This is a genomic window from Actinomadura sp. NPDC000600, from assembly GCF_040492135.1.
GTDB lineage: Bacteria > Actinomycetota > Actinomycetes > Streptosporangiales > Streptosporangiaceae > Spirillospora.
On the sequence record NZ_JBEUPD010000017.1, the window covers coordinates 113,899 to 169,407 of the forward strand.

At 72.8% G+C, this 55,509-nt stretch carries 54 protein-coding genes (2 of these 54 cut by a window edge); 27 read left to right on the forward strand and 27 right to left on the reverse strand.

Annotation, left to right across the window (positions count from 1 at the left end):
* On the forward strand, positions 1-823 hold the 3' portion of the coding sequence (locus tag ABWI07_RS24345; protein ID WP_353819904.1) for a hypothetical protein. The gene continues 95 nt to the left of window position 1, outside the view; only the last 823 of its 918 coding nucleotides appear in the window; its start codon lies beyond the left edge, outside the window; it ends in the stop codon at positions 821-823.
* On the opposite strand, the gene ABWI07_RS24350 is transcribed toward ABWI07_RS24345, so the two are convergent.
* Positions 820-2,130: a D-arabinono-1,4-lactone oxidase gene (locus ABWI07_RS24350; RefSeq protein ID WP_149262287.1), complete on the reverse strand. Its 1,311-nt coding sequence runs from the start codon at positions 2,128-2,130 to the stop codon at positions 820-822. The genes ABWI07_RS24345 and ABWI07_RS24350 overlap by 4 nt on opposite strands.
* Positions 2,131-2,272: 142 nt before the next feature.
* Here ABWI07_RS24350 and ABWI07_RS24355 point away from each other — a divergent pair, with 142 nt between their 5' ends.
* The 3 genes from ABWI07_RS24355 to ABWI07_RS24365 are packed head-to-tail and all read left to right on the forward strand — an operon-like array spanning position 2,273 to position 5,283.
* Entirely contained in the window at positions 2,273-3,523 is a 1,251-nt protein-coding gene (locus ABWI07_RS24355) for a lytic transglycosylase domain-containing protein (RefSeq protein WP_149262288.1), read from the forward strand.
* A 45-nt stretch (positions 3,524-3,568) separates the two neighbouring features.
* Entirely contained in the window at positions 3,569-4,477 is a 909-nt protein-coding gene (locus ABWI07_RS24360) for a ferrochelatase (protein ID WP_353819905.1), read from the forward strand.
* Positions 4,474-5,283, forward strand: coding sequence for an inositol monophosphatase family protein (locus ABWI07_RS24365; protein ID WP_353819906.1), 810 nt, complete (start codon positions 4,474-4,476; stop codon positions 5,281-5,283). Before ABWI07_RS24360 ends, ABWI07_RS24365 begins: the two co-directional genes overlap by 4 nt.
* Before the next feature lie 115 nt (positions 5,284-5,398).
* On the opposite strand, the gene ABWI07_RS24370 is transcribed toward ABWI07_RS24365, so the two are convergent.
* A complete protein-coding gene (locus ABWI07_RS24370) occupies positions 5,399-5,575 on the reverse strand; it encodes a hypothetical protein (RefSeq protein WP_200842186.1) in 177 nt (58 codons plus the stop codon).
* Between the two features lie 268 nt (positions 5,576-5,843).
* Between ABWI07_RS24370 and ABWI07_RS24375 the strand changes: the two genes are divergently transcribed.
* Together ABWI07_RS24375 and ABWI07_RS24380 are read left to right on the forward strand one after the other, a co-directional pair.
* The gene (locus ABWI07_RS24375; protein WP_149262291.1) at positions 5,844-6,497 is read left to right on the forward strand and encodes a response regulator transcription factor; all 654 of its coding nucleotides are present in this window, start codon (positions 5,844-5,846) and stop codon (positions 6,495-6,497) included.
* A gap of 104 nt (positions 6,498-6,601) precedes the next feature.
* On the forward strand, positions 6,602-7,858 hold the full coding sequence (locus ABWI07_RS24380) for a sensor histidine kinase (RefSeq protein WP_375708351.1): 1,257 nt from the start codon (positions 6,602-6,604) through the stop codon (positions 7,856-7,858).
* A 29-nt stretch (positions 7,859-7,887) separates the two neighbouring features.
* Here ABWI07_RS24380 and ABWI07_RS24385 read toward each other — a convergent pair whose 3' ends face one another.
* Positions 7,888-10,614, reverse strand: a complete 2,727-nt coding sequence (locus ABWI07_RS24385) for an ABC transporter substrate-binding protein (RefSeq protein WP_353819907.1) — start codon at positions 10,612-10,614, stop codon at positions 7,888-7,890.
* A gap of 37 nt (positions 10,615-10,651) precedes the next feature.
* Positions 10,652-12,322, reverse strand: coding sequence for a serine/threonine protein kinase (locus tag ABWI07_RS24390; RefSeq protein ID WP_149262293.1), 1,671 nt, complete (start codon positions 12,320-12,322; stop codon positions 10,652-10,654).
* 504 nt (positions 12,323-12,826) lie between these two features.
* Between ABWI07_RS24390 and ABWI07_RS24395 the strand changes: the two genes are divergently transcribed.
* Positions 12,827-13,123, forward strand: a complete 297-nt coding sequence (locus ABWI07_RS24395; protein WP_117404125.1) for a DUF4193 domain-containing protein — start codon at positions 12,827-12,829, stop codon at positions 13,121-13,123.
* A gap of 52 nt (positions 13,124-13,175) precedes the next feature.
* A complete protein-coding gene (locus tag ABWI07_RS24400) occupies positions 13,176-13,991 on the forward strand; it encodes a hypothetical protein (RefSeq protein ID WP_353819908.1) in 816 nt (271 codons plus the stop codon).
* Between the two features lie 223 nt (positions 13,992-14,214).
* On the opposite strand, the gene ABWI07_RS24405 is transcribed toward ABWI07_RS24400, so the two are convergent.
* Positions 14,215-14,502, reverse strand: coding sequence for a DUF4235 domain-containing protein (locus ABWI07_RS24405; RefSeq protein WP_149262294.1), 288 nt, complete (start codon positions 14,500-14,502; stop codon positions 14,215-14,217).
* A 128-nt stretch (positions 14,503-14,630) separates the two neighbouring features.
* Here ABWI07_RS24405 and valS point away from each other — a divergent pair, with 128 nt between their 5' ends.
* A complete protein-coding gene (valS, locus tag ABWI07_RS24410; RefSeq protein ID WP_353819909.1) occupies positions 14,631-17,156 on the forward strand; it encodes a valine--tRNA ligase in 2,526 nt (841 codons plus the stop codon).
* Between the two features lie 137 nt (positions 17,157-17,293).
* Entirely contained in the window at positions 17,294-18,181 is an 888-nt protein-coding gene (locus ABWI07_RS24415; RefSeq protein ID WP_353819910.1) for a metal-dependent hydrolase, read from the forward strand.
* A 34-nt stretch (positions 18,182-18,215) separates the two neighbouring features.
* Here ABWI07_RS24415 and ABWI07_RS24420 read toward each other — a convergent pair whose 3' ends face one another.
* From ABWI07_RS24420 to ABWI07_RS24460, 9 genes are all read right to left on the reverse strand, one after another.
* The gene (locus ABWI07_RS24420; protein WP_353819911.1) at positions 18,216-19,517 is read right to left on the reverse strand and encodes a cytochrome P450; all 1,302 of its coding nucleotides are present in this window, start codon (positions 19,515-19,517) and stop codon (positions 18,216-18,218) included.
* Between the two features lie 76 nt (positions 19,518-19,593).
* Positions 19,594-20,283 (reverse strand): YidC/Oxa1 family membrane protein insertase, encoded by a 690-nt coding sequence (locus tag ABWI07_RS24425; RefSeq protein ID WP_353819912.1) that lies wholly within the window; start codon positions 20,281-20,283, stop codon positions 19,594-19,596.
* 46 nt (positions 20,284-20,329) lie between these two features.
* Complete coding sequence (locus ABWI07_RS24430) at positions 20,330-20,692, reverse strand: DUF6412 domain-containing protein (protein ID WP_353819913.1); 363 nt, start codon at positions 20,690-20,692, stop codon at positions 20,330-20,332.
* A 35-nt stretch (positions 20,693-20,727) separates the two neighbouring features.
* Complete coding sequence (locus ABWI07_RS24435) at positions 20,728-21,282, reverse strand: hypothetical protein (protein ID WP_353819914.1); 555 nt, start codon at positions 21,280-21,282, stop codon at positions 20,728-20,730.
* A gap of 18 nt (positions 21,283-21,300) precedes the next feature.
* Positions 21,301-21,468, reverse strand: coding sequence for a hypothetical protein (locus tag ABWI07_RS24440; protein ID WP_160161071.1), 168 nt, complete (start codon positions 21,466-21,468; stop codon positions 21,301-21,303).
* Complete coding sequence (locus ABWI07_RS24445; RefSeq protein WP_149262301.1) at positions 21,456-22,010, reverse strand: hypothetical protein; 555 nt, start codon at positions 22,008-22,010, stop codon at positions 21,456-21,458. The genes ABWI07_RS24440 and ABWI07_RS24445 overlap by 13 nt, the downstream gene beginning before the upstream one ends.
* Positions 22,007-22,468 carry a hypothetical protein gene (locus ABWI07_RS24450; RefSeq protein WP_353819915.1) on the reverse strand — a complete coding sequence of 154 codons (462 nt, stop codon included), beginning with the start codon at positions 22,466-22,468 and terminating at the stop codon, positions 22,007-22,009. Before ABWI07_RS24450 ends, ABWI07_RS24445 begins: the two co-directional genes overlap by 4 nt.
* On the reverse strand, positions 22,465-23,025 hold the full coding sequence (locus ABWI07_RS24455) for a MauE/DoxX family redox-associated membrane protein (RefSeq protein ID WP_353819916.1): 561 nt from the start codon (positions 23,023-23,025) through the stop codon (positions 22,465-22,467). Before ABWI07_RS24455 ends, ABWI07_RS24450 begins: the two co-directional genes overlap by 4 nt.
* Positions 23,022-23,720 (reverse strand): hypothetical protein, encoded by a 699-nt coding sequence (locus ABWI07_RS24460; RefSeq protein WP_353819917.1) that lies wholly within the window; start codon positions 23,718-23,720, stop codon positions 23,022-23,024. The genes ABWI07_RS24455 and ABWI07_RS24460 overlap by 4 nt, the downstream gene beginning before the upstream one ends.
* Positions 23,721-23,941: 221 nt before the next feature.
* Between ABWI07_RS24460 and dut the strand changes: the two genes are divergently transcribed.
* The gene (gene dut / locus ABWI07_RS24465; RefSeq protein WP_149262305.1) at positions 23,942-24,442 is read left to right on the forward strand and encodes a dUTP diphosphatase; all 501 of its coding nucleotides are present in this window, start codon (positions 23,942-23,944) and stop codon (positions 24,440-24,442) included.
* Between the two features lie 3 nt (positions 24,443-24,445).
* Entirely contained in the window at positions 24,446-25,270 is an 825-nt protein-coding gene (locus ABWI07_RS24470) for a DUF3710 domain-containing protein (RefSeq protein WP_149262306.1), read from the forward strand.
* Positions 25,271-25,469: 199 nt separating this feature from the next.
* Here ABWI07_RS24470 and ABWI07_RS24475 read toward each other — a convergent pair whose 3' ends face one another.
* On the reverse strand, positions 25,470-26,129 hold the full coding sequence (locus ABWI07_RS24475) for a PIG-L deacetylase family protein (protein WP_502912850.1): 660 nt from the start codon (positions 26,127-26,129) through the stop codon (positions 25,470-25,472).
* Positions 26,130-26,217: 88 nt separating this feature from the next.
* Positions 26,218-27,498, reverse strand: a complete 1,281-nt coding sequence (locus ABWI07_RS24480) for an ArsB/NhaD family transporter (RefSeq protein ID WP_353819920.1) — start codon at positions 27,496-27,498, stop codon at positions 26,218-26,220.
* 227 nt (positions 27,499-27,725) lie between these two features.
* Between ABWI07_RS24480 and ABWI07_RS24485 the strand changes: the two genes are divergently transcribed.
* From ABWI07_RS24485 to ABWI07_RS24495, 3 genes are all read left to right on the forward strand, one after another.
* Positions 27,726-28,523 carry an ABC transporter ATP-binding protein gene (locus ABWI07_RS24485; protein WP_149262309.1) on the forward strand — a complete coding sequence of 266 codons (798 nt, stop codon included), beginning with the start codon at positions 27,726-27,728 and terminating at the stop codon, positions 28,521-28,523.
* A gap of 2 nt (positions 28,524-28,525) precedes the next feature.
* Positions 28,526-29,884 (forward strand): FtsX-like permease family protein, encoded by a 1,359-nt coding sequence (locus tag ABWI07_RS24490; protein ID WP_353819921.1) that lies wholly within the window; start codon positions 28,526-28,528, stop codon positions 29,882-29,884.
* A 73-nt stretch (positions 29,885-29,957) separates the two neighbouring features.
* Positions 29,958-30,782 (forward strand): hypothetical protein, encoded by an 825-nt coding sequence (locus ABWI07_RS24495; RefSeq protein ID WP_200842187.1) that lies wholly within the window; start codon positions 29,958-29,960, stop codon positions 30,780-30,782.
* A gap of 81 nt (positions 30,783-30,863) precedes the next feature.
* On the opposite strand, the gene ABWI07_RS24500 is transcribed toward ABWI07_RS24495, so the two are convergent.
* Positions 30,864-32,339 (reverse strand): MFS transporter, encoded by a 1,476-nt coding sequence (locus ABWI07_RS24500; protein WP_353819922.1) that lies wholly within the window; start codon positions 32,337-32,339, stop codon positions 30,864-30,866.
* A gap of 140 nt (positions 32,340-32,479) precedes the next feature.
* On the opposite strand from ABWI07_RS24500, the gene ABWI07_RS24505 reads away from it, so the two are divergent.
* Complete coding sequence (locus tag ABWI07_RS24505) at positions 32,480-32,902, forward strand: OB-fold nucleic acid binding domain-containing protein (RefSeq protein WP_149262312.1); 423 nt, start codon at positions 32,480-32,482, stop codon at positions 32,900-32,902.
* 28 nt (positions 32,903-32,930) lie between these two features.
* Positions 32,931-33,626, forward strand: coding sequence for a DUF3159 domain-containing protein (locus ABWI07_RS24510; RefSeq protein WP_235037144.1), 696 nt, complete (start codon positions 32,931-32,933; stop codon positions 33,624-33,626).
* Positions 33,627-33,628: 2 nt separating this feature from the next.
* On the opposite strand, the gene ABWI07_RS24515 is transcribed toward ABWI07_RS24510, so the two are convergent.
* Positions 33,629-34,288: a potassium channel family protein gene (locus ABWI07_RS24515; protein WP_149262314.1), complete on the reverse strand. Its 660-nt coding sequence runs from the start codon at positions 34,286-34,288 to the stop codon at positions 33,629-33,631.
* The gene (locus ABWI07_RS24520; protein WP_149262315.1) at positions 34,288-34,953 is read right to left on the reverse strand and encodes a potassium channel family protein; all 666 of its coding nucleotides are present in this window, start codon (positions 34,951-34,953) and stop codon (positions 34,288-34,290) included. The genes ABWI07_RS24515 and ABWI07_RS24520 overlap by 1 nt, the downstream gene beginning before the upstream one ends.
* Positions 34,954-35,214: 261 nt before the next feature.
* Here ABWI07_RS24520 and ABWI07_RS24525 point away from each other — a divergent pair, with 261 nt between their 5' ends.
* Complete coding sequence (locus tag ABWI07_RS24525; protein ID WP_149262316.1) at positions 35,215-37,248, forward strand: APC family permease; 2,034 nt, start codon at positions 35,215-35,217, stop codon at positions 37,246-37,248.
* Positions 37,241-38,578: a class I SAM-dependent RNA methyltransferase gene (locus ABWI07_RS24530; protein ID WP_149262317.1), complete on the forward strand. Its 1,338-nt coding sequence runs from the start codon at positions 37,241-37,243 to the stop codon at positions 38,576-38,578. Before ABWI07_RS24525 ends, ABWI07_RS24530 begins: the two co-directional genes overlap by 8 nt.
* Positions 38,579-38,742: 164 nt before the next feature.
* On the opposite strand, the gene ABWI07_RS24535 is transcribed toward ABWI07_RS24530, so the two are convergent.
* A complete protein-coding gene (locus ABWI07_RS24535; RefSeq protein WP_149262318.1) occupies positions 38,743-39,489 on the reverse strand; it encodes a GntR family transcriptional regulator in 747 nt (248 codons plus the stop codon).
* Between the two features lie 122 nt (positions 39,490-39,611).
* Between ABWI07_RS24535 and ABWI07_RS24540 the strand changes: the two genes are divergently transcribed.
* The 3 genes from ABWI07_RS24540 to ABWI07_RS24550 all read left to right on the forward strand — a co-directional run bounded on the left by ABWI07_RS24540 (position 39,612) and on the right by ABWI07_RS24550 (position 41,554).
* Positions 39,612-39,998 carry an ATP-binding protein gene (locus tag ABWI07_RS24540; RefSeq protein WP_149262319.1) on the forward strand — a complete coding sequence of 129 codons (387 nt, stop codon included), beginning with the start codon at positions 39,612-39,614 and terminating at the stop codon, positions 39,996-39,998.
* Positions 39,995-40,246, forward strand: coding sequence for a hypothetical protein (locus tag ABWI07_RS24545; RefSeq protein ID WP_149262320.1), 252 nt, complete (start codon positions 39,995-39,997; stop codon positions 40,244-40,246). Before ABWI07_RS24540 ends, ABWI07_RS24545 begins: the two co-directional genes overlap by 4 nt.
* Positions 40,247-40,378: 132 nt before the next feature.
* Entirely contained in the window at positions 40,379-41,554 is a 1,176-nt protein-coding gene (locus ABWI07_RS24550; RefSeq protein ID WP_353819923.1) for a GNAT family N-acetyltransferase, read from the forward strand.
* 1 nt (position 41,555) lies between these two features.
* Here ABWI07_RS24550 and ABWI07_RS24555 read toward each other — a convergent pair whose 3' ends face one another.
* Complete coding sequence (locus ABWI07_RS24555; RefSeq protein WP_353819924.1) at positions 41,556-42,587, reverse strand: glycoside hydrolase domain-containing protein; 1,032 nt, start codon at positions 42,585-42,587, stop codon at positions 41,556-41,558.
* 142 nt (positions 42,588-42,729) lie between these two features.
* Here ABWI07_RS24555 and ABWI07_RS24560 point away from each other — a divergent pair, with 142 nt between their 5' ends.
* A complete protein-coding gene (locus ABWI07_RS24560) occupies positions 42,730-43,656 on the forward strand; it encodes an LLM class F420-dependent oxidoreductase (protein WP_149262323.1) in 927 nt (308 codons plus the stop codon).
* A 70-nt stretch (positions 43,657-43,726) separates the two neighbouring features.
* On the opposite strand, the gene ABWI07_RS24565 is transcribed toward ABWI07_RS24560, so the two are convergent.
* Positions 43,727-45,433 (reverse strand): MFS transporter, encoded by a 1,707-nt coding sequence (locus tag ABWI07_RS24565; protein WP_353819925.1) that lies wholly within the window; start codon positions 45,431-45,433, stop codon positions 43,727-43,729.
* 168 nt (positions 45,434-45,601) lie between these two features.
* Here ABWI07_RS24565 and ABWI07_RS24570 point away from each other — a divergent pair, with 168 nt between their 5' ends.
* Complete coding sequence (locus ABWI07_RS24570; RefSeq protein WP_235037145.1) at positions 45,602-46,366, forward strand: TetR/AcrR family transcriptional regulator C-terminal domain-containing protein; 765 nt, start codon at positions 45,602-45,604, stop codon at positions 46,364-46,366.
* 13 nt (positions 46,367-46,379) lie between these two features.
* Here the strand turns inward: ABWI07_RS24570 and ABWI07_RS24575 are convergent, their stop codons facing one another.
* Positions 46,380-47,210 carry a TIGR02452 family protein gene (locus ABWI07_RS24575; RefSeq protein WP_353819927.1) on the reverse strand — a complete coding sequence of 277 codons (831 nt, stop codon included), beginning with the start codon at positions 47,208-47,210 and terminating at the stop codon, positions 46,380-46,382.
* 119 nt (positions 47,211-47,329) lie between these two features.
* On the opposite strand from ABWI07_RS24575, the gene ABWI07_RS24580 reads away from it, so the two are divergent.
* From ABWI07_RS24580 to ABWI07_RS24590, 3 genes are read left to right on the forward strand one after another with little or no spacing between them, the layout of a single operon-like run.
* The gene (locus ABWI07_RS24580) at positions 47,330-48,151 is read left to right on the forward strand and encodes a DUF3152 domain-containing protein (RefSeq protein ID WP_200842188.1); all 822 of its coding nucleotides are present in this window, start codon (positions 47,330-47,332) and stop codon (positions 48,149-48,151) included.
* A gap of 57 nt (positions 48,152-48,208) precedes the next feature.
* Positions 48,209-49,639 carry a 3' terminal RNA ribose 2'-O-methyltransferase Hen1 gene (locus ABWI07_RS24585; protein ID WP_353819928.1) on the forward strand — a complete coding sequence of 477 codons (1,431 nt, stop codon included), beginning with the start codon at positions 48,209-48,211 and terminating at the stop codon, positions 49,637-49,639.
* On the forward strand, positions 49,636-52,191 hold the full coding sequence (locus tag ABWI07_RS24590; protein WP_353819930.1) for a polynucleotide kinase-phosphatase: 2,556 nt from the start codon (positions 49,636-49,638) through the stop codon (positions 52,189-52,191). The genes ABWI07_RS24585 and ABWI07_RS24590 overlap by 4 nt, the downstream gene beginning before the upstream one ends.
* Before the next feature lie 54 nt (positions 52,192-52,245).
* On the opposite strand, the gene ABWI07_RS24595 is transcribed toward ABWI07_RS24590, so the two are convergent.
* From ABWI07_RS24595 to ABWI07_RS24610, 4 genes are all read right to left on the reverse strand, one after another.
* Positions 52,246-52,515: a TFIIB-type zinc ribbon-containing protein gene (locus ABWI07_RS24595; protein ID WP_141583566.1), complete on the reverse strand. Its 270-nt coding sequence runs from the start codon at positions 52,513-52,515 to the stop codon at positions 52,246-52,248.
* Between the two features lie 67 nt (positions 52,516-52,582).
* Positions 52,583-53,482 (reverse strand): phosphotransferase family protein, encoded by a 900-nt coding sequence (locus ABWI07_RS24600; protein WP_353819931.1) that lies wholly within the window; start codon positions 53,480-53,482, stop codon positions 52,583-52,585.
* An 8-nt stretch (positions 53,483-53,490) separates the two neighbouring features.
* Complete coding sequence (locus ABWI07_RS24605) at positions 53,491-55,224, reverse strand: AMP-binding protein (protein ID WP_353819933.1); 1,734 nt, start codon at positions 55,222-55,224, stop codon at positions 53,491-53,493.
* A gap of 80 nt (positions 55,225-55,304) precedes the next feature.
* Positions 55,305-55,509, reverse strand: partial view of an Lrp/AsnC family transcriptional regulator gene (locus ABWI07_RS24610; protein ID WP_353819934.1) — the final stretch only. It continues 275 nt past the right edge of the window; the window shows 205 of its 480 coding nt (coding positions 276-480); its start codon lies beyond the right edge, outside the window; its stop codon occupies positions 55,305-55,307.

Consider the following 55,509-nt stretch of genomic DNA (forward strand, 5'->3'; position numbering starts at 1 on the left):
GGCGCTGATGAGCGTCATCTCCACGGCGGGGTCGGCCGTGGGCAAGCACTACCTCGACCAGGGCCGGGCGCAGATCAAGGAGCTGACGCACCTGCAGTCGGCGGTCCGGCGCCGGGACGCGGCCGAGGGGGCCGCGGACGAGGCGAGGAGCTCCGACCCGACCCGCACCGCGGTGTGGTCCGGCGACCCGAACGCGACGCGGCTCGACCCGGTGGCCCTCGGCGGCGACCCGAACGCCACGCGGCTCGATCCCGGCGGAGATCCGAGCGCCACGCGCCTGGACCCGGTGCAGACGGTGGCCGCCTCGCTCGCGGAGGAGGCCGGCGAGGACGCGGTGCGCCAGGTCGTCCGCCGCTCGGCGTGGCAGAGCACGGTCGAGTGGGCCAAGGCGCACTGGGTGACGCTGGTGGTCTCCTCGGCGGCGGTGTTCGCGGTGGTCCTCGGCGGGATCACGATCTACGAGGCGGGCACCGGCAAGCCCGTCGGCGGCGCGAGCGGCAAGGGCCTGACCGTCACCAAGGTCTTCGACGGCGGGGGGAGCAGGCAGCCGGCCGAAACGCCGTCGCAGGCGCCCTCCGGCGGCACCACGGAGAAGCCCGGCAACTCGCCGAGCGGCACGCCGACGGACGGGACGCCCTCCGGCGGACCGAGCTCCCCGTCTCCCGGGACGTCGGCACCCAGCGAGCAGCCGACCCAGGCGCCCACGACCGCCCCGCCGACGACCGCGCCGACGACCCCGCAGGCGCCGACGACCACTCAGGCCCCGCAGGACGGCGGCCAAGGCGGTGCCGACCCGCAGACCCGCACCACCCCCGGCGGCTAGTCGCCGAAGACCTGGCTCGTGTAGGGGTTGGCGAAGCGGCGGTCGGGGTCCAGCTCGTCGCGCAGGGCGCGGAAGTCACCGAACCTGGGATACGCCTTCTCCAGGTAGGCGGCGTCGCGGGTGTGGAGCTTGCCCCAGTGCGGGCGGCCGTCGAACCCGGTCAGGAGGTCCTCGACGCCGCGGAAGTAGTCCTCGTGCGGGTCGCGGTGGTAGACGTGCACGGCGATGAACGCGCTCCTGCGCCCGTGCGCCATCGACAGCCAGGCGTCCTCGGAGGGAAGCAGCCGGACCTCGATGGGGAAGCTGATCCGCCAGTCCCGCTTGGCGAACAGGGAGCGCAGTTCGCGCAGCGCGGGCACGAGCTCCTCGCGCGGGATCGCGTACTCCTGCTCCTTGAAGCGGACCGTCCGGGGGCTGGTGAAGACCTTGTACGAGGTGTCGCTGTAGGTGCGGGCCCCGAGCGCCTTGGCGGAGATGCCGTTCACGAACGGCGCCGTGGCGGGCGCTCGGTGCGTCACCCTGTTGACGGCTCCGAAGACCGTGTTCGACAGGAACTGGTCGTCCATCCAGTGCTTGAACTTGGACAGCGGCTGCGCGGGGCCCTCGACGCGGTTGTTGCGCTTGGTCAGGCAGCCCTCGGTGTGCGGGAACCAGTAGAACTCGAAGTGCTCGTTGGCGGCGTCGAACTCGTCCACGCGCGCGAGCACCTCGTCCCACTTCATCGGCGCCTCCTGCGCCCGCAGCAGGAACGCCGGGACGGTCCGCCAGGTGATGGCGGTGACGACGCCGAGCGCGCCGAGCCCGGCGAGGGCCGCGGCGAACAGGTCGGGACGCTCCTCGCGCGAGCAGGTGACCAGCGTGCCGTCGGCCAGGACGAGTTCCAGGGCCGCGACCTGGGAGGCGAGCCCGGCGGCGTCGCGCCCGGTGCCGTGCGTGGCGGTCTGCAGCGCGCCCGCGACGGTCTGCTCCTGGATGTCGCCCATGTTGGCCAGCGCGAGACCGTGCTCCTCCAGGACGCGGTTGAGCGCGTGCAGCGGCAGGCCCGCCTCGACGGTGACGAGGCCCGTCGCGGTGTCGACGGAGCGGACCGCGGTGAGCGCGGTGGGGCGGAGCAGGACGCCCTCGGCGACGGCCGCTCCGGTGAAGGAGTGCCCGGTGCCGGTCATGCGGATGGTGAGGCCGTCGTCGGCGGCCGAGCGGACGGCGGCGGCCACCTCGTCGGCGCTGCCCGGCGTGGCGACGCGGTGCGGCGCGGCCTGCTGGTTTCCCGCCCAGTTCTGCCACTTCTGGTTGGTCGCTGGGGACATGCGGTGACTCTACTCACGAATCGATCGTGAGGAAAGTTCACATTTTTCGGAAGCCCGATCGGGGGCACAGAGTCGGCGATACCGTACGATCCGGTAACCACAGCAGGTCAACCGTCCGTAGCGACACTCGTGGGGAAATGTTGTGGCTCCTCCTTCAGCTCCGCGCACCGGCGCGCCCGGCGGTGAGGCGCCCGCCGCCCGCCCGCCGAGGCCGCGGCCCGAGAAGAAGAAGCGGGATCCGCGGGGGAGGAACGCGCCGCAGCGGCGGGGCGGCAGGGCGCTGCCGTTCCTCATCGGCGGCATCGCGGTCCTGGCCGTCGCCAGCACCTCCGGCGGCGTCTACGCGGCGCTGACCACGAAGACGGAGAAGCCCGGCAAGACCGACCCGCAGGAGGCGGCGCCGCCGAGCGTGCGGCCGGGCGACCCGGTCAACGTGGCCACCGGCGGCCAGGTCGCGCCCCTGCGCCGCGTCGTGCCGCCGGACGTGCTCGCCGTCGGCACCGGCTCGATCCCCGCCGCCAAGATCGCCCGGATCGCGAAGCTCGGCAAGGTCAGGGACGTGGCGGCGGTCGCGGGCGGCGCCGTCCAGCTCCAGGGCCGCCAGGTGAACGCGTTCGCCGTGGACCCCTCGGCGTTCCGCTCCTGGACGCCGCCCGGTACGGCGAAGAAGACCGACCTGTGGGCGGCCCTGGCCGGGAACCAGTTCGTCGTGTCGCCCGCCGCCGCCCAGCAGTTGCAGCTCAACCGCGGCTACCAGTACCCGGTGGTGGCGCGGACGATGCCGAGGCTGACCATGGGCGGCTCCGGGCCGCTCGGCCTGCCCGGCATCGACATGCTCGTCAGCAGGAAGTCCGGCGAGGAGATGGGGCTCGTCCCGAACGTGGCGGTCCTCGTCAACGCGCCGGGGGTGAGCCCCGGCAAGGTCGTCCAGGCCGTGACCAAGATCCTCGGCCCGGGCACGAGCGTCCTGAACCTGCACGACACCAAGTACCAGGCGCCCGCCGACGGCGGCCGGCCCGGCAGTTACCTGGACCTCTACAAGCAGGCGGCCAAGAGCTGCCCCGGCCTGTCCTGGACGGTCCTCGCCGCGATCGGCCAGGTCGAGAGCGACCACGGGCGCAACGCCGGCCGCTCCAGCGCGGGCGCGCTCGGCCCGATGCAGTTCCTGCCCTCCACCTGGAAGGCGTACGGGGTGGACGGCGACGGCGACGGCAAGGCCGACATCACGAACCCCTACGACGCCATCCCCGGAGCGGCCAAGTACCTGTGCGCCAACGGGGCGGGCCGCGGCGGGAAGCAGCTCTACCGGGCCGTCTGGCAGTACAACCACGCCGACTGGTACGTCCAGAAGGTCCTCAATCTGGCGAACGCCTACTCGGCGCGCTACGAGTGACCACCCCTGGCGGGTGATCGCGGCCGGGGCTGATTGGATGGACGCATGACGTCGTACGACGCATTGCTACTGCTGTCCTTCGGAGGGCCGGAGGGGCCCGAAGAGGTCGTCCCGTTCCTGGAGAACGTCACCAGGGGCCGCAACATCCCCAAGGAGCGCCTCGAGGAGGTGGGGGAGCACTACTTCCTGTTCGGCGGGGTCAGCCCGATCAACCAGCAGTGCCGCGACCTCAAGGCCGCGATCGAGGCGGACCTCGCCGCCCACGGCGTGGACCTGCCGGTGTACTGGGGCAACCGGAACTGGAATCCCTACCTCGCCGACACCGTCCGGCAGATGAAGGAGGACGGGATCCGGCGCGCGGCCGCGTTCGTCACGTCCGCCTACAGCGGCTACTCGACGAACGACCAGTACCTCGCCGACATCGCGCGCGCCCGCGAGGAGGTCCCGGGCGCCCCTGAGATCGACAAGCTCCCCGTCTACGCGGACCGGCCCGGTTTCATCGACCCGTTCGTGGACGCGGCCAAGGACGCGCTGAGCCGCCTGCCCGAAGGCGCGCGGCTGGTCTTCACCGCCCACAGCGTGCCCCTGTCCCAGCCCAACCAGGAGCTCTACACCGCCGAGCTGCACACGGCCGCGCAGACGGTCGCGGAGCGGGCGGCCCCCGGCGCGCCCTGGGATCTCGTGTACCAGAGCCGCAGCGGGCCTCCGAGCCAGCCGTGGCTGGACCCGCAGATCACCGACCACCTGGACGACCTCCACGGGCAGAGTGTCCGCGCCGTCGCGGTGGTGCCGATCGGGTTCGTCTCCGATCACATGGAGGTCAAGTACGACCTCGACGTCGAGGCCGCGGAACGGGCCTCCGAGCTCGGGCTCGCGTTCGTGCGCGCCGCCACGCCCGGAAGCGACCCGCGCTTCGCCTCCCTTCCCCGCCACCTTCTCGAAGAGGTCTCATGAGCCTGGCCGACGAGCTGCTGGAGCTCGCCGCGGCGACCGCCCGCGAGGCGGGCCGGATGCTGGTCGACAAGCGCCCCGCCGGCGGCCCGGACGTCGTCCAGACCAAGTCGTCGCCCACCGACGTCGTCACCCAGATGGACCGGGCCGCCGAACGGCTGATCATCGAGCGGATCAGGGCGGTGCGGCCCGGCGACGGCTTCCTCGGCGAGGAGGGCGGCACCCAGGACGGCGCGAGCGGCGTGCGCTGGGTGGTCGACCCGATCGACGGGACCGTGAACTACCTCTACGACCTGCCCGACTGGGCGGTGAGCATCGCCGCCGAGGTCGACGGCGAGGCCGTCGCCGGGGTGGTGGAGATCCCGCGCCGCGGCGAGACCTACACGGCGGTGCGCGGCGGCGGCGCCCTGCAGCACACCAGGTCGGGCGCGCGCGAGCTCCGCGTCAACGCGGACGTGCCGCTCGACAGGGCGCTCGTGTCCACCGGGTTCGGCTACGACGCGGGCCGGCGGGCGCGGCAGGCGGAGGTCCTCACCGGGGTGCTGCCGAGCATCCGCGACATCCGCCGGGGCGGGTCGTGCTGCGTGGACCTGTGTTCCCTCGCCGCAGGGCGGGCGGACGCCTACTACGAGCGCGGCGTCCAGGCCTGGGACATCGCGGCCGGCGGGCTGATCGTCCGGGAGGCGGGCGGGCGCGTCGAGGGCCTGCACGGCGCGGCCCCGGGCCCCGAGCTGACCATCGCCGCCGGACCGGGCACCTTCGACGCGCTGCACGACCTGCTGGCCCCCCTCGACCCGACCAGGGACTGACGCGGGACGGCGCCCGCCGAGGGCCGGGACCGGCGAGGAGGAGTGGGCACCGAAACGGGGAGCGCGGGGCCGGGCCCCGGGCTCCCCGTCACGGACAGCGCCTTGCGACGGCGGGTCAGTCGCAGCGGGGCGGTTCGACGCCGATGTCGTTGTTCGCTGCGATCCGGCGCAGGTCGTCGATCTCCTCCTGGCGAATGTCCGCCAGGTAGGTGTCACCATCCGCGTGGGCGCTCCGCAGCGACGCGTACGCGTCGTCGAGCCGCTGCTGGATCATGCGTGACAACTCGCCCATGGGCCTCCTCCCGGATCGTGCCCATGCCTACCCAGGCCTAGGCTTGAGTCAAACCTGTCCGCCGGTGCAATTTTCGCGGATTCTTGCGTCGGTGAGATCACGATCTGGCGTACCAGAAGAGGAACACCTGCTTACGGGCGTCTTACGGCTTCCATGGCATATCTGAAGCGGGCACGGTGAACGGCTCGACGCGGTGGAGCGAGCATGCGCGAAGCGCGTGCATCCTCGAAGCATGGGGCCGGCCGTGCCCCGACCAGAAGGGGGACCCTTGCGTGTTCTAGTCGTCGAGGACGAGCGCGTGCTCGCCGACGCGATCGCCACCGGCCTGCGCCGGCAGACGCTGGCCGTGGACGTGGCCTACGACGGGGCGGGCGCGCTGGAGCGCGCGGGGGTCAACGAGTACGACGTGATCGTGCTGGACCGCGACCTGCCCAAGGTGCACGGCGACGACGTCTGCAAGCAGCTCGTGGCGCAGCGCTACCCGGCGCGGATCATCATGCTGACGGCGGCGGGGGAGCTGGACGACCGGGTCGAGGGGCTGTCCATCGGCGCCGACGACTACCTGGCCAAGCCGTTCGCGTTCGCCGAGCTGATCGCCCGGGTGCGGGCCCTCGGCCGGCGCGCCGCCGCGCCGCTGCCGCCCGTGCTGGAGCGCGCCGGGATCACCCTCGACCCGGCCCGCCGCGAGGTCTCGCGCGACGGCCGCCCCGTTGAGCTCACCCGCAAGGAGTTCGCGGTGCTGGAGGTGCTGCTGAGCGCCGACGGCGCCGTCGTCAGCTCCGAGCACCTGCTGGAGAAGGCGTGGGACGAGCACATCGACCCGTTCACCAACGTGGTCCGGGTCACGATGATGACGCTGCGCAAGAAGCTCGGCGACCCCCCGGTGATCGAGACCGTGCCGGGAGTGGGATACCGGCTGTGACCGAGGAGACCGCACCCCAGAACCGTCCGGGCGGGCCGCAGGACGACGGAGCCCGCCCGAACCCGCCCGCGGGGGACGGCGCGCGGGCCGCGCAGCCGGCGTCCGTGACGGCCGTGGCCGGCGAGGCCGGCGACGCGGGGGCCCGGCGCGGCGGCCGGTGGAGGCGCCCGGGCCCGCAGCAGGTCCCCCAGCCGTACCCGGCCGCGAAGGGCATGTGGCGCGGCGAGGGCGCCGGGCCGTTCGGCCAGGTGCCCGTGCTGCCCGGCCGGATGAGCGTGCGGCTGCGCCTCACTCTGCTCTACGGGCTGCTGTTCTTCATGGCGGGCGCGCTGCTGCTGTTCGTGATGTCGGTGCTGATGGCCAACATCCTCGGCAACGTCAAGGTGATCGGGCTCGGCATCTCCGCCGAGGAGTCGGCCGAGCTGCAGCGCCAGTTCGTCGAGCAGACGATGCGGCAGCTCGTCGGGCGGTCGCTGCTCGCGCTCGGCGGGGTGGGCGTCATCACCCTGGTGCTCGGCTGGTTCGTCGCCGACCGCGCCCTCAGCCCCCTGCAGCGGGTCACCACCACCGCGCGCCGGCTGTCGGAGAGCACGCTGCACGAGCGGATAGCGCTGGAGGGCCCGGACGACGAGATCAAGGAGCTGGCCGACACGTTCGACGCGATGCTGGAGCGGCTCGGGCAGGCGTTCGACACCCAGCGCCGGTTCGTCGCGAACGCCTCGCACGAGCTGCGCACCCCGCTCGCGATCAACCGGACGCTGCTGGAGGTGGCGCTCGGCGACCCGGAGGCCTCCGACGACCTGCGCGCCGTCGGCCGGACGCTGCTGGCGACCAACGCCCGGCACGAGCGGCTCATCGAGGGGCTGCTGCTGCTCGCCCGCAGCGAGCGGGAGCTGACCGCCCGCACGCCGGTCGACCTGGCGGAGGTGGCGGCGGCGGTCCTGGAGCAGTCGGCGCGCCGCGACCACGACAACGACGTGGCCGTCCACCCCGAGCTGACGTCCGGGACGGCGCTCGGCGACCCGGTGCTGCTGGAGCACCTGGTGTCCAACCTCGTCGAGAACGCGATCAAGCACAACGTCGAGTCCGGCGGCGAGCTGTGGATCCGGACCGGCATGCTGGAGGGCTACGCCACCGTCCAGGTCGAGAACACCGGGCCCGTCGTGCCCGCCTACGAGGTGGAGCGGCTGTTCGAGCCGTTCCGGCGGCTGAACGCCGACCGCGTCGAGTCCTCCAAGGGCGCGGGGCTCGGCCTGTCGATCGTCCGCTCGGTGGTGCTGGCGCACCGCGGCGCCGTCTACGCGGTGCCGCGGCCGGGCGGCGGGCTGATCGTCACCGTCCGGCTCCCGCCCGCCGCGTGAGCGCGGCCACCTGAGCGCGGCGGCCGCGGCTACTTCAGCGCGGCGGCCGCCACGGTCGGGTCGCCGTCGTAGTCCATCCCCAGCTTGAGGTACTTGCCGGGCCGGACCACGGCGACCCGGGCGTCGTTCAGGAGCGGGATGAGGGCCATGTCGTCCAGCGCCGTCTTCTCGGCCTGCCGGAACAGGGCCGTGCGCTCGGCCGGCGCCGCGGTCGTGAGCGCTTGGGAGATCGTCCTATTAAAGGAGGCGTTACTCCATTTGCCCAGGTTGTAGAACCCCGTGTCGGTGCTCTGGGCGCCGCCCAGGAGCGGCCACAGCATCGTGTAGGCGCCCGGGTAGTCGGGGCCGTAGGGCAGGAAGGCCAGCCCCGACGCGTCCTTGGCCATGACGTCGTCGCGGTACTTCGTGAACTGGGCGACGGGGTAGCGCTTCTCCTCGACCCGCAGGCCGAGCAGCGACTTGAGCTGTGCCCCCACGACCGCGGCGAGCCGCTGGTCGACGGGCGACTCGCGGTGGTAGAGCCGGATGGTCGTCCCGGGCCGCAGCCCTGCCCGGATGGCCAGCAGCTTCGCCTTCTCAGGGTCCGTCCCGTCGCAGGACGGGCAGACGCCCCGCTTGCCGAATCCGGGGACGGACACCGGGACGATGCCGTGCGCGGGCTTGGAGAAGCCGCCGAGCGCCGTGCTGAGCTTGCTCCGGTCGAGGGCGTAGGAGACGGCCTGCCGCGCGTCCTTCGACGCCATCGGACCCCGGGCGGTGATCGGGACGAGCATCCGGGTGAACGGCAGGGGACTGGAGGCCAGACCCGTCCTCGGCACCGACGCCATCTCCTCGGTGCCGACCGCGTACCAGTCGGCCCGCCCGGCCGCGTAGGAGACCTGGTTCTTGGTCGTGTCGCCGTTCAGCGTCACGGTCACGCCGTCCAGCCTGGTCCTGCCGAACGCCCATCTGTCGTTGCGGACGAGGGAGACCGACGCGTCCTTGCTGTAGTCCTGCACCTTGAACGGGCCGTTGCCGATCGGACGGGTGTTGAACGCCGCGTCGTCGGGCCTGCCCGCCGTCCGCGGAGCGGGCATGAACGCCGGTTCGGACAGCCGGGCCGCGAAGTCGCAGTTGGGGGTGGTGAGCGTGACCACCAGCGATGTCGCCGAGATCGCCTTGACGCCGGGCAGCTCCCCGCTCCCGGCGCTCGCCACCGAGGCGTACCCCTCGATGTCGTTCATCAGGTAGGACCCGGCGCCGGTCTTCTCCGCCGCGCTGCGCGCCCAGCCGCGCGCGAACGCCTCCGCGTCGACCGGTTCGCCGTCGCTGAAGGTCGTCCCGCCCTTGATCGTGATGCTCCACGTCCGGCACTGCGCGTCCGGCCTGACCGCCGTGGCGAGCCGGTTGCGCGCGACGCCGTCGGCGCCGACCTCGGTGAGGCCCGTGAACAGCTGCTTGGTGAGGAACCGCTCGGTGCCGGCGACGGCGTGGGACGGGTCGATCTCGCCGTTCGCGGTGCCCGGCGACGCCATCATGGCCGGCAGCGTCCCGCCGATCCGTCCGCCGTCGTCCTCCGCGCTGGGGCGGTCGTTTCCGCGGAACTGGACCCATGCCACGGCGGCGGCGAGCGTCAGCACGGCCAGCGCGGCGCCGCCGACGCCGGCGAGGACGCCGATGCCGGGCTTCCTGCGGGTACCGGACGGCTTGGTGAAGTCGACCCCTGGCGCGGAGACGGACGCCCACGTCGGGGGCGTGTTCCCGTTGAGCGGTGGAGTGGGGGAGGGCCACGTCGGGCCGGGCATGGGCGGCGGCGTCTGCGCCATGGAAGGCCCGGCCTGGAAAGGCGTCGGGACCGGCGGCGTCTGCGTCCGCAGCCGTGCGGACTCGGCGGCAGCCGTCCGGGCGCCCTGGGTGAGCATCACGGCGTCCTCGCCGCCGCGCGGACCGACGGGCTGGGGCAGGCTTCCGGCCAGCGCCAGCAGGTGCGCCAGGACCTGCTGGGAGGCGGGGCGCAGCGCCGGGTCCTTGCTGAGGCAGTCGGCCACGATTCCGCGGAGCGGGTCGGGAAGCTCGCCGAGGTCGGGCGCCATGTTCAGGATGCGGTGCATCACCGCGGGGATCGAGTCCTGCCCGAACGCCGGCCGCCCGCTCGCCGCATAGACCATCGTGGCGCCCCACGCGAACACGTCGGCGGCCGGTCCGACCCGCGCCCCGGAGATCTGCTCCGGCGCCATGTAGGCGGGTGTGCCGACCGCGGTGCTCGACATGGTCCCGGTGGCGTCCAGCGCCCGCGCGATGCCGAAGTCGATCACCCGCGGGCCGTCCGGCGCGAGCAGCACGTTGGCGGGCTTGAAGTCGCGGTGCACGACCCCCGCCTGGTGGATCGCGGCGAGCGCCGTCATCGTCCCGATCGCCAGCCGGTCCAGGTCGGCGCCGCGCCGCGGGCCGTCCTGCGCCAGCACCCGCGACAGCGCCGGCCCGTCGATGTACTCGCTGACGATGTAGGGGCGGTCGCCCTCGACGTCGGAGTCCAGGACGCGGGCCGTGCAGAACGCGGACACCCGCTTGGCGACCGCGACCTCGGCCGCGAACCGCGAGCGGGCCTTCGGGTCGCCGCTGAAGCGCGCGTGCAGCAGCTTCACGGCGACCCGGTGGCCCGGTTCGTCCTCCCCGAGGTAGACGGCGCCCTGCCCGCCCTCGCCGAGGAGGCCGGTCAGCCGGTACGCGCCGAGCCGGGAGGGGTCGCCCTCGCGGAGGGGGGCGACCCCGGTCATGCCTTGGAGATCTCGGACATCGCCCTGGAGGTCCCGGTCATGACTTGGACACGGTCCCGTACGCGGTCGCGGTCGTCTCGGACTGGAGCTGGCGCCACTCCCACCGCATCGTGGTGCTCGAGGACGGGATGAACGTGACGTATCCGGACGCGCACTCCTTCGGGTCCATCCCCGCCATCGGCGTCTCCCGGTACTCGATCTTCGAGCTGTTCTCGTCGCCGGACAGCAGCGAGAGCCGGGTGTAGCAGTTGTCCTGCGCGCCGGACGGGTAGCTGTACGTCGCGACGCCGCTGGAGTAGAGCAGGGAGAACTTGACGTTGAACCGGGTGTGGCCCGACCCGGCGTTCGGCTGGTTGCCGTCGCCGGTGAAGTTCCCGAGCAGCCCGCCCGTGGTGCTCGTGGTCGGCGTCTCGCTCGGCGTGTAGGTGTTCGGCGGCGAGTAGGTCGGCGTCGGCGGGTCGTCGTCGCTGTTGGCGCCGATGATGGCGAGGACCACGACCACCAGGATCACGATCAGCGCGAGCGCGCCGCAGCCGATCGCGATGATCGGCCCCGCGGAGCTGGACTGCTTCGGCGGCGGCCCGTACTGCGGCCCCGGCGGGCCGGGCGGCATCTGCATCGGCGGCGGCGTCTGCGGCGGCATCGCCCCGCCCTGGTACATCGCCATCGGCGGCGGCGTGATCGGCTGCGGCGGCGGCGTGGCCGGGCCGCCCATCCCGCCCATCCCGCCCTGGTGCAGCGGCATCGGCGGCGGGGTGATCGGCTGCTGCCGCGGCTGGGGCCGCGGCGCCGGCGGCACCGGGGGCGGCGGCGGAAGCTGCGAGGCGATCCGGGTGCCCTGGTTGAGCAGGTCCTCCTGCCCGGCGCCCTGGTTCGCGGGCGCGGCGCCGACGTGGCCGAGCAGGTTCAGCAGCAGCTGCGCCGCCGGGGGGCGCAGGCCGGCGTCCTTGGACAGGCAGCGCCCGACCAGGTCGCGCACCGGGCCCGGGGGAAGCGCCGACAGGTCGGGCTCCTCGTTGAGGATCCGGTTGATGATGACCGGCAGCGTCTCGGCCTCGAACGGCGACTGCCCGGTGGCGGCGAACACCATGGTCGCGCCCCAGGCGAAGATGTCGACCGCCGGTGTCAGGGGCGCGCCGGTGAGCTGCTCGGGCGCGAGGTAGCCCGGCGTGCCCACCACCATGCCCGTCGCGGTGACGGCGCTCTCCTGCGAGTTGACCGTCCGCGCGATGCCGAAGTCGACGACGCGCGGGCCGTCCGCGGCCAGCATGACGTTGTTCGGCTTGAAGTCGCGGTGCACGATCCCGGCCTCGTGGATGGCCGCGAGCGCGGTCACCGTGCCGATCGCGAGCCGCTCCAGCTCCGCCGCGCTCCGCGGGCCGTCGTGCGCGACCACGTCGTGCAGGGACGGCCCGTCGATGAACTCGCTGACGACGTAGGGCTGGTCGCCCTGGACGTCGGCCTCCAGGACCCGCGCCGTGCAGAAGGGCTCGACCTTCTGCGCCGCCGCCACCTCGCGGGTGAACCGGGCACGCGCGGCGGGATCGTTCGCCATCTGCGCGTGCAGCAGCTTGACGGCGACGTACTCCCCGTTGGGCGCCTTGCCCAGGAAGACGGCGCCCTGGCCCCCGGCGCCCAGTCGTCCAATGACCTCGTACCGTCCGAGTGCCCTAGGATCGCCCGGCTCCAGCGGAGCGGCATCCGGCATCTGACCCTCCATTGACCCGCAGTGATGTCTGCGACATTGTGCGCCGGACCCGCTTGCGGGGGTCCCCTGCCGGCGATCGCCGGGCTGACCCCCGCAGGGGGCCCGCCCCCAACCTCAGGCGGGCACGATATCGCGTTAGTTCAGACGTTTCACTGATGCGTCCGGTTCGGTGTTCCGGCAGCCGGATCGGGCCGTCCCGCCGCGCCCGGCCGGTCGGTGCGCACAACCCTCCCGGGACCGATATGATCCCCGCCGCCGCGGGATCCCCGGCAGGTGCTCCGGCCCCCTACGGGGCCGTGGCATCCGGCGGGTGTGTGACCGAAGACACAGTGCGAGGAATGAGTCGGGTGACGGGAGTCACTCGTGGGAACGGTCGCGCCTCGTGTGTCGCAGGTCACCAAACGTGACAGAATTTCCCGCCCGGATCGGGCACAAGAACGGCCCCCCGTGCGTTAGATCCGCGCGACGGGGCGCATAAAGCACTGAGGGGGATGGAGATAGAAGATGGCGACCGACTACGACAGCCCACGTAAGACAGACGACGACCTGAGCGAGGACAGCCTCCAGGAGCTCCAGGCCCGGCGCGCCGACAAGGCCGCCAGCATCATCGACGAGGACCTGGACGCCGGCGAGGTCGCCGAGCTGCCGGGCGCCGACCTGTCGAACGAGGAGCTCACCTTCCGGGTGGTCCCCCGGCAGGCCGACGAGTTCACCTGCACGCGCTGCTTCCTGGTGCACCACCGCAGCCAGCTGGCCACCGAGAAGAACGGTCAGCCGGTCTGCCGCGAATGCGCCGCCTGACCGGCGGTCGCCGCCAGGTGACCGGGAGTGGCCGCGTGACGGGAGAGGACGGGTGACGGGAGAGGACGAACCGCGTCGCGGCGAGGTGGAGCCGGCGCGCGGCGACGGCTCCACGGAGCTGGGTGAGCTGATCGGCAGGCTCACCTCCGACGAGGACATGGACCGCGAGACCCGCGGCCGCCTGCTCGGGCGACTGGCCGGACTGCTCGGCCAGAGCGCCCGCAGAGTGGGCGCCGCGGGCGTCGCGCGCGGCAGGTGGCTGGCCGACCTGCTCGTGGCGGCGGCCCCGCACATCCCGATCCGCGATCTGGAGACCCTCCAGGCCCACCACCACGGGGTGATGGGAGAGGAGCTCGCCGACCGGATCGTCAAGGCGGCCGGCAACGCCACCACCGCCGTGGGCGCCGCCGGCGGCGCGCTGGCGGCCGTGGAGTTCGCAGCCCCGCCGCTGCTGCTGACGGCGCCGGCCCAGCTCGCCGCCGAGACGCTCGTCGTCGCGGCCATCGAGGTGAAGATGATCGCCGAGCTGCACGAGGTCTACGGCGTCAGCGTCCAGGGCAGCGGGACCGCGCGCGGCGCGGCGTTCGTGACGTCCTGGGCGCGGCAGCGCGGCGTCAACCCCCTGGAGAGCGGTTCCCTGACCAGCGCTCTCGGCACGGCCGCCAAGAGCGCGCTGCGCAAGCGCATGCTCCGCGTCTTCGGCCGGAGCCTGTCCACCATGGGCCCCCTCCTCACCGGCGCCGCGGCCGGGGCCGCGCTCAACCGCTCCGCGACCAGGGCGCTGGCCCTGAAGGTCCGGGGCGACCTCAGGGAGATCGCCGGCAGCCTGCCCCCGCTCTCCGGCGACCAGCCCCGCCTGAACCCCTAGCACCCAGCCCGAACCCCTGGTAAGCCGTCTGAACCCCTGTGCGCCGCCCTCCCCCTAGGCGGCACGACCGGGCATCGAGGGAGCGGCTCGCCGCACCCGGCGAGCCCGTTCGCGAAGACCCGACCGGACGAGAACGCGCCGTGGCCGGTCCCTTCCATCGACGAAGGGACCGGCCACGGCGCGTTCACCCGCCGGACGGGGGCCGGGCCCCCGTCCGGGGGTCTCAGACCTCGGCCTTGAGATGGGACGGGCTCTGGCCGGTGCTCTTGGCATACTGGTGGGCGGCGGCGCGGGTGGCGAGCAGCCGCGCGACCTCCATGCCGACCCCCATCACCACGGCCCACCCGATCGCCTCGGACAGCGCCACATCGGGGGACTCGGGATTGGTCGGCGGCTCCTTGCCGGTGCTCTTCTTCCAGGCCAGCGTGATCACTTTCTTCGCGACGAAGCCGCCCGCGAATGCGGCCGCCCCGGCCATCACCCGCCAGCCGATGTCGCCCTTGTCCGCCATGTTGGTCCTCTCTCGTCCTGTCGTCTCCGACGCTACCGGAACCGCCTGCCCCGGGCGGTGCAGGTGATCGCCGCGTCGGCGCCGGTAATCGGCATGCGATCCGGGCCGATGTCAATACGATTGGCCTCATGACAGAGCAGCCGCGTACTCCGAACGTCCCTCCGAAGCCCTCCCTGGACGGCCTGGAGGACACATGGGTACGCGCCTGGGAGGAGCGCGGCGTCTACCGCTTCGACCGCACCAGGCCGCGCGGCGAGGTGTACTCGATCGACACCCCGCCGCCCACCGTGAGCGGCTCCCTCCACGTCGGCCACGTCTTCTCCTACACCCAAACCGACACCATCGCCCGGTACCACCGCATGCGCGGTCGGGCGGTCTTCTACCCGATGGGCTGGGACGATAACGGCCTGCCGACCGAGCGCCGCGTGCAGAACCACTTCGGCGTCCGGTGCGAACCGTCCCTTCCCTACGATCCGGACTTCGAGCCTCCGGCCAAGCCCGACGCCAAGCGCCAGCAGCCGGTCTCGCGGCGCAATTTCATAGAGCTTTGCGAGCGCCTCACCGAGGTCGACGAGAAGGCGTTCGAGGAGGTGTGGCGCCGCGTCGGCCTCTCGGTCGACTGGAGCCTGCTCTACACGACCATCGGGCGCGCCGCCCGGACGGCGTCCCAGCGCGCGTTCCTGCGCAACCTGGCGCGCGGCGAGGCGTACCTCTCCGAGGCGCCGACGCTGTGGGACGTCACCTTCCGCACCGCCGTGGCGCAGGCCGAGCTGGAGGACCGCGAGCACCCCGGCGCGTTCTACCGGATCCGGTTCCACGGCGACGAGCGCCCGGTCTACATCGAGACGACGCGGCCCGAGCTGCTGCCCGCCTGCGTCGCGCTGGTCGCGCACCCCGACGACGAGCGGTACCAGGAGCTGTTCGGGACGACCGTGCGCACGCCGCTGTTCGGCGTGGAGGTCCCGGTCGTCGCGCACCGGCTGGCCGAGCCGGACAAGGGCTCCGGGATCGCGATGATCTGCACGTTCGGCGACGTCACGGACGTCACCTGGTGGCGCGAGCTGGACCTGCCGACCCGCGCGATCATCGGCTGGGACGGGCGGCTCGCCGCCGACCCGCCGGAGGGCGTCGCCGCGGAGCCGTACGCGGAGCTGGCGGGCAAGACGGTCTTCTCGGCCAAGGAGCGCGTCGTCGAGCTGCTGCGCGAGTCCGGCGACCTGGACGGCGAGCCCCGCAAGATCAGCCGGCCGGTGAAGTTCTACGAGAAGGGCAGCAGGCCGCTCGAGATCGTCACGACCCGGCAGTGGTACATCCGCAACGGCGGCCGCGACGAGGGCGTCCGCGCGGAGATGCTCGCCCGCGGCCGGGAGCTGGAGTGGCACCCCGGCTACATGCGGGCCCGCTACGAGAACTGGGTCGAGGGGCTGAACGGCGACTGGCTGATCTCGCGGCAGCGGTTCTTCGGCGTGCCGATCCCCGTCTGGTACCGGCTGGACGACGCCGGCGAGCCGGTGTACGCCGACCCGATCGTGCCGGCCGAGGACGCGCTGCCGGTCGACCCCTCGTCCGACGTCCCGCCCGGATTCACCGAGGAGCAGCGCGGCAGGCCGGGCGGCTTCACCGGCGACCCCGACATCATGGACACCTGGGCGACCTCCTCGCTGACCCCGCAGATCGCGGGCGGCTGGGAGCGCGACACCGACCTGTTCGGCCGCGTCTTCCCCTTCGACCTGCGGCCGCAGGGGCACGACATCATCCGGACGTGGTTGTTCTGCACGGTCGTCCGCGCGCACCTGGAGCAGGGCACGCTGCCGTGGAAGGGCACCACCCTGTCCGGGTGGATCCTCGACCCCGACCGCAAGAAGATGTCGAAGTCCAAGGGCAACGTCGTCACGCCGATCGACCTGCTGCGCGAGTACGGCTCCGACGCCGTCCGCTACTGGGCGGCGAGCGGGCGCCCCGGCACCGACACCGCGTTCGACACCGGCCAGATCAAGGTGGGCCGCCGCCTCGCCATCAAGATCCTCAACGCCTCGAAGTTCGTGCTCGGGCTCGGCGAGGCGGGCCCGGCCGCGGCGGTCACCGAGCCGCTGGACAAGGCGATGCTGGCGGCGCTGGCCGGGGTCGTCCACGAGGCGACCGAGGCGTTCGAGGGCTACGACTGGGCGCGCGCTCTGGAGCGCACGGAGCGGTTCTTCTGGGAGTTCTGCGACGACTACCTGGAACTGGTCAAGGCCCGCGCCTACGGGGACGGCCCCGAGGCGCTGTCGGCGCGGGCCGCGCTGCGCTCGGCGCTGTCGGTCCTGCTGCGCCTGTTCGCACCCGTGCTGCCGTTCGTGACCGAGGAGGTCTGGTCGTGGTGGCGGCACGGATCGGTGCACACGGCCGAGTGGCCGTCCGCCGCCGAGCTGCCGCCGGGCGGCGACCCCGCCGTCCTCGCGGCCACCGGCGAGGCGCTCCGGCAGGTCCGCAAGGCCAAGTCCGAGGCCAGGGCGTCGATGCGCGCCGACGTGTCCCGCGCGGTCGTCCGGGGCGCGGAGGTGACGCACATCGCGCGGCCCGACCTGGCCGCGGCCGGGCGGATCGCCGAGCTGACGCTGGAGTCCGCACCCGCCGCGCTCACCGTCGACGTCGTGCTCGCTCCCGCGACGTAGATCACCCCGGCCGGGCCTTGACGCGGATCCGGCGCGTCCACATATTAGATTACTAGTCTAATTGGGGTGCGCGCCGGGCACGCGGCGCGGCCCGGTGCGGCCCCGCGCGGCCCGGCGCGGCGGGAGAGGGAGACGGGATGAGCGAGATCGACGAGCGGCACCCCGTCATCGCCCCGCGGCGGGTGAGGTTCGACTGGGCGGACACGCCGCTGCACTGGATCCCGGGCGAGCCCGTCGCCACCCACTTCATCAACGTCCTGCATCTGCTGCTGCCCGCCGGTGAGCGGTGGTTCGTGCACGTCTACAAGGAGGCGCTGCCGCTCGTCCAGGACGACGAGCGCCTCTACCGCGAGGTCAAGGGCTTCATGGGCCAGGAGGCCGTGCACGCCTACTCCCACCAGGGCGTCCTGGACCGGCAGATGCTGGAGCAGAGCCTCGACCCGCGCCCGCTCACCGCCCGGATCGAGTGGGTGTTCCGGCGGATCCTCGGTGACCGGTGCTGGATCCCGTTCCTGCCCCGCAAGCGCTGGTTGTTCGTCCGGATCGGCGTCATCGCCGGCATCGAGCACTACACGGCGGTCCTCGGCCAGTGGATCCTGGACGCCCGCGAACTGGACGAGGCAGGCGCCGACCCCACGATGATGGACCTGCTGCGCTGGCACGGCGCCGAGGAGGTCGAGCACCGGTCCGTCGCGTTCGACGTCTACCAGCACGTGGCCGGGCGGTACTGGATGCGGTTCATCGCTTTCTTCCTCGGCGTCCTCGCGCTGCCCCTGATGGTGTACGCCGGAGCGGTGTTCCTGTGCCGGGCCGACCCGACGCTGAAGGGCGTCCGCCCGCGGATCCGCGACTACCGGCGGGCGGTGCGGCGCGGGCTGTTCCCCAGCAACCGGTTCATGATCTCCGCCGGCCGCGCGTACCTGCGGCGCGACTACCATCCGTCCCGCGTGTGCTCGACGCAGCGGGCGCTGGACTACCTCGCGGTGTCGCCGGCGGCGCGGGCCGCCGGACGCCCGGCGTCCTGAACCGCGGCGCCCCCTGGGAGCGCGGGCCCGCCGCTCACAGCGTGCAGGGCAGGTGCTTGATGCCGTTGATGAAGTTGGAGTAGAGCATCTGCGGCTCGCCGCTCGCCCGGATGTCCGGGACGCGGGTGAACAGCTCCCGGAACATCACCGTGATCTCCTGCCGGGCCAGGTTCGCGCCCAGGCAGAAGTGCGGGCCGGGGCCGCCGAACCCGACGTGCGGGTTGGGGGAGCGGGTGATGTCGAAGACGTCCGGGTCCGTGAACACCTCCGCGTCGCGGTTCGCGGAGTTGTAGAACAGCAGGACCTTGTCGCCCGCCCGGTAGCGGTGGCCGTTCATCTCGTGGTCGCGGGTCACGGTCCGCCGGAACTGGATGACCGGCGTCGCCATCCGGACGATCTCCTCGACCGCGCCGGGGATGCGGGCGTCGAAGTCCTCCATCAGCAGGGCCCGCTGCTCGGGGTTGTCGGTGAACAGCTTCAGCCCGTGCGTCATCGCGTTGCGGGTCGTCTCGTTGCCGGCCACGACGAGCAGGATGAAGAACGAGCCGATCTCCTGGTCGGTCAGCGACTCCCCGTCCACGTTGGCCGAGACCAGCCTCGACACGAGGTCGTCGCCGGGGTGCCGGCGGCGCCTGCGGGCGAGCTTCATCGCCAGGTGGTTCAGCTCGTAGCCCGCCGACATCGCCATCAGCAGCCCGTACAGGACGCCGATCCGGGTGATGCCCCCGCGGACCACGTCCCTGCCGCCGGTGTACTCGGGGTCGCCGAGGCCCAGGATGATGTTCGTCCGGTCGTACACCATCGGGCGCAGATGCTCGGGGATGCCCATCATGTCGCAGATGACCTGCACCGGCAGCCGCGCCGCGACGTCGGTGACGAAGTCGGCCGACCCCTTGCGCTCCAGGTCGTCCACGATCCGCGTCGCGGTCGCCTGGAGGTCGGTCTCCAGCTTGGACAGGACGCGCGGGGTGAACGCCCGCGACACGATCCGGCGGATCTTGGCGTGCCGCGGGTCGTCCATGTTGATCATCGAGCCGAAGTAGCGGGCCATGTACCGGGGCAGGTCGGCGATGCTGTTCGAGCACGGCTCGCTGCTGAAGACATCCGGCGTCCGGCTGGCCTCCACCACGTCCGCGTGCCGGGTGAGCGCGTAGTAGCCGGGCCCGGTCCGGATGAACGGCAGCTTGAGCTCCGGGAAGAACGCCGGATGCTCGCGCTCGCGCAGCCGCGCGAACGCCGCCAGCCGCCGCTCCGGCGGCAGCGACCAGAAGGCCAGGTCCGACAGGTCGTCCTCCGGCGGGCCGCCCTGGGTGCCCGCCCGCGCCGTCGTCGTCACCGCACACCGCCCTCGAAAGTCAGAACGCCGTTCGGTTGCCATCGAACCCAGCCATCCGGACATCCGTCAAGGGCGATCAGGCCGCCGCGTCGGCCCGGCGGTGCAGGACGGCGCGCTCGGCGGCCGTCCACGCCCCGGACGTGAGCAGGTACAACCCCGCCGCGAGGGGCACGAACGCCGCCACGGCGATCGTCCCGAACGGCATCGCCCGCGCGAGGGCGCCGACCGGTCCCTCGGCGGTCACCCGCCGCGACGTGACCGCGGCCACGACCGCGAGCAGCGCGAACAGCCCGAGGAAGACGAGCGAGGGCGGCGAGAGCAGGCCCCCGCCGAGGACGCCGATCCAGTTCTGCCCGAGCGGCGCCGCGAGCAGCGTGTGCGCGAGCAGCGCGTTCTGGTGCCCGGCGACCGTCGCCGACACGAACAGCCGGTACATGACCATGAAGAACGGGACCTGCGCGACCATCGGCAGGCACCCGGCCACCGGCGTGGCGCCCTCCGCCTCGTACAGCGCGGCCGTCTCCCGCTGGAGCCGCTGCGGGTTCTTCGCGTGCTTCTTCTGCAGGGCCTGGACCTTCGGCATGAGCCGGGCCCGCGCCCGCTCGCCCCTGGCGGCCGAGACCGCGAGCGGGACGAGCGCCAGCCGCACCCCGGCGGTGAACAGCACGATCGCCAGCGCGGTGGCCAGGCCGCCGGCCACCGGGTCCAGGGCGTCCGCCAGCCCGCCCACGAGGGCGGCGGCGATCGAAACGGGAACGTCGAACATGAGAGAACCTTCCGGAAGAGGGGGATCGATGGTGTTCCGGCCGCGCTCAGGCGGCCGCGATCCCCGTTCCGGGCGCGCGCGGACGGGGCCGTCCCGCCGCGTCCGGATCGCGCTGCGGCAGGAAGGCGGTCCGCAGCGTCCTCTCGCGCAGGGTGGTCCGCACCCGCGCCCGCGCCGCGCCGTGCCCTTGCCGGGCCGCGCGGACCCGTACAGTCGCGAGCACCAGGAGCCCCGCCACGGTCAGCGCGCCCAGCGTGGCCAGGACCGACTGCCCGGGCGCCGTCCCCGCCCACTCGGCCACGGCGAACCCCCGCAGCAGCAGGGCGATCAGCAGCGACCAGAGCACGAACGGTGCCTTCCCGGTGGGCGACGGCTCTCCAGTGACGGCGAGGCGGGCCCAGTCTCCCACGGGGGAGGGGACTTGATCGACATGGGCGGCCTCGATCACAGGAGCAGCAGGGCGAGGGCGGCCAGGGAGGCGATCGCCGTCGCGGTCTTCACGGCCGGCATCCGGACGGCCAGCGCGGCGTCCCGGTGCTCGTCGCGGGCCAGGTAGGTCAGCAGGGCGCTCAGGGCGCGCCCGGCGCCGAAGAATGTGCCGGCCACGACGGTGGTGAGCGGGTCCTCGTGTACGAGGAGCAGGCCCAGGGCCAGGACGTAGGGGGCCGTGGCGGGGACGTAGGTGCGCACGCCCGTGCCGAGCTCGAAGCCGAACTGGAGCGCGCCCCGGCGGAGGTGCGCTTGCAGGACCTCCTGGGGGATCTGGCGGGCGTTCTGCGGAAGGGGGACGCGGACCAGCCCGGCCTCGCGCGCGGCCCCCAGCCCGGCGAGCGCCAGGATCGCGGCGGTGCGGGCCGGTGCCGGGAGCGGGGCGGAAAGGCCTGACAGCAGCCAGACCGCCGCCGCGGTGAGCGTGCCTCCGAGCAGGAGCCCGAGGATGAAGACGGCCAGGACCTCGCCCTGCCGTACGGGGGCCCGCCAACCTGGCGAGAACAGCACGGATTCGCTGTTGCGCGTTCAAACGCTCCCCGACAGGGAGAACCCGGCGAGCGCGCCGATCGACGCCCAGCACAGGACGGCGGCGTCCAGGGCGGCGGCCGACACGGCCAGGAGCGCGAGGGCGGCCACGGGAAGGAGCGGGTCGGACGCGCCTCGCCGCAGCCGCCCCGCGGTCAGTTCTTGCACGCCATCGCCTTGCGGCAGATGGTCTTGTACCAGTTGCCCTTCTTGGACTTCTTCCAGCCGTCGTGGCAGCGCCAGGTGACGCCCTTCTTGCAGCTTCCGCAGCTCTTGGCGTAGGCCCAGAGCCAGCCGTCGTAGCCGCCGCCGTAGCACTGGTTGGGGCGCAGCTTGTAGCGCCCCGGATCCGACACGCCCGACTTGTGGAAGCCCTTGTACTTCCCGCTCGTCCGGCAGCACACGCTGCACACCAGGCTGGGCCCGCAGCCCGGGGAGCAGTTGTGGTTGGCGGCGTAGGAGGGGCACCGCGGATAGATGTCGTAGTAGCCGACCAGCTGGAAACCCGAAGCGAGCGCCTCCCGCGCGGGCGGGAACACGCCGAGGGCCTTCAGCCCGGCGGTGGCGCCCGCCGCGGCGAGCCCGGTGAGGACGCTGCGGCGCACCGGGCGGAACCGCGGCTCGTCCGCGGGCGCCGGGCGCCGCCGGACGCGCTGCGCCCCTTCCGGGCGCGGGCCGCGCAGCGGCGGGACGTCTTCGAGTTCGATCATCGTGCGGCCTCCAGGGTGAGTGCGCGGAGGGCTTCGGGGGAGCCGACGGGCTCGGCGGCCCGCACGCGCCCGTCCGCGCCGACCAGCACGGCGAACGGGGTGGCGGGGACGCGGTAGTCGGCGAACAGGCCGTCCTGCTCGCCGGCGAGGACGGTCACGCCCGGACGGGACGCGTCCTCGGGCGGTGCCCCGGCGAAGATCGCGTGCAGCGGCCGGTCGGACGGGACGTCGGCGAGGACGTCGGCGCAGACGCCGCAGTCGCGGTCCAGGAAGAGCAGCAGGCCGGGCCCGAGCCGGTCGAAGGCGGGCGCGGGCGCGCCCGCGGCGGGGCCGAGCGCGGCGGGCCGGGACGCCCCCGGGCTGAGCGCGTGGACCTGCCGGACGAGGCCGGCGACCACCAGGGCGAGCAGCAGGATCGCCACCCACGACAGCAGGAGCGCGCTGTTCTGGAAGCTCATCCGGCCGTCCTCCTCTCCGCGGCCGTGCTCGCCACGGCCGATCTCTCAACGGTCATCGCGTGCGGGAGCGTCCAGAGGAGGACGGCGAACGCCAGGCCCGCCGCGACCTCGATCGACCACTCGTACGCGGTGGGCCCGGCGGGCGGCCCGTGCAGGGCGAGGGGGAGGGCGAGCGCGCAGAGCGCGGCGGCCCGTCCCGCGACCCACCCGGTCATCGGCGTGCCGGCGCCCCCGCATCCGCAGGGGACGCCGCGCCGGGTGCGGGCCACGTGCGCTCCGTAGACCGCGTACAGGGCCAGCAGGGCGGCCGCCGCCCCGCCGGCCGCGCGCGCCGTCCCGTCCAGCCGGAGCAGGAGCGCCGCCGCGCCGGCGGCGCCGATCAGCGCCTCCGCTGCGATCACGGCTGCCGCGACCGCCCCGGCGAGGGCGGCGGGGAGCACCCGGTGCGCCCGCACCGCGGCGGCCAGCGCCGCCGGGCGCCTGACCTGCCCGGCCAGCGACGCCAGCAGGACGAGCGGGACCGCGACCGCCGCGATCCCGGCGAGCAGCCCGGTCACCTGATCGCCTCGACCGCCAGACCCGCGAGCCGCCGGGGGACGTCCCGCACCCGGTCCTCCTCGGGCAGGACGGTCACCAGCAGCGACCGCAGCGCGAGCAGGAAGTAGGGGCCCTGCCCCTCCACGGCGTCCCGGAACAGCTCGCCGCCCGCGACCGAGGCGCCGCGCCAGGGCGGCAGCCGCTTGCGCGTCACCGAGGTCAGCGCGGTGATCTCCAGCAGGCCGATCCCCGGCACCTCCTTGACCATCTCGGCGGGCTCGGGCCGGCGTGCCCGGCCGCGCGGCACGGCGGTGATCCCGTCCTCGTGCTCGGTCAGGCGCACCGTGTCGAAGAACGCCACCGCGTCCGCCGGGCGCCCGTGGTAGAGGTGCGTGAACACGGCGTGGCGGCGGCCCTCCCACACGGCCGCGAGGACGGGGTCGCTCAGCCCCGTCTCGGCGTCGCGGGTCGCCGTCCGGCCGACCCGCAGCCGCCCGCCCTGGATGCGGAACTCCTGCTCGAAGCGGTCGACTCCGATGTCGGACGCCCAGGCCAGCGCGTCCTCGCGGGTGCCGCTGGAGATCTCGTGGAGCCGTCCGCCGCCGGCGATCCGGGCCACCGACGTGCACGGCCGCCGCAGATCGTGGTCGCCCGTGAGCCGGATCCGCACGCCGTCCAGGGACCGGTGGGTGACGGCCCGCTCGCGTGTGCCCATGTCGTCCCCTTCCTGGGGAAACGCGTCCCCCAAGAGCCACCGCGGGTAACAATGGTGACGCTACGCGTGATACTTCACTTCGGGGCCAAACCTTCCGGAAGTGGTCATGGCCGGGAACGGGTAGGGTCAACTGCCGGACTCGCGCGGCGGCGGCGTTTCGGCCGCGGCCGCCGCCCGCCGCCTGGGTAGGGTCGTGTGGTTCTCCGGCAGGTACGCGTGAGGTGGAGCCCGTGAGCAAGGTCGATGTGCTGGTCCGGCGGCTGGATCCGGAACTGCCCCTGCCGCGGTACGCCCACGCGGGCGACGCGGGCGCCGATCTGGTCGCCGCCGCCGACGTGGAACTGGCGCCGGGGGAGCGCGCCGTCGTCCCCACCGGGATGGCGATCGCGCTGCCGGACGGCTACGCCGCTTTCATTCACCCCCGCTCCGGATTGGGCGCTAGGTTGGGGGTGACCATCGTCAACGCACCCGGTACGGTCGACGCCGGCTATCGGGGTGAGATCAAGGTGACCCTGCTGAACACCGACCCCCGCGCCACGGTGAGGCTGCGGCGCGGAGACCGCATTGCGCAGATGGTCGTCCAGCGGGTCGAGCACGCGGTGTTCCACGAGGTCACCGAGCTTCCCGGATCGGCGCGCGGAACCGGCGGGTTCGGCTCCACCGGCGGATTCGGCCCGGCCCCGCGATCCGGGGACAATGAGCACAGTCGAGAAGGAGTGTGAGTCGTGGCTTTTGGACGTCGCCGGCAGGCCGAGGAGCCCGCGGAGGGTCCCGAGGTGACCGAGGAGCAGGCGGAGAACGCCGAGGACGCTCCCGCCGAGGCGGGGTCGGCCAAGGCGGAGTCCGCGGGCGGCCCGTGGGATTCCGAGGACTCCTTCCCCGAGATGCAGCGGCTGGACTTCGGATCCCTCCAGGTGCCGATCGCGCCGGGGCTGGGCTTCCAGGTGAACTTCGAGGCGACCCAGGTCGACGAGGAGGGCAACCCGCTCGACGGGCGGCCCGTCGCCGTGCTGGTGCAGTACGAGGAGAGCGCCATGCAGCTCCAGGTGTTCGCCGCGCCGAAGCGCAGCGGCATCTGGGAGGACGTGCGCCGTGAGACCGCCAAGGACATCCAGGAGGAGGCGCAGGGCCAGACCCAGGAGGGCGAGGGCCCGTTCGGCCCCGAACTGCTGGCGATGGTCCCCGCGGCGCTGACCGAGGAGGTCCTCGCCGAGATGCCGCAGGAGGTCCGCGAGCAGATCCCGGCGGAGTTCGTCGAGCAGGGCTGGGCGCCGCAGATCATCCGCTTCCTCGGCGTCGACGGCCCCCGCTGGTTCCTCCAGGCCGTGGTGCAGGGCGCCGCGATCGAGGACGAGGAGCAGTGGCAGGTCCTGGAGGACGTGCTGAGCGGCGTGGTCGTGCACCGCGGCGACGCCCCGATGCCGCCACGCGAGCTCCTGGAGCTGCAGATCCCCAAGGAGTTCAGCGAGGCCGGCGAGGACGGCGAGGAGGAGGCCGTGGAGACCTTCGACCCGTTCGAGCGCGGCCCCGAGATCACCGAGGTCCGCTGACCGGACGCGCACCTGACCCGCCCGGCCGCACGCCTTTTCGGACGTGCGGCCGGGCGGGTTCGTGCCGCCGGCGCCCGGCCGATCGCTTGCCTCGGACCGGCCTGCGGGCGGTCAATCGGGACATGTCGAAGAAGACGCGCAAGCGCCGGGCCCGCAAGCGGAGCAAGCACAACAAGGGCAAGCGGCCCAACGCCCGCCGCTAGCTCCCGATCATCTCGAAGGCCATCGCGTGCTCGACGCCCGCGGCCTTCCCGCCCTCCACGGCCATGCCGGTGAGGAACGCCTCGGCGTCGAACCCGTCGCCGAGGCCCGCGAAGTACACGCGGTGCGCGAGCAGCGAGTCGATGCCGGCCCGCAGGTGCCCGGTGACGTCCACGTAGTGGGTGGGCTCCGGCGACCCGCCGAACAGCGCGAACCGGACGCCCTGCCACGGTTCGAGCCCGAGGTCGCGGAACACCCACCGGTTCGCCGCGTCCCGGATCGCGTCCGCGACCGCGAGTCCGAGCACCCGGTGGTCGGCCATGTTGAAGCCGCCGCCGGGGAACGTCTCGCGGAAGTTCAGCGACAGCACCACCTCGGGCCGGTGCCGCCGGATCGCCGCGGCGAGCATCCGCCGCAGCGGCAGGCCGTACTCCAGCATGCCGTCCGGCAGGTCGAGGAACTCGACGGTGTCCACGCCGACGATCCGCGCCGCCTCGACCTGCTCGGCGCTGCGGATCCGCCGCACCTCGTCGGGGTCCATCGAGTCGATCCCGGCCTCCCCGCGGGTGGCCAGCACCTCCGTCACGCTCTTGCCCTGGCCCGTCCACCTGGCGATCGCCGCCGACGTCCCGTACTCCAGGTCGTCGGGGTGCGCCACGATCGCGAGCGCGCGTTCCCAGTCCTCAGGCACCTCGTCCATCCCCCCATCCTCCCGGATCGGGCCGGCGTTCGCGGGCAGCCGGCGATCACAGATAGCGGAGCCAGAGGTAGGGGGTCGACAGGGCGATCGTCACGAGGGTGACGATGATGCCGTAGCGGGTGAAGTACCAGAAGCTGATGGGCGTGCCGTTGCGGGCGGCGATGCCGAGCACGACCACGTTGGCGCTGGCCCCGATGGCGGTGGCGTTGCCGCCGAGGTCGGCGCCGAGGGCGAGGGCCCACCACAGCACGTGCCCCTGGGCGCCGGGGTGCTGCTGGACGAGGTCGGAGACGATCGGGCTCATCGTCGCGACGTAGGGGATGTTGTCCACGATCGCCGACAGCCCGGCGGACGCCCACAGCAGCAGCATCGCGGCGACGCCGAGGCGGCCGTCGGTGGCGTCCGCCGCGGCCCTGGAGACCTCTCCGATGACCCCGGTCTCGACCAGCCCGCCGACCATCACGAAGAGGCCGGCGAAGAACACCAGTGTGGGCCACTCGACCTCGCTGAGGGCCTCCTCGGTGGTCACCCTGGTCGCGGCGACGAGCAGCCCGGCGCCGAGCAGCGCGACCACGGACGGCTCGTAGTGCAGGACGGGGTGCAGCACGAACGCAGCGATGACGACGGCGAGGACGGCGAGCCCCTGCGCGAGGAGCCGGCGGTCGGTGATGGCCTCCCGCTCCTCCAGCTCCATGACCTCGGCGGCCAGGTCCGGGTCGTAGTGGAACGCCGAGCGGAACAGCCACCGGGCCAGCAGGCAGAACACGACCAGCAGCACGACCACCAGCGGCGCCAGGTTGACCAGGAAGTCGTTGAACGACAGGCCGCCCCGGCTGGCGATGATGATGTTGGGCGGATCGCCGACCAGCGTCGCGGTGCCGCCGATGTTGGACGCCATGACCTCGGCGATCAGGTACGGCTCGGGGCGCAGCGCGAGCCGCTCGCAGACGAGGAAGGTGACGGGCGCGATCAGCAGGACGGTGGTGACGTTGTCCAGCAGCGCGGACGCCACCGCGGTGAGCACGATCAGCATCACCATGAGCCGGTAGGGGCGCCCCCGCGCACGCTTGGCCGCCCAGATCGCCACGTACTCGAACAGGCCCGTCCGGCGCAGCACCGAGACGATGACCATCATGCCGAGCAGCAGGAAGACGACGTTCCAGTCGATCCCGGACTCGGGGGAGAAGAACGCGGCCTCGGCGTCGGTGACGTGCAGCAGGAGCATCAGGCCCGCGCCGCCCAGCGCCACCGCCGTCCGGGGCACCTTCTCCGACGCGATCAGCACGTACGCGCAGACGAAGATGACGATCGCGGCGGTGGCCTGCACACAACCCCCTGGACGGCATGCGGATGACGGGACCTGCCGACCAGACTTCCCGGCGCACCACGGGCGACTCTAACCCGCCCGGCGCCCCGCGGGTGGAACCGGGCCCGGCGATGGTGGGGTTTTGCCTACCCCCATCGGCGTGCTGGACCCATCCCCGGCGGCCCCGCGCGTCCGTAGCTTCGTGTTCCGGAGGCGCCCGCCCGGGGCGCCGGGCGGAGGTGAGGACGATGTTCGGACGCAGGGGAGCGGAGCCGGCGCGCCAGGCGCCGGGGGAGGCGCTCCGGCTGGAGAACGTGCGCAGGGTGTACGGCGCCGAGGGCAACCGGGTGGTGGCGCTGGACGGGGTGTCGCTGTCGCTGCCGACCGGGTCGTTCACCGCGGTCATGGGCCCGTCCGGGTCCGGCAAGAGCACGCTCCTGCAGTGCGCGGCGGGTCTGGACCGTCCCACCGAGGGCCGCGTCTTCGTCGACGGCGCGGAGTTGACGGGCGACGGGGAGGCGGCGCTGACGAGGTTCCGGCGGGAGCGGATCGGCTTCGTCTTCCAGCAGTTCAACCTGCTGCCGACGCTGTCGGTCCTGCAGAACACGGTGCTCCCCCTGAAGCTCGCCGGCCGCAAGGTGGACAGGGACCGGGCCCGGGCCGTCCTGGACCGGGTGGGCCTCGGCGACCGGCTCGGCCACCTGCCCGCGGAGCTGTCCGGCGGGCAGCAGCAGCGGGTGGCGATCGCGCGGGCGCTGGTCACTGAGCCGCGGGTGCTGTTCGCCGACGAGCCGACCGGCGCGCTCGACACCCGGAGCGCCCGCGACGTGCTGGGCCTGCTGCGCGAGTCGGTGCGGGCGTTCGGGCAGACGGTGGTGATGGTGACCCACGACCCGGTCGCCGCGTCCTTCGCCGACTCCGTGCTGTACCTGGCGGACGGGCGGATCGTGGGGTACCAGGCCGCGCCGACCGCGGAGACCGTGGCGGAGCGGATGACGCGCCTGGCCGACGAGGTCGAGCGCCAGCGCACGATGGCGGAGGCGTGACCATGGTCGAGTTGGCTCTGCGCTCCCTGCGCCGCCGCGCGAGCGCCTTCACGGCGAGTTTCCTCGCGATGTTCCTCGGCGCGACAATGATCATGGCGTTCGCCTCGATGCTCGACACGGCCGAGGCGAGCGGGGCGACGGGCGAGGCCCGGGAGACGCTGGTGACGATGGCGTCCGTCGTCGGCGGCTGGGGGCTGCTGCTGGTGGTGTTCGCGGTGACCTCGACGCTGACCCTGTCGGTGCGGCAGCGGGCGTCGGAGATCGCACTGCTCAAGAGCGTCGGCGCGACCCCGGCGCAGCTCGCCCGGATGATCGTCGGCGAGGCGGCGGGCCTGGCCGTGGCGGCGGCGCTGCTCGCGGTCGTGCCCGCCTACCCGGCCGGCCGTGCCCTGCTCGGGCTGCTGCACGGCACCGACCAGGTTCCTGCGGACATCGGCTACCGCTTCGGCGCCGTCGCCCTGTCACTCGGGATCGGCGTGACGCTCGTGTCCGCGGTCGCCGCCGCGCTGATCACCGCGCGCCGCGCCACGCGCGTCCGGGTGACCGAGTCGATGACGGCCGCCGCCATCGGGGACGCGCGGCTCAGCCGGAAGCGGATCGTGTTCGCGGTGCTGTTCCTGCTGGTCGCCGTCGGCGAGGTGGTCACCACGCTTACGGTGATGGACGGCAAGGGCAGCGACGCCATGGCGACCTCCGGGCAGGCCGACATCTTCGCCGGGATCGGGCTGGCCCTGCTGGCGCCGGCGATCATGCGCGGCGCGACGGCGCTGGCGGCCGGGCCGATGCGGGCGCTCGGCGGCGCGGCCGGGGACCTCGCGGCGGCCACGATGCGCCGCCGGGCGGGCGCCCTGGCCTCCGCGGTCACGCCGATCATCCTGTTCGTCGGGACGGCGGTCGGCACGCTCTACGCCCAGGCCATCGAGAACGAGGCGATGGACGCGGCCGGCCTCTCCAAGACGCTCGACCAGAAGGGCATCGAGACGCTCAACTTCGTCGTCATCGGCATGGTGGTGCTGTTCACGGCGATCATGCTGGTCAACACGCTGATCGCGGCGACCGCGCACCGGCGCCGCGAGTTCGGCCAGACCCGGCTCGCGGGCGCGACCCCGCGCCAGGTGCTCACCGCGGCCGCGCTGGAGTCGGTGGTGCTGACGGTCACCGGCGTGGTCTGCGGGACGGTCGCCTCGGCCTTCACGATCGTGGCGTTCGGCCTCGCCCGCCGCGACTCCGCCGTCCCGCCCGGGAACGTCGGGACGTTCCTCGCGGTGGTCGCTCTCGCCGCGGTGCTGACCGGCGTGACGAGCTGGGCCGCGACGCGACGCGCGATCGCCGTCCCGGCCGTGGAGGCGGCCCTGCGCTGACCGCCTCCCTTGTCCCGCCGTGGGTGCTCGTCCATACTGGGTGAGCACTCACTCATTTCTGAAGGAGCGGACCATGGCGGGACCGGTGGAGGCTTCGCGCGGCGGGTTCCCGGTGGCGGCCGCCGTCCAGGCCCTGGGAGCGTTCTGGACGGACGGCCGGCGCGTCGAGCGGGCCGCCTACGCGATCGGCGCCGCGCTGATGGCCTCCGGCCTGCTGCACCTGGCCGTGTTCGCGGTGGACGGCGGTCCGTGGACGGGGCCGGTGTCGTGGCGCAAGCCCGTGACCTTCGGGCTCTCGTTCGGCCTGACGCTGCTGACGATCGCGTGGGTCAGCGCGTCCGTCCGGCTCGGCGACCGCGCGCGGACCGCGATCCTCGGCGTGTTCGCGGCCGACTGCGTCGTGGAGGTAGCCCTCATCACCCTCCAGGCGTGGCGCAAGGTGCCGTCCCACTTCAACGAGGAGACGGCGTTCGACACGGTCGTCACCCGGATGCTCGCGGCGGGCGGCGGCGTCCTCGTGGTCACGCTGGTCGCGCTCGCGGTCGCGTCCTTCCGCCGGAACGAGGAGGTCGCGCCGAGCATGCGGCTGGCCGTCCGCTCCGGCTTCGCCGCGCTGGTGCTCGCCCTGGCCTCCGGCGCGGCGATGATCGCCCGCGGCGTCACGACGGTGCGGTCCGGCGACCAGCAGGCCGCCTACCACGTCGTCGCCGCGCTGAAGCCGGCGCACTTCGTGACCATGCACGCGATCCTCGTCCTGCCGCTGCTGGCCTGGCTGCTCACCTTCACCGCCCTGCCCGAGCCCCGCCGGGTCCGGGCCGTCGCCTTCGCCTCCGGCGCCTACTGGGCGGTGGCGGCGGCGGTCATCGCGATCTCCGCCTTCCGCTTCGCGACCGCCTGAGCACCCCGAGCGGGCCTCAGCGGAGGTGCGAACGCCCTGGCCCGCCGTCCCTCGCGGGCGGCGGGCCAGGGGCGGGCGGGATCAGTGCGCGCGGGCGCCTCGGGGAAGCAGGAAGGCGATCAGGAACGCGGCGGCGGTGAGCCCGGCGGTCAGGGCGGTGACCTGCTCCGCGGCCTCCAGCGCGGCCGGCGCCAGGAAGCGCCCGGCCACCGGGGCGCCGATCGCCCCGAAGAAGACCGTGCCGAGGACCGCGATGCCGAGGGACGCGCCGAGCTGCTGGACCGACTCCAGCGCGGCCGAGCCGGAGCCCACCTCGTGGTCGGCGATGCCCGCGACGATGACGTCGAACAGCGGGACGAAGATCATGCCCATGCCGGCGCCGAACAGCAGCAGCGGCGCGGCCAGGTGCCAGCCGCCGACGTCCGTCCCGACCGCCTCGAACACGGCGTACAGGGCGGTCAGGCCCGCGGCCATCAGCGCCAGGCCGAGGTGCAGGATCCTGCGGCCGAGCCTGGTCATGGTCATGCCGCTGAACGCCGACCCGGCGAACGCCCCGACCGCCCAGGACGACATGGCCAGGCTCGCGGCCAGCGGCGTGTAGCCGAGGCCGAGCTGGAGGAAGAGGCCGGTGGCGAGCGAGAACCCGGCGATCGCGCCGAAGAAGACGATGACGAACAGGACCCCGGAGGCGTAGGCCCGGTTGCCGAACACGCTCAGCCGGACCAGCGGCGTCCGGCCCCGGCGGGTGCGGCGCAGCTGGTGCAGGGCGAACAGGGCGAGGACGGGGACCGAGCCGGCGAGCAGCGCGAGCGACCAGGCGGGCCAGCCGAGCTCGCGGCCCTGGACGAGCGGGTACACCAGCATGCTCATGCCGAGGCCGCCGAGCAGCATCCCGGCGCCGTCCAGGCCGCCCGACCGGTCCGCGGCCGCCGGGGCGGGCAGCGCCCGGGCGCCCGCGGCCAGCGCGTAGGCGCCGACCGGCACGTTCACCAGGAAGATCGCGCGCCAGCCGGTGCCGAAGAGGTCGGCGTCGATCAGCAGGCCCGCGACCACCGGACCGAGGATGGTGGCCAGCCCGATCACCGGCCCGAACAGCGCGAAGGCCTTCCCGGTGTCCCGGCCGAACAGGTCCCGGATCAGCCCGAAGCCCTGCGGGACCATCACCGCGGCGCACAGCCCCTGCGCGACCCGGGCGGCGATCAGGCTCTCCGGCGACCAGGCGAACGCGCACGCCACCGACATCGCCGTGAACCCGGCCGCCCCCGCGAGCAGGACGGGCCGCCGCCCGAACATGTCGCCGAGCCGGCCGCCGGTCAGCAGCGCCACCGCGAGGGCGAGCGTGTAGCCGGCGGCCGTCCACTGCAGCGCGGAGTACGACCCGCCGAGGTCGGCGCGGATCGCGGGCGCGGCCACGTTCACCACGGTGGAGTCGAGCAGGTTCAGCAGGGTGGCGGCCAGGATCGCCGAGAGGCCGAGCCAGCGGCGCGGGGCCTGCGCGGCGCCGTCGCCGGGGCGGGTCCCGGTTCCGGCGGCCGGGGTTTCGAGGGTGGCGGTCATGATCCGTCCTTCCACTTGGAGCGGAATGCTCTGTTCCGATAATAGCAGAACGGAATGCTTCATTCCACAGCTGAACCGGCTTCGATCCGGCGGCGGGGCAAGGGGTCCGCTTCGTCCGGGGATGCCATACGCTTCGAGGTATGGACGAGGTTTCGGCCAGCACGCCGCCGGGGGCGGAGCCCCGCGAGCGGGAGCGCGGCAAGGGCGGGCTGCGGCGCTTCCTGCGGCGCATGGCGTCCAGTAAGGCCGAGCTCGAGGCCGAGGAGCTGCAGAAGACCACCGGCGACGAGGGCGCGACGCCGATCACCGAGTGCGGCACGCGCAAGCGGCACTGCGTAGCGGGTACGCTGCGTACGGTGACGCTCCGTCCCCGGGGTGGCGCCCCCGCCCTGGAGGCCGAGCTCTACGACGGCACCGATGTGATCAACCTGGTCTGGCTCGGCCGCCGCAAGATCGCCGGGATCGACCCGGGGCGCCGGCTGCGCGCCGAGGGCCTGGTGAGCGAGCAGGACGGGCGCAAGGTCATGTTCAATCCGCGATACGAGCTGCGCGGCGGCGCGTGAGGCCGCGACGAGCCGCCGGGAGAGCGACGTGAGCGAAGTGGAAACGGGCACCGCGCGGGAGGCCGCCGCCCACGACACCGTCGAGGCGGCCGTCCGGGCCCAGCTCAACAAGGCGCTCGGCGGCGTGCGCGGCATGGTCGAGGCGGCGGTGCCGACGATCGCCTTCACCGGCACCTACATGGCCGCGAAGGATGTCAAGCTCGCCGTCGGCGCCGGGGTCGGCGCCGCGGTGCTGCTGCTGCTGGTCCGGCTCGCGCAGCGCTCCAGCCCGCAGTTCGTCCTGAACAGCCTGTTCGGCATCGCGATCGCCGCGTTCTTCGCGCTGCGCTCGGGCAAGGCCGAGAACGCCTTCCTGCCCGGCATCCTGCTCAACGCGGGCTACGGCGCCGCGATGATCTTCTCGATCGCGGTGCGCTGGCCGATCGTCGGCTTCATCATCGGATCGGTCACCGGTGACCCGACCGCCTGGCGGTCCGACCCCGGCATCGTCAGGCTGTGCTCCCGGCTCACCTGGCTGCTCGTCCTGCCCTGCGCCGTGCGCGTCGCCGTCCAGTACCCGATCTACCTCGCCGACGGCGACCAGAGCGGCCTGCTCGGCACCGCCAAGATCGCGATGGGCTGGCCGCTCCAGGTCGCCGCCCTGGCCGCCATGGTCTGGCTCCTCACCCGCGGCCGCACCCCCATCCGGGGCGGCGCTCCGGCCGAGAGCGAAGAGCCCGCCTAGCCCTACCTGCCGCCGAGGAGTTCGGCGAGTTCGTCTTCGACGTCCTGGCTGGCCACGAACATCAGCTCGTCGCCCGGCTCCAGGGTGTCGTCGGACGAGGGGACCAGCACCCGGCCCTCCCGCAGGATCGCCACCAGGGCGGTGTCGCGCGGCCAGTCCACGGAGCCGACCCGCGCGCCGCCGAGCGGGGCGTCGTCGGGCAGCGTCAGCTCCACCAGGTTGGCCTCGCCCTGGCGGAACGTCATCAGCCGGACGAGGTCGCCGACGCTGACGGCCTCCTCGACCAGCGCCGACAGCAGCCGCGGGGTGGAGACCGCGACGTCCACGCCCCACGACTCGTTGAACAGCCACTCGTTGTTCGGGTGGTTGATCCGCGCGACCACCCGGGGGACCCCGTACTCGGTCTTGGCCAGCAGCGACACGACCAGGTTGACCTTGTCGTCGCCGGACGAGGCGACCACGACCTGGCAGCGCTCCAGCGCCGCGTCGTCAAGCGCGGAGATCTCGCACGCGTCGGCGAGCAGCCACTCGGCGCGCGGCACCATCTCCACCTTGATGGCCTTCGGGCTCTTGTCGATCAGGAGCACCTCGTGGCCGTTCTCCAGCAGCTCCTGGGCGATGGACCGGCCCACCGCGCCGGCCCCCGCGATCGCGACCCGCATCAGGCGTCCTCTCCGTCTCGCGCCGCGACGGCGGCGTTGACCCGCTCCAGATCGTCGGCCTCGGCCATGATGTGCACGATGTCGCCGTCCTGGATCACCGTGTCCCGCTCGGGGACGAGCGCCTCGCCCATGCGGGACAGGAACGCCACGCGGGTCCGCGCGTGCTCCTCCAGCGCGCCGACCTTCTCGCCCACCCACAGGTGGCCGGAGTCCAGCTCGGCGAGGACGACCGCGCCGGTCGGGTCGCGCCACAGCGGCTCGGCGCCCTCGGGGAGCAGGCGGCGCAGGATCTGGTCGGCCGTCCACCGGACGGTCGCGACCGTGGGGATGCCGAGGCGCTGGTAGACCTCCGCCCGGCGCGGGTCGTAGATCCGGGCCACGACGTTGTCGACGCCGAACGTCTCGCGCGCCACCCGCGCGGAGATGATGTTGGAGTTGTCGCCGCTGCTGACGGCCACGAACGCCGACGCGCGCTCGATGCCCGCCTCGGCGATCACCTCGCGGTCGAACCCGAACCCCGTGATGCGGCGGCCCCGGAACCCGCTGCGCAGCCGGCGGAACGCCTCCGGGCTCTGGTCGATGATGGCCACCGAGTGACCCTTGTCCTCCAGGATGTGGGCGAGCGTCGAGCCGACCCGCCCGCATCCCATGATCACGATATGCACGGCCGTTCCCTCTTCCGTCCAGGAGGACGCTCCCCCTGTACCCCCGCGCCGTGCACGGCATTCGCCGCCGACACCGTGCCGCACCCGAGGACCGTTTCCTGTGAATGATCCCTGCCGGGCTGCAAACCTACACATCCGCCCAGGCGAGTACTACCCAACCAGCATTCCGCGGGGGCGGCGACGCCGCCCGCCCCGGCGTCCGCCGGAGCGGGCGGCGGCCCGGGGATCCGCTCCGGTCCGCAGCGGCTAGAGTCTCGTTGCGTGTCAAAGGTTCCGGACCTCGCGAAGCGGCTCCTCCTCGGCCGCGCGCTGAGCAGCGCCCAGCAGCACGAGCAGCTGCTGAAGAAGCGGATCGCGCTGCCCGTCTTCGCGAGCGACGCGCTCTCGTCGGTCGCCTACGCCCCGCAGGAGATCCTCCTCGCGCTCGGCGCGGGAGGCCTGGTGATGTACCACTACACCCCGTGGCTCGCCGCGGCCGTCGTGGTCATCCTGCTGACCGTGGTCGCCTCCTACCGGCAGAACGTCCGGGCCTACCAGAGCGGCGGCGGCGACTTCGAGGTCGCCACCACCAACCTCGGCGACAACTGGGGCGTTCTCGTGGCCAGCGCGCTGCTGGTCGACTACGTCCTGACCGTGGCGGTGTCGGTGTCGTCCGGGGTGGAGAACCTCGGCGCGCTGCTGAAGTTCATGCAGCCGCACGAGGTACTGGTCGCGATCGCCATCGTCGTGCTGCTCACCCTCGGGAACCTGCGCGGCCTCAAGGAGGCCGGGGTCGCCTTCGCGATCCCGACGTACCTGTTCATGTTCGCGATCTTCAGCATGCTGGCGTGGGGGATCGTCCGGCTGCTCTCCGGCACCCACCTGGAGGCGGAGACGGCGCACTACGAGGTCCGCGGCGACGAGATGGGCCTCGCCGGGTTCGCCCTCGTGTTCCTGCTGCTGCGGGCCTTCTCCTCCGGCTGCGCCGCGCTGACCGGGGTCGAGGCGATCAGCAACGGCGTGCCCGCGTTCCGCAAGCCCAAGGGCGAGAACGCCGCCACGACCCTGCTGATGCTCGGGCTCGTCGCGATGACGCTGTTCGGCGGCGTGACCGCGTTCGCCTACATCACCGACGCCAAGTTCGCCGAGCCCGACCAGGGCAGCCACCTGATCGACCCGTCCACCGGCAAGCCGGTCACCGACGCCGACCCGGTGATCGCCCAGGTGGCGCACACCGTGTTCAGCAACTTCACCCCCGGATTCGCGCTGGTCACCGCGATGACCGCGCTGATCCTGTTCCTCGCCGCCAACACCGCGTTCAACGGGTTCCCGGTGCTCGGCTCGGTGCTCGCGCGCAACCGCTACCTGCCGCGCCAGCTGCACACCCGCGGCGACCGGCTCGCCTACAGCAACGGCATCATCATCCTGGCCACCATGGCCGGGCTGCTGATCTACGCATACGACGCGTCCGTCAGCCGGCTGATCCCGCTCTACACCGTCGGCGTCTTCGTGTCGTTCACCGTCAGCCAGGTCGGCATGGTCCGGCACTGGAACCGGCTGCTGGCCACCGAGCCGGACCCGGCGCAGCGCCGCCGGATGCGCACCTCCCGCGGGATCAACGCCTTCGGCGCCACCCTCACCGGCATCGTCCTGGTCGTCGTGCTGATCACCAAGTTCGCGCTCGGCGCCTACATCGTCTGCATCGCGATGCCGCTGCTGTTCCTGCTGATGAAGGCGATCAGGCGGCACTACGACCGGGTCGCCGCCGAGCTGGTGCCCTCCGGCGAGGACGTCGCGCTGCCCGCCCGCAACCACGGCATCGTGCTCGTCTCCAAGATCCACAAGCCGACGCTGCGGGCGCTGGCCTACGCCCGCGCCACCCGCCCCTCCACGCTGGAGGCGGTGACCGTGGCCGTGGACGCCGCGGAGTCGCAGCGCCTCCAGGAGGAGTGGGACGCCCTCGACATCCCCGTCCCGCTGAAGATCCTCGACTCGCCGTACCGGGAGATCACCCGCCCGGTGCTGTCCTACGTCAAGGGCATCCGGCGCAAGAGCCCCCGCGACGTCGTCACCGTGTTCATCCCCGAGTACGTCGTCGGCCACTGGTGGGAGCAGCTCCTGCACAACCAGAGCGCGCTGCGGCTGAAGGGCCGGCTGCTGTTCCAGCCCGGCGTGATGGTGACGAGCGTCGCGTGGCAGCTCCAGTCCTCCGACCGCCTCAAGGGACGCAAGGAGCCGCCGGGGCCCGGCTCGTCGCGGCGCCCGCCGCGGACCGGGGCACGCCCCGGTGCCGGTAGTGTTTCGGACCGTGACTGAACTCGAACCCGACGTCCTCGAACTGGAGGTCGGCAACGTCGCCAACGGCGGTTTCTGCGTCGCCCGGCACGAGGGGCGCGTGGTCTTCGTCCGGCACGCCCTGCCCGGCGAACGGGTGAGGGCCCGCGTCACCGACCGCACGAAGAACTTCCTCCGCGCCGACGCAGTGGAGATCATCGAGGCCTCTCCGGACCGGGTGCAGCCGCCCTGCCCGTTCGCCGGCCCGGGCCGGTGCGGCGGCTGCGACTGGCAGCACGCCTCCCTGCCCGCCCAGCGGGCGCTCAAGGCCGCGGTCGTGCAGGAGCAGCTCGAGCGGCTCGCCGGGATCACCCGCACGGTCGTCGTCGAGGAGGTCCCGTACCCGGTCGACGGCGAGGTGACGCCGCCGCCGGGGCTCGGCTGGCGCACCCGCGTCCAGTTCTCCGTCTCCTCCGGCGTCGTCGGCCTGCGCAAGCACCGCTCGCACGACATTGAGCCCGTGGACGAGTGCCTGATCGCCCACCCCGGCGTGGAGCTGATGGGCATCGAGCGCAAGCGCTGGCCGGGCGCGTCCGGCGTCGAGGGCGTGGTCTCGGCGACCACGGGCGACCGCCTGGTCGTGCTGCGCGGCCGCGACCGCCGCAAGATCCGCGTCCCGCGCCTGGACGTCCCGGTCCGCCTCGTGCGCGGCAAGCCCGAACCGGGCGCCGGCCTCCCGTACGTCCGCGAGGAGGTCTCCGGACGGCTCTACCAGGTCAGCGGCAGCGGCTTCTGGCAGGTGCACCCGGGCGCCGCCCAGCTGCTCGCCGACGCCGTGCTCGACGCCCTCGAACCCAAGCCCGGCGACATCGCCCTCGACCTGTACTGCGGCGTCGGCCTCTTCGCCGGCGTCCTGGCCGAGCGCGTCGGCGACGACGGCCTCGTCGTGGGCATCGAGTCCGACGGCCAGGCCGTCCGCGACGCCCGCTTCAACCTGCGCGACCTGCCGAACGTCTCGATCGAGCGCGGCCCCGTGGAGGAGGTCGTCGCCGACCTGGAGTTCGGCCGCGCGTCCTCGGGCTCCCGCACGCAGAACAAGCGCGGCGCCGGCCACCAGGGCGGCGCGAAGGTCCGCCGCGCCGACGTGGTCGTCCTCGACCCGCCCCGCACCGGCGCGGGCCGCGAGGTCGTCGAGCACATCACCCGCCTCGCCGACCGCAAGATCGCCTACGTCTCCTGCGACCCCGCCACCCTGGCCCGCGACCTCGCCTATTTCAGCGACCGCGGCTGGACCCTGGAGTCCTTCCGAGCCTTCGACGCCTTCCCCATGACCCACCACGTAGAGTGCCTCGCCACCCTGGTCAAGGGCTGACGATGGCGCTGGCCTGCGCTGATTCTTCGGGGTTACGTGCGGGGCGTGCCAGCGCGACCTTCGATATTTCAAGATCACTGCGCATGAGGCGCGCACGATCACGGCCCGGCCGGGTCTGATCGCCGTCGCCCACCGCCCGTCGGCCCCTGGTCGGCGGGCGGTCATCATTCCACTGGCAGGACGTACTCCGCCTCGTAGCGGTCTGTGGGGACGATGATGTCGGCCGTCTCCACCGGCCGCTCCGCCGTGCGGTAGGTCCGCCGGATCACCAGCACCACCGACCCGAGCGGCTCGTCGAGCAGCTCGGCCTCCGACTGCAGCACCGGGCGCGCCGTCACGATCTCTTGCACCGACTCGATGTGCTGCCCGATCGTCCGCATCCGCGCGACCACTCCAGCGCCGGCGTGCGGACCTTCCTCCGGGAACATGATCGGCGTGTCACCGGTGAGGGCGAGCGGTTCCCAGCTCGTCGACAGCATCACGGGTCGCCCGTCGGCCAGGAAGGTGTACCGGCTCGTCATGACTGCGTTGCCTGCCTGGATGGCCAGCCGCTCGGCGACGGCCTGACTCGCGGAGTCTGTCTCGGACGAGACGCGCCACGTGCCTTCGCGGCCTTGCTTGGCCATCTCCGTGCGGAAAGGCGAGGTATCCCGGCCCGATGCGCCGTACCAGGAACGGGCGAGGCGCTTCAGTTCCGGCCTGCGTCGCACGTACGTCCCCGAGCCGGAGCGCGCTTCGAGGAAGCCCTCTGAGATCAGCAGCCGGACCGCGCCGATCGCGACCTGGTCGGACACCTCGTACCGCTCACGGATCTGGGCCCGCGACAGGACCCGCTCGCCCGGCGCGAGCCGACCGTCGATGATCTGCTGCCGTAGATCGTCGGCTATGCGCTGGTAGGCGGGCTGTGTCACGACGCCTCCGATTGCCGGATGTGAATGCTCGGACACAGCTTGACAACCTGTGCGCACCGCTTGCAAGCTGTGCGCACAGGTTGAACTTGTGTTCAAGTGATCACAATCCGTAGGAGGTATCCATGGAGTGGAGCCAGACCTACCCCGGCTGTACGTCCATGGTGCCGGCCGCCCGGGCCTTCGTGCGCGGGATGCTCAGCGGCTCCCCGCGCCAACACGACGCCGAACTCGTCACCGCCGAACTAGTCGCCAACTCGCTGCGCCACACCCCGAGCGGCGACGGCGGCGAGGTCACCGTCACCGTGACGGTCGCGCCCGGCCGCGCCCGGATCGCCGTCCAAGACTCCGGTGACGGCACGCGCTGGCAGCCTCTCCCGGGCATCCCGGCGGACGAGGATGACCACGGCCGCGGCCTGTTCATCGTCTACGCCCACGCCGACAAGATCGGGCACGACGCCGACAGCGATGGGCAGACCATGTGGGCCGAGCTGATCTGGAGCGAGCAGTGAGCCATGCAGCCGAGCTCAGGGGCGCGACGGACGACATAGTCGACCGGCTCGCGGAGTTGAGCGAGGAGTTCCCGAACTGGACGATCAAGCTGGTCGGCTCGTTCGCCCCCTGCCAGGCAGTCCGGGACGGCGCGGAGCAGGTGATGTTGGGCGCGGGATCCTGCGCGGGCCTACGCGCTCTCCTGGAGGCGGCCGACGGGGTCACCGCCGGCATGGGGCACGGGCTAAAGCCGGAGGCCCGACGATGATCACGGTGGGGCGGTCCGATGCGCGTCGACACCGTCGGCGCGGCCGTCGCCATCACCGGTCTGCTCACGGCCCGGTCGTGTGCAGGGAGCTGACCTCGGAAAATCGGTTGCGGGGCGGCTTAGCGTGGAAGGGTGACCGAGATCAGGGACGTGCCCGAGGCCGATGCTCGCGACATGGTCGACTTCGCGGGGATGGTGTTTCACATCTCCATCGACGAGGGTGACAGCGATCGGAACGGGTGGCCGCTCACCCGTGCCGAGCGGATCGGCGCCTATGACGGCGACGCCAGGGTCGGGCAGTTGGCGGCCATGCCGATGGGGCTCGCGGTACCGGGAGCGGTGCTCGACTGCTCGGCGATCACGTTCGTCGGGGTGCTGCCCACGCACCGGCGCCGCGGCATCCTGACGTCCATGATGGACCGGATGGACGCCGACGCCATCGCGGCTGGGCGGCCGGTGGCCGCGCTCTGGGCTTCGCAAGGCGCCATCTACGGGCGGTACGGGTTCGGGCAGGCCACGTGGGCGATCGACCTGGAGGTGGACACGTCGCGTCCGCTGGAGTTCCGGACGACCCCGGACGACCGGCCGCTGCGGCTCGTCGATGCCGCGTCCGCGCCTGAGGTGCTCGATCCCATCCACCGGCGCTCGCTTCGGCCGGGAGGGCTCGTGCGCGATCCCGACTGGTGGGCGCGGGCCATCCTGCGGCCGGTCGACCGGGACTCGCCCGGGTACACCGCGCCGCGCATCGTCGTCCACCCGGCGGGTTACGCGGTCTACCGGGTCCGCGAGGGGACGGTCAGGGTGGTCGACCTCGTCGCCGACACGCCTCAGGTGGAGGCCGCGCTCTGGGGGTTCCTGGCGTCGATCGACCTGACGTCCCGCGTCGAGGCGCTGGGCCGTCCGGTGGACGACCTGCTCCCGCACATGGTCGCCGACCCCGACCGGGTCACCGTCAAGAAGGAGTTCGGCGCCCTCTGGCTGCGGCTGATCGACGTGCCGGCCGCTCTGCACGCCCGTTCCTGGGCCACCGAGGACGCCTTCGTCCTGGAGGTGGAGGATTCGAGGATTCCGGCGAACGCGGGGCGCTGGCTGCTCAAGACCGGTGCGGCGCCTGTTTGCGAGCCGACCTCCGAGGCCCCGGACCTGAGTTTCAGCGCGGCCGACCTCGCGGCCGTCTATCTGGGCGGCCAGAGTCCGGTCACCCTGGCCCGGATCGGGGCCGTCGCCGAGCACACGGCCGGTGCGGCCGCCCGGCTGGCGGCCGCCCTGGCCGTTCCTTTGGCGCCCTACATCAACGACGACTTCTGAGTCACCGCCAGAAGAAGACCTTGGCGCTGGCCTTGGAGATCGTCGCGGCAGCGGCGCCCTGGTGGAGCAGCTGGAAGCGGACGCGCTTGCCCGCCTCGACGGTGTCGGCGGCGAGGCCGTAGACGAGGTTGGTGACGTCGCCGACGGAGATGTAGTCCTGGACGGGGCCGATCTGGTAGTCGGAGGCGTCGCCGTCCGCCACCTCGACCACCCTGGCCTGGATCAGCGTGCCCGCGGGGACGCCGCTCAGGGCCGCGCTCACCGACAGGCTGTAGCGGGCGGACCCGGTCAGCAGGCTGGGGCCGCCCGGGTCGTTGTGCTGGTGCTCCTTGTCGGAGTACTCCTTGCTCCAGGTGACCTCGGTCCACTTGCCGGGAGGCAGCTCCTGGTGGTCGCCACCGGTGCCGACGGACACGTAGTCGGGCATGTCGTCCTCTCCCTCGGGCGAGACGCCGACGCGCCACTGCCCGTAGTCGCTCTTGACGGCGCGGTCGTAGTCGACGCCGACGCCGTTGATCGTGTGGTCGTTGGAGTACTGCTGGAGCTGGGCGCGTGCGTCCCACCTGCCGCCCGACCACGCGTAGGTCTGCCAGCCGAAGGTGATCTTCTTGGCGTCGAAGGCGCGCTTGACGGGGCCGTAGCCGCCGTAGAGGCCGACCCGGTCGCGGCCGAGGACGCTCGCCGCGCCGTCCAGGTAGGCGTTGATCTCGTCCTGCTGGCCGGAGGCGGCGTCCCAGTCGGCGGCGAAGTAGATGGGACGGTCGTCCGGCATGCCGAGCGCCTTGGCCTGGGCGGCGGCGTCGCGGGCGTCGGTCGCGCCCGCCGACCGCCCGGCGAGCGGCCGCTTGGCCGTCGACTCCCAGACGACCACCAGCCAGATGCCCGCGGCGGACAGCTCGTCGGCCTCCTTGCGGGTCAGGTTCTTGCCGGTGGTGTCGTGCGACAGGTAGCGGCACGCGAACTTCGCCCCGGCGCGTTTCAGCGCGGACGCGCCGGGGCGGCCCCACGCGTAGTCGACGCCGAAGACAGCCATGTCAGCTCCATGTGTCGGGGGTTGTCGGGTTCCTGGCGATTTAACAGCCTTTGCTCATAGGGCGCAGGGGTTTGCGGAGGTTGACCGTCCGTGAGCGCCGCCCGCGGCACGACCCCGGCCGGATCCGTACGAGGATGGGGGCATGCGACTTCGAATCTTCACCGAGCCCCAGCAGGGGGCGACCTACGAGACGCAGCTGGCCGTGGCCAAGGCCGCCGAGGACCTCGGCTTCGACGCGTTCTTCCGCTCGGACCACTTCGTCAAGATGGGCGACGTGAGCGGTGAGCCGGGCCCGACCGACTCGTGGATCACCCTGGGCGCGATAGCCCGGGAGACCAGCCGGATCAGGCTCGGCACGCTGGTGACGGCCGGGACGTTCCGGTACCCGGGGCCGCTGGCGATCTCGGTCGCGCAGGTCGACCAGATGAGCGGCGGACGGGTCGACCTCGGCCTCGGGACGGGGTGGTTCGAGGAGGAGCACACCGCGTACGGCATCCCGTTCCCGAGCCTGGGGGAGCGGTTCGAGCGGCTTGAGGAGCAGTTGCAGATCCTCGCCGGCCTGTGGGGGACGCCGGCCGGCGAGACCTTCTCCTTCAGCGGCGAGCACTACACCCTGACCGGGTCGCCCGCGCTGCCCAAGCCCGTGCGCCCTGGCGGTCCGCCGATCATCATCGGCGGGTTCGGGGCGAAGCGGACGCCGCGCCTCGCCGCCGCCTACGCCGACGAGTACAACGTGCCGTTCCACGGGGTCGAGGACACCGGCGGCGCGTTCGACCGCGTCCGCGCGGCGTGCGCCGAGGCGGGCCGGACCAAGCCGATCGTCTACTCGGCCGCGCAGGTCGTGTGCTGTGGACGGGACGAGGCGGAGGTGCGTCGCCGCGCCGAGGCCATCGGGCGCGAGGTGCCCGAGCTGCGCGAGAACGGCCTCGCCGGCACCCCGCAGGAGCTGGTCGACAAGATCGGGAAGTTCGGCGAGCTGGGCGCGGAGTGCGTCTACCTGCAGGTCCTCGACATGCACGACCTGGAGCACCTGGAGCTGCTGGCCTCGGAGGTCCAGAGCAAGGTCTGACGGCGGCGCGCCATCGGACGGCGGAGGGGCCCGCGCCGGGGGAGTCCCGGCGCGGGCCCTTCCGCTTCGGTCAGGCGGCCTCTCTCTCCGGCCGCGCGTGCATCGGGAGCAGGAACGTCACCAGGAACGTCAGGGCGAGCAGCCCGACCTCGACCCACAGCGTGATCTTCATGGCGTCGCCGAACCCGGTCCTGGCCGCGTGGCCGCCGGCCTCGGCGACCGCCTTCTGGACGGCGGGCGCCGACTGCGGTGCGGCGGCGACGGCGGCCTTCACGTCCTCTTCGAGCCGGTGGCAGGACGCGGGCACCGCGGCGGCGTCCTTGGCCGTCGCCCGGTCGTGGCCGCAGTCGCGCAGGCCGTCCACGACGCGCTCCTGCTGCGCGGCCGGAACGGACGCGGCGGCGAGGTCGCGGCGCAGGGCGGCGGCGCCGTCGTCCGCGGCCGATGCCACGTGCCCGCCGAGCAGCCCGAAGAAGACCGTGCCGAGGACGGCGGCGCCGAGCGCGGCTCCGAGTTGCTGGACGGCGGTGAGCGTGCCGCCCGCCGAGCCGGTCTCCTCCGGCTCGACGCCCGCCAGCACGGTGTCGAAGAACGGCCCCATCAGCAGGCCCATGCCGAGCCCGGTGACGGTCAGGGAAGGGACGAGCTGCCAGGGGGTGACGTCGGTCCCGGCGTACTGGAGCGTGAAGTAGAGCCCGGCGATCCCGGCGGCCATGATGACGGCGCCCGCGTGGATCAGCTTGCGGCCGAGCCGCTGCACGGCCTGCATGACGCCGAACCCGATGACGATGCCGACCGACCAGGGGATCTGCGCGAGCCCGGCCTTCAGCGGGGAGTAGCCGAGCCCCAGCTGGAAGAACAGCGACAGCACCAGGCCGAGGCCGGCGACGCCGGAGAAGAACACGAGGCCGACGACGAGGCCGCCGGTGAAGCCGCGCTTGCGGAACAGGCTCGGCACGATCAGCGGGTCGCCGCCCGAGCGCTGCTTGCGGACCTCGTACCAGGCGAACACTCCCCAGACGACCAGGGAGGCGGCCATCATGGCGAACGTCCAGGCGGGCCAGTCGTGCTCGCGGCCCTGGACGAGCGGGTAGACCAGCAGGCCGGCGCCGAGGGAGGCGAGGGCCGCGCCGGCGAGGTCGAGGCGGGACGCGTGCTCGGCGCGCCCGGCGGGCAGGAACCTCAGCCCGGCCAGCACGGCGGCGGCGCCCAGCGGCAGGTTGATCAGGAAGATCATCCGCCAGCCGGTGCCGAACAGGTCGGCGTCGACCAGCCAGCCGGCCAGCACCGGGCCGCCGACCGACGACAGCCCCATCACCGGCCCGAACATGGCGAACGCCGCGCCCATCTCCTTCTCCGAGAACATCTGCTTGATCATCCCGATGCCCTGCGGCAGCATCAGCGCGCCGAACAGGCCCTGCATGCCGCGGGCGGCGATCAGCATCCCGGGCGAGACGGCGACGCCGCACAGCAGTGAGCCGACCGTGAAGCCGGCCGCGCCGACGAGGAACATCCGCTTGCGGCCGTAGAGGTCGCCGAGGCGCCCGCCGGTGATGAGCCCGACGGCCATGGCGAGGGTGTAGCCGGCGGCGAGCCACTGGATGGTGGCGGCCGACCCGCCGAGCTCGGCGCGGATCGTGGGGGCCGCGATGTTGGTGATCAAGGCGTCCAGCATGTCCATGACCTCGCCCGCGAGGATCACGAACAGGGCCGCCCAGCGCCAGCGGTAGCCGGCGTCCGCGGTGCCCCGGGAGGGGGAGGTGATCGTGTCGGTCATCGTGAACTCCGGGGGGAACAGTGTTCGTTGTCTGCGAACAACGTTCTATGGGCGAACGCTGTTCGTGTCAAGTACGATGTTCGTGTTCGAGGAATCCTCTCTGCAATAGAGAAGATATATCGCGATTCGCGATAGTCAAGATGTATCGCGAGATTGGGAGGTCCCGACGTGGCTGGATCCGGCCGAGCCGCACGCCCGGACATGCCGACGCCGCCCGGACGCCGGCCGCGCAGGCCCGCGCCCGCCAGGCAGCCGCTCACGCAGGAGCTCATCGTCGACACGGCGATCCGCGTCCTGGACGCCGAGGGGTTGGAGGCGGTGACCATGCGCCGGGTCGCCCAGGAGCTCGGCACCGGACCGGCGTCCCTCTACGCGCACGTCTCGGGCAAGGAGGAGCTGCGCGAGCTGATGCTCGACCGGGTGGCGGCCGAGGTCCGGCTCCCCGTCCCGGACCCGGCGCGCTGGCAGGAGCAGCTGAAGGAGCTGGCGTCCGAGGTCCGCCGCGTCTACACCTCGCACCGCGACATCGCGATGGTGTCGATGGGCCTCATCCCCACCGGCCCCCACCTGCTGGACATCGCCGAAGCGCAGCTCGCTCTCATGCGCGCCGGGGGAGTCCCGAAGAGGATCGCCGCCATCGCCGTGGACACCCTCGGCATGTTCCTCGACGCCGACGCCATCGAGGACACGATCTACCACGCCAAGGCCCCCGCGGGGGCGGAGGACCCGTGGGCGCACTTCCACGCGTACATCGAGCAGATCCGGGAGTACTTCGCCGCCCTGCCCAAGGACCGCTACCCCACGATCTCCGAGATGGGGGAGGAGCTCACCTCGGAGGGCGGCGACGAGCGCTTCGAGTTCGGCCTCGACCTGCTCATCCGGGGGATCGCCTCCTACATCGAGGAGCCGTCCCGCCCCGGGAAGGGCGGTTAGGCGAGCAGGACGGTCAGGCGAAGACGCGCTGGAAGGCCGTGTGCCTCGGGGCGCCCGCGGCGGTGTCCCACACGGCGAAGACGACGTGCTCGAACCGGTCGGCGAACGCCCCGCCCGGACGCAGCGCCTCGGCGAACACCTCGGCGACCTCGGCCGGGTCGTTGCGGAACACGCCGCAGCCCCACGCGCCGAGGACGAGCCGGGAGTGCCCGTTGGCCAGCGCCACGGCGAGGACCTTGCGAGCGCGCAGCCGCAGCACCGCCGGGACCCGCTCGGCCTTGGCGGCGTCGCGGATCGCGCCGCGGTTCGGAGCGGGCGAGGTCAGGAACGCCACGCCGTACGGCTCCTCCAGCAGCCGCCCGGAGTCGTCCCGGAACACCGGCACGTCCGGCGAGTAGATCATGTGGTCGCTGTAGAGGAGGTCTCCCTGCGCGCGGTGGAAGTCGTAGTACTCCCTGGCCGAGCGCAGCGACTCGTACAGGCCCGACGAGCGCGCCAGCCCTTCCTCCTGGGCGTGCGCCCCGTTCAGGAACCCGCCGCCCGGGTTCTTCGCGGAGGCGAAGTTGAGCGCGAACGGCGTCGTCCCCGGGGCGCACAGGCGCCGCGCGGCGGCGAGCGTCGTCTCGCCGGTGACCTCGATCCGCGTCCGCGCGCCCGAGCCGGCCGGAGGGAGGTTCTCCAGCAGCGTGTCGAGCTCGCCGGGCCGGTAGAGGACGGTGCGCCGGACGGCCTCGGCGAGGCGGTCGGCGATCGGGACGGTGCGGCCGGACGGCGCCGTGTAGTCGCCGCGTCCGAGGATGGCCACGGTCTCCTGCGCGGTCGTCCGGCGGGGGTGTCTGCTCATGTCCCTCCGGATTCTGCTGGCCGGGCGAATCCGGGCGCAAACCCTTTAAAGATCATTTCTGGCATGCTGGGCCGACGATGCAGCGGACCACAGCGCGTACCGGCAGATCCGGCAGGGGGATGCCCGACCTGGATGCGGAGTTCGAGCGGGCGCGCCGGGGCCGAGTGTACGGGCTGGTCGCGGCGGCCGTGGCGCTCGTGCTGGTGATCGGGGCCGGCGGGGCGCTCGCCTGGTACCTGCGGCCGAGCTCCGGAGTGTCCGGTGCGACGTCCCCCAGGAGCGGCGAAGGGGAGGCGCGGGGGCAGGGAAGCCAGGCCAGGGTCGAGACGGAGCCGTCCTCCCCGCCCATCATCAAGCCCAAGCGCCCCCCGTATATCCCCGCCAACGGGACCGGGAGGTTCACCCGTCCCACTTCAAGCGGCAGGGTCCACGGGCACGGCAAGCTCATGCGCTACATGGTCGAAGTAGAGGGCGGTCTACGGCAGGACCCTGCGGCCTTCGCGCGAAGCGTGGACGCCATTCTGGCGGACCCCAAGGGATGGACCGCCGGCGGACGGTGGGCTTTCCAGCGCGTCAGCTCGGGCCCGTACGACTTCGTGGTGAAGCTGGCCTCGCCCGGCACCGTCGACAAGATCTGCGGCGCCTACGGCATGACGACCGAGGGCAAGGTGAACTGCAGCGCGGGCAAGCAGGTCGTCGTCAACCTGAAGCGCTGGCTGCTGCTCACCACCTACTACCGCGGCCGGCCGGAGCACTACCACGCGCTGACCATCAACCACGAGGTCGGTCACCGGCTCGGGTTCGGCCACATGACGTGCGCGGGACGCGACCGTCTCGCGCCCGTCATGCAGCAGCAGATCTTCGGGCTGAAGGGCTGCCGGATCAACGGCTGGCCCTACGACGCCAAGGGCCGGTTCGTGAAGGGCCCTTCGGTGCCCTGAGCTCGCGCCGCCGGAAAACCAATGGGGGTGTTCGGTGCTTTCAGCCACACTTGGGGCGTGCTTCTGACGATCACCACGACCATGAGCCAGGCGACCGACCTGGGCTTCCTCCTGCACAAGCATCCGGGCCGGGTGCAGCGCTTCGAGCAGTCCTACGGCAGGGCGCACGTCTTCTACCCCGACGCGGAGGAGCAGCACTGCACGGCGGCCCTGCTGCTGGACGTCGACCCGGTCGAGCTCGTGCGCACGCGCGGCAGAGGCACGCCCGACTTCTCACTCGGCCAGTACGTGAACGACCGCCCGTACGCGGCGTCGTCCCTCCTGGCGTCGGCCATGGCGAACGTCTTCCGCACCGCCATGCGCGGCCGCTGCGACCTGCGCCCCGAACTGGCGGAGACGCCGATCCCGCTGGAGATCGTCCTTCCGGCCCTGCCGTGCCGGGGCGGCCCCGGCCAGGCCGAGCGGTTCTTCGCCCCGCTCGGCTGGGACGTGTCGGCCGTGCCGGTCCCGCTCGACCCGGACTTCCCCGACTGGGGCGACTCCCGCTACGTGACGCTCACGCTGACCGGGACGCTGCGCCTCGCCGACGCCCTCAACCAGCTGTACGTGCTGCTCCCCGTCCTGGACGACGCCAAGCACTACTGGATGGCGCCCGACGAGGTCGACAAGCTCATCCGGGCGGGGGAGGGCTGGCTGGCCGCGCATCCCGACCGCGGCGCCATCACCCGCCGGTACCTGGCGAACCGGCGCGCCCTCGTGCGGAGCGCGCTCGGGCGTCTCGCCGACGCCGAGGACGCGCCCGACGAGGAACTCGACCCGATCGAGGTCGAGGAGGAGGCCCCCGCCGAGGAGGGCCAGGGAGAGGCGGCGCCGGAGGACGCGCCCCTCTCGCTCTCGGAACTGCGCCTCCGGTCGGTGGAGCAGGCGCTGCGCGATGAGAACGCCCGCCGGGTCATCGACCTCGGCTGCGGGTCCGGGAAGCTGCTGGCCCGGCTGGCCAAGGACGAGTTCTTCAGCGAGCTCTCCGGATCGGACGTCTCGTACCGCGCGCTCGGCCACGCCTCGCGGCGCCTGCGCCTGGACAAGCGGCCGCACAGCGAGAGCGCCCGCGTCCGGGAGGTCTTCCAGGGCGCGCTGACCTACGCGGACGAACGGTTCCGCGGCTACGAGGCGGCCGTGCTGATGGAGGTCATCGAGCACGTCGACCCGCCGCGGCTCACCGCCGTAGAGCGGGTCGTGTTCGGCCACGCCGCGCCCCGCGTGGTGGTCGTGACGACGCCGAACGCCGAGCACAACGTCCGCTACGAGGGGCTGGCGCCCGGGGCGATGCGCCACCCCGACCACCGCTTCGAATGGACGCGGGCCGAGTTCCGCGCCTGGGCGGACCGGGTCGCCGCCGAGCACGGCTACCGCGTCCGCCACGTGCCCGTCGGCGACGACGACCCCGAGGTCGGCGCGCCGACGCAGATGGGAGTGTTCACCCGATGACCGAGATCAAGGTCCCCGAGATGGGGCTCGTCGTGCTTGTCGGCGTGTCCGGGTCGGGCAAGTCGCACTTCGCGCGCAAGCACTTCGGGCCGACCCAGGTGGTGTCCTCGGACTTCTGCCGCGGGGTCGTGTCGGACGACGAGAACGACCAGTCGGCCACCGGCGACGCGTTCGACCTGCTGCACTACATCGTGGGCAAGCGGCTGCGGCGCGGGCTGCTGACCGTGGTGGACGCGACCAACGTGCAGAGCAAGGCGCGCGAGTCGCTGCTGCGGCTGGCCAAGGAGCACGACGTCCTGTCGGTCGCGATCGTGCTGGACGTCCCCGAGAGCCTCGCCGCCGAGCGCAACGCCGGGCGCCCGGACCGCGACCTCGCCCCGCACGTCATCCCGCGCCAGCGGCGCGAGCTGCGGCGCGGCATGCGGTCGCTGGGCCGCGAGTTCCGCCGCGTCCACGTCCTGACCGGCCCGGAGGAGATCGACGCCGCGACGATCCGGTACGAGAAGGCGTGGAACGACAGGCGCGAGCTGACCGGCCCGTTCGACGTCATCGGCGACGTGCACGGCTGCCGCGCGGAGCTGGAGGACCTCCTCGCCGGCCTCGGCTACGAGATCCTCAGGGACGCGCAGGGCCGCGCGGTGGGGGCGAACCACCCCGGCGGCCGGTCCGCCGTCTTCGTCGGCGACCTGGTCGACCGCGGCCCGGACACTCCGGGCGTGCTGCGCCTGGTGATGGGCATGGTGGCCGCCGGCGACGCCCTCTGCGTCTCGGGCAACCACGAGGCGAAGCTCGTCCGCGCGCTGCACGGGCGCAAGGTGCGCACCGCGCACGGGCTCGCCGAGTCGCTGGAGCAGCTCGCCGCCGAGGACGAGGACTTCCGCGACGACGCGCTGCGGTTCATGGACGGCCTCATCGCCCACTACGTCCTGGACGAGGGCCGCCTCGTCGTGGCCCACGCCGGGCTCAAGGAGGACTACCACGGTCGCGCGTCCGGACGGGTCCGCTCGTTCGCGCTCTACGGCGACACGACCGGGGAGACCGACGAGTACGGCCTTCCCGTGCGCTACCCGTGGGCGCGCGACTACCGGGGCAAGGCGATGGTCGTGTACGGGCACACGCCCGTCCCGGAGGCGGAATGGGTGAACAACACCATCTGCCTGGACACCGGCGCAGTGTTCGGCGGGAAGCTGACGGCGCTGCGGTATCCGGAGCGCGAGCTGGTGTCGGTTCCGGCGCGGCAGGTCTGGTACGAGCCGACGCGTCCGCTGGAGGCGCCGGCCGCGGGCAGCGCGGGCGGTCACCGGGAGAACGACGTCCTCAACATCGGGGACGTCCTCGGGAACCAGGGCGTCGAGACCCGCCTGATGGGTCGCGTCTCCGTTCGGGAGGAGAACGCGCTGGCCGCGCTGGAGGTGATGAGCCGGTTCGCCGTCGACCCGCGCTGGCTCGTCTATCTGCCGCCCACCATGGCCCCCGCCGAGACGTCGTCCCTGCCGGGCTACCTGGAGCACCCGGCCGAGGCCCTCGCCGCGTACCGGGAGAAGGGCGTCCTGCGCGCCGTGTGCGAGGAGAAGCACATGGGCTCGCGCGCCGTGGCGGTCGTGTGCCGCGACGCCTCGGTGGCCGCGGAGCGCTTCGGCGTGGACGACGGGACGACCGGCGCCGTCTACACCCGCACCGGGCGCTCCTTCTTCCGCGACCCGTCCCGAACCGGCGAGGTGCTCGACCGGCTCCGCGCCGCCATCGGCGCCGCGGGGCTGTGGGACGAGCTGGAGACCGGATGGCTCGTCCTCGACGGCGAGCTGATGCCGTGGTCGGCGAAGGCGATGGACCTCATCCGCACGCAGTACGCGGCGACCGGCGCGGCCGCCCGCGCCGCGCTGCCGGTGGCGGCCGAGGTGCTGGCACGGGCGGACGGGCGCGGCCTTGACGTCGGCGACCTGCGCGAGCACATCGACCGGCGGGCCGCGAACGCGTTCCGGTTCCGCGACGCGTACGCGCGCTACTGCTGGACGGTGGACGGGCTGGCCGGCCTGCGCTTCGCGCCGTTCCAGGTCCTGGCTGGGGAGGGCCGCTCCTGGGCGGGCCTGCGGGACCACGAGTGGCACATGGCCGTGGCCGGGCGGCTCGCGGAGAGCGACGCGAGCGGGTTCGTCCAGCGGACGGGCGCGATGACCGTCGACCTCGGGTCGCCGGAGTCGGAGGCCGCGGCCACCGAGTGGTGGGAGAAGCTCACCGCGGCGGGCGGCGAGGGCATGGTCGTCAAGCCGCTGGGGCCGCTCCCGGAGGGCACCAAGGTCCAGCCCGGGATCAAGTGCCGCGGCCCGGAGTACCTGCGCATCATCTACGGGCCCGACTACCGCGAGCCGAGGCACCTCGACCGGCTGCGCCGCAGGTCCCTCGGGCGCAAGCGGTCCCTGGCGATGCGGGAGCACGCGCTCGGCGCCGAGGCCCTCGACCGGCTCGCGGGCCGGGAGCCGCTGTGGCGCGTCCACCAGGCGGTCTTCGCCGTCCTGGCGCTGGAGTCCGAGCCGGTGGACCCGCGCCTCTGACCGGTCGCACGCCGCCACGGCCCGCCTCCTCGGGGGCGGGCCGTGGCCGTTCGGTCAGGTGGAGAAGAGCATGTGGAACACGCCGCCGCCGTGGTGCGGGCGGTGGTGTCCCCCGTGGTGATGGTGGTGGACCGCCGGCCCGGGCGCTCCCCATCCCGGCGCCGAGGCGGGCGGAGGCGCCGCGCGGTACTGCGACTCCATCTGGGCCAGGGCCTCCAGCTCGCCGTAGTCGAGGAAGATGCCCCGGCAGCTGTCACATTGCTCGATGTGGACGCCGCTGCGGGTGTAGGTCCGCATCACGCCACGACATTTAGGGCAGTGCATCGCCTTGTCGTCCTTCCGGTATGGATCCCCAGGTAGAGGCTAAATGTAGGGCAGGTTCCGCGCCACGTCATGCCGCGTCCCCCGCCGCGGATATTCTCACGCAGGCGTCGACCATCGCCTGCTCCGCACCGTCGAGTGCCCGATCTTCCCTCCCCGCGGATATGACGCACGTGGCGGCGATCTGGATCGCAAGACTTCGGGCGGGAACGTCCAGGGCCGCCCAAGGGTCGCCCTGCGCGGGGACGGCCGGGCCGCCCGCCTCCCTGTACGCGCCCAGGAAGCGCTCCCATTCGTCCGGGGAGAGGACCCCGCCGGAATAGAGCGCCGCGGGACGCGCGAGGTCCCATGCGGGGTCGCCCATGCCGAGGTCCTCGATGTCGATGAGCCGCCATCGCCCGCCCGGCGCGCGGACCATCTGCCCCAGATGCCAGTCGCCGTGGATGAGGCGCCGGCCGCGGCCCGGGGGCTCGTCCTCCTCGCCGCGTATCCAGGCGGGCAGGGTGGCGAACGCCCGGCGCACCGCGTCCTCGGCGGGGCCGTCCTCCAGGCGGGAGACCAGGCGGGCCACCCGCGTCGGACGTCCCCACGCCGGCACGTCGGCAGGGACGGGCGCCGAGTGGAGGCCCGCCAAGAGCCGAGCGCCTTCCTCCCAGGGGAGTTCGCTGGACGGGTCCACGGGCTCACCGAACATGGCGAGCGTGACCGTGCGGCCGTCCACGCTCAGCGGGGGCCCCAAGGGCCCGAGGATCAGATCCGGGAGCGAGCCCGCCAGCCGGACCCGGTCGCGGAATGCGTCTCCGTGGTCCCGGTCGGCCTGGTGCGCCTTCACGACCACGTCACCGACGCGCACCACGAGGACACCGTGCCGGTCGTAGAGGGTCTCCGGCTCCTCGTCCTCCGCGCCTTGGCGGCGGCCGATCTGAACGAGCCGTGTGAAGAGCTCCGACTGGACGGTCCCGGTGTGCACCCGACCAGTCAACCACTCCGCGCGGGGCCCATCCGCTCCGCGGCCGAGGCGGCGAACTCGTCCCGCAGCCGCTGCCGGACGACTTTGCCCAGCATGTTCCGGGGCAGCTCGGTCCGGGGGAGGAACTCGGAGGGCACCTTGTAATGCGACAGGAAGCGTTCGCAATGCCGGCGCAGCTCGTCCTCGGAGAAGGGGTAGGCGGGGTGTTCGACCACGTGGGCGATGATGCGCTCGCCGCGCCGCGCGTCCGGGACGCCGACCACGGCGCAGTCGTGCACGGCGGGATGGCGGCGCAGCACCTTCTCCACCTCGGACGGGGACACGGTGAAGCCGCTCACCTTGATCATGTCCCGCTGGCGGTCCACGATGGTGATGAAACCCTTCTCGTCCATCACCCCGATGTCACCCGTGCGGAGCCAGCCCTTCGACAGGGTCTGCGCCGTGGCGAGGGGGGCGTTCCAGTAGCCCGCGAACACCTGCGGGCCGCGCACGACGACCTCGCCCGTCCCGCCCGGCGGCAGGACCTTGGTCGGCTCGTCCTGGTCGACGATGACGACGTCGGTCATGGGCAGCGGCAGCCCGACCGTGAGGTTGCGCGCCCCGCCGCCCAGCGGGTTGCCCGTGACGGCCGGGGACGCCTCGGTGAGCCCGTAGCAGTTGATGAGGCCCTTGGCCCCGACCTTGTCGAGCCGGTCGATGGTGCTCTGCGTCATCCCCATCGCGCCGGAGATGAAGATGCGCAGCGAACGCAGGTCGTCAGGACGGAAGCCCGGGCTGTCGAGCACCTGCTCGTACAGGGTCGGCACCCCTGGGAAGATGGTCGGCCGGTACTTGCGGATCGCCCGGAGCACGCGGTCGCCGTCGTAGCGGGGGAGCAGGACCACCGACCCGGCCGTCATCACGGGTGCGACGAGACAGCTCATCAGCCCGAACGAGTGGAACAGCGGCAGCACCGCCAGCGTCACGTCCTCGCCGGGGCGCCCGTCGAGGTCCCACGCGTGCTGCTGGCAGGCGTTGGCGACGAGGTTCCGGTGCGTCAGCATCGCGCCCTTGGGGCGTCCCTCCGTCCCGCCGGTGTACTGGATGGCGGCCAGGTGCCGCGACGGCTCCAGGGGCAGTTGCCGGACGCGACGCGCGGGCGGCCTCTGCAACTCCTTGAACGGGACGAGGCCGGGGTCGTGCGGCACGTCCGCGGAGATGGCCGCGCGCCGCCGCTGCGCCTGGACGAGCGGGAGCCGCAGGGCGATCCGCTTCGCGACCGGAAGGAAGTCGACCAGAGACGTCACGACGACGTGCTCCAGCCCCAGCCGGGACCGCACGGCCTTCACCGTCTTGTAGGAACGATCCAGCACGACCGCGACGCGCGCGCCGCAGTCGGCGAGCTGCCGGAGCATCTCCTCCTCGGTGTAGAGGGGGTTGTGCTGGACCGCGACGGCCCCCCTGCGCAGCACGCCGTAGAACGCGATGACCAGCTGCGGGCAGTTCGGCAGGATCAGCGCGACCCGGTCGCCGGGCTGCACGCCCAGCCGGTGCAGCCCGTCGGCGAAGCGGTCCGCCGCCTCGCGCAGTTCGCGGTAGGAGATCCGCAGCCCGAAGAAGATCAGCGCGGGCCTGCGCGGGTACCGGTCCGCGGCATCGTCGAGCAGGCGTGTGACGGGGACGTCCGGGATGTCGAGCTTCCAGGGGACGCCCCGCTGATACCACTGCCGCCAGGGCGAAGAGCGCAGTGACGAGTGCCACATAACGCCCGATTGAATCATCTTCGGCCCCGTGCGCGCCGCGAAGAGAGGTGAACACGGGCGGGCGATCGGGTCCGCCGGGGTCAGCGGGTCCAGCCCTCCGAGCGCGTGACCGCGCGGCTCTCGGGGGCGGGGGGTTCCACCGCGCGGCCCTCGTAGGCGGTCGACAGGACGATGTGCGAGTTCATCTCGCCGTGCTCGCCGAGGCGCTCCAGGAGCCCCTCCATGTGCTGCATCGACGCGACGCGCACCTTCAGCATCGAGCACCAGCTGCCGCTCAGCTTGTGG

What these genes read in the sequence shown, in the direction of transcription:
- ABWI07_RS24565 (WP_353819925.1), bottom strand. Translation starts at nt 45,433, where the DNA reads ATGACCGACACGATCACCTCCCCCTCCCGGGGCACCGCGGACGCCGGC.
- ABWI07_RS24360 (WP_353819905.1), top strand. Translation starts at nt 3,569, where the DNA reads ATGACGTCGTACGACGCATTGCTACTGCTGTCCTTCGGAGGGCCGGAG.
- valS (WP_353819909.1), top strand. Translation starts at nt 14,631, where the DNA reads ATGACAGAGCAGCCGCGTACTCCGAACGTCCCTCCGAAGCCCTCCCTG.
- ABWI07_RS24450 (WP_353819915.1), bottom strand. Translation starts at nt 22,468, where the DNA reads ATGAGCTTCCAGAACAGCGCGCTCCTGCTGTCGTGGGTGGCGATCCTG.
- ABWI07_RS24515 (WP_149262314.1), bottom strand. Translation starts at nt 34,288, where the DNA reads ATGCGGGTCGCGATCGCGGGGGCCGGCGCGGTGGGCCGGTCCATCGCC.
- ABWI07_RS24425 (WP_353819912.1), bottom strand. Translation starts at nt 20,283, where the DNA reads ATGTTCGACGTTCCCGTTTCGATCGCCGCCGCCCTCGTGGGCGGGCTG.
- ABWI07_RS24415 (WP_353819910.1), top strand. Translation starts at nt 17,294, where the DNA reads ATGAGCGAGATCGACGAGCGGCACCCCGTCATCGCCCCGCGGCGGGTG.
- ABWI07_RS24460 (WP_353819917.1), bottom strand. Translation starts at nt 23,720, where the DNA reads ATGGGCACACGCGAGCGGGCCGTCACCCACCGGTCCCTGGACGGCGTG.
- ABWI07_RS24390 (WP_149262293.1), bottom strand. Translation starts at nt 12,322, where the DNA reads ATGCCGGATGCCGCTCCGCTGGAGCCGGGCGATCCTAGGGCACTCGGA.
- ABWI07_RS24370 (WP_200842186.1), bottom strand. Translation starts at nt 5,575, where the DNA reads ATGGGCGAGTTGTCACGCATGATCCAGCAGCGGCTCGACGACGCGTAC.
- ABWI07_RS24500 (WP_353819922.1), bottom strand. Translation starts at nt 32,339, where the DNA reads ATGACCGCCACCCTCGAAACCCCGGCCGCCGGAACCGGGACCCGCCCC.
- ABWI07_RS24495 (WP_200842187.1), top strand. Translation starts at nt 29,958, where the DNA reads ATGGCGGGACCGGTGGAGGCTTCGCGCGGCGGGTTCCCGGTGGCGGCC.
- ABWI07_RS24445 (WP_149262301.1), bottom strand. Translation starts at nt 22,010, where the DNA reads ATGATCGAACTCGAAGACGTCCCGCCGCTGCGCGGCCCGCGCCCGGAA.
- ABWI07_RS24505 (WP_149262312.1), top strand. Translation starts at nt 32,480, where the DNA reads ATGGACGAGGTTTCGGCCAGCACGCCGCCGGGGGCGGAGCCCCGCGAG.
- ABWI07_RS24490 (WP_353819921.1), top strand. Translation starts at nt 28,526, where the DNA reads ATGGTCGAGTTGGCTCTGCGCTCCCTGCGCCGCCGCGCGAGCGCCTTC.
- ABWI07_RS24485 (WP_149262309.1), top strand. Translation starts at nt 27,726, where the DNA reads ATGTTCGGACGCAGGGGAGCGGAGCCGGCGCGCCAGGCGCCGGGGGAG.
- ABWI07_RS24575 (WP_353819927.1), bottom strand. Translation starts at nt 47,210, where the DNA reads ATGAGCAGACACCCCCGCCGGACGACCGCGCAGGAGACCGTGGCCATC.
- ABWI07_RS24540 (WP_149262319.1), top strand. Translation starts at nt 39,612, where the DNA reads ATGGAGTGGAGCCAGACCTACCCCGGCTGTACGTCCATGGTGCCGGCC.
- ABWI07_RS24365 (WP_353819906.1), top strand. Translation starts at nt 4,474, where the DNA reads ATGAGCCTGGCCGACGAGCTGCTGGAGCTCGCCGCGGCGACCGCCCGC.
- ABWI07_RS24560 (WP_149262323.1), top strand. Translation starts at nt 42,730, where the DNA reads ATGCGACTTCGAATCTTCACCGAGCCCCAGCAGGGGGCGACCTACGAG.
- ABWI07_RS24580 (WP_200842188.1), top strand. Translation starts at nt 47,330, where the DNA reads ATGCCCGACCTGGATGCGGAGTTCGAGCGGGCGCGCCGGGGCCGAGTG.
- ABWI07_RS24590 (WP_353819930.1), top strand. Translation starts at nt 49,636, where the DNA reads ATGACCGAGATCAAGGTCCCCGAGATGGGGCTCGTCGTGCTTGTCGGC.
- ABWI07_RS24350 (WP_149262287.1), bottom strand. Translation starts at nt 2,130, where the DNA reads ATGTCCCCAGCGACCAACCAGAAGTGGCAGAACTGGGCGGGAAACCAG.
- ABWI07_RS24555 (WP_353819924.1), bottom strand. Translation starts at nt 42,587, where the DNA reads ATGGCTGTCTTCGGCGTCGACTACGCGTGGGGCCGCCCCGGCGCGTCC.
- ABWI07_RS24595 (WP_141583566.1), bottom strand. Translation starts at nt 52,515, where the DNA reads ATGCACTGCCCTAAATGTCGTGGCGTGATGCGGACCTACACCCGCAGC.
- ABWI07_RS24385 (WP_353819907.1), bottom strand. Translation starts at nt 10,614, where the DNA reads ATGACCGGGGTCGCCCCCCTCCGCGAGGGCGACCCCTCCCGGCTCGGC.
- ABWI07_RS24395 (WP_117404125.1), top strand. Translation starts at nt 12,827, where the DNA reads ATGGCGACCGACTACGACAGCCCACGTAAGACAGACGACGACCTGAGC.
- ABWI07_RS24405 (WP_149262294.1), bottom strand. Translation starts at nt 14,502, where the DNA reads ATGGCGGACAAGGGCGACATCGGCTGGCGGGTGATGGCCGGGGCGGCC.
- ABWI07_RS24605 (WP_353819933.1), bottom strand. Translation starts at nt 55,224, where the DNA reads ATGTGGCACTCGTCACTGCGCTCTTCGCCCTGGCGGCAGTGGTATCAG.